The organism is Pseudomonas sp. BF-R-01 (assembly GCF_019946615.1).
Classification (GTDB): Bacteria; Pseudomonadota; Gammaproteobacteria; order Pseudomonadales; family Pseudomonadaceae; genus Aquipseudomonas; species Aquipseudomonas migulae.
The window spans coordinates 1-52,302 of sequence record NZ_JAGYFX010000030.1; the positions used below are offsets into that span (position 1 = coordinate 1).

Here is a 52,302-nt window from a genome sequence, read left to right on the forward strand (position 1 = left end):
CCGCTGACCAGCACGCAACCATCCAGTTGCCCGACATTCAGCGCCATCAAGGCTTGCCAGCATGCATTCGGTGCTGGCCACGGATTGATTGTTGCGGGGTGTTGCGACGGCTTGACCCAGTCGGGCAGGGCGGCGGCCAGCGAAAGGCTTAATGCGGGGGGAAGTTCGTCGAGCCAGGCACAGGGAATCTGCTGGCGCTGCAAACTGTGCAGGCTGTCCAGAGCGCCAGGTGTGACTTCGGCATGTTCGGCGCAATGGTCGCCGTGCTGGCGCGTGCGGGCGCCGAAGTCCACCAGGCAACCGCTGAGGCCAAACAGGACGGCGGTCAGGCTGGGGGCGGCGAGGGGCAAGGTTTCGGCGTGCGGCATGTCAACATCCCTGAAATAGCGTCAAGGCTATGCGCCGCCGGTGACAGTTGAGTGACATGGATGTGAATCGCTCACAGTCATGGCGAATCATCCGTAGGCCATCACGCACGATGCTGCCTAAAGCGGCTTTTCCGTCTTATACTCACCAGCTTAATGTTCGGGCCAAGACGCCCGCGCCAGTACAAACCAAGGAGTTTTTCTATGCGCTGGAGCAATCATCTAGCTCAGTTTTGTGTGTGCGCCAGTGTGTTGCTGGCTCCGTTCGCTGCCCAGGCAGCCACGGAAGAGGACCCTTGGGAAAGCATCAACCGTCCGATCTACAAGTTCAACGATGTGCTCGACACCTATGCGCTGAAGCCTCTGGCGCAGGGCTATCAGTTCGTGACCCCGCAATTTCTCGAAGACGGCATCCACAACATGTTCCGCAACGTCGGTGATGTCACCAACCTTGCCAACAACATCTTGCAGGCCAAACCGGCAGCTGCCGGCGTCGACACCGCACGCCTGATCTTCAACACCACCTTCGGCCTGCTGGGCTTCTTCGATGTGGGCACCAAGATGGGCCTCAATCGCAGCGACGAAGACTTCGGTCAGACGTTGGGCTACTGGGGTGTAGGAAGCGGCCCGTACGTGATGCTGCCGTTGCTGGGCCCAAGCACTCTGCGTGATGCACCCGCCAAATTTGTCGACGGCTACACCGGCCCGTACCCGTACATCCACGACGTACCGGTGCGTAACTCGATCTTCGCCCTGAACGTCGTCGACACCCGCGCCAGTCTGCTGTCGGCCGAGAAGCTGATCAGCGGCGACAAGTACACCTTCATCCGCAATGCGTACTTGCAGAACCGCGAGTTCAAAGTCAAAGACGGTCAGGTCGAAGACGATTTTTGATCTAGACCGGTAAAAACGAAGAAGGCGGCCTGTTGGCCGCCTTTTTTGGTTTTGGATCCGGGTTATTTCATTTTCAAGATTGTAAGGCCGAGTTTCTGACTGGCGCCGTCCTGTTCTTTAACCCGGACCACTTCAGTGTCGGCTTCGAGCCCTTTGAGTGCCGCATGATCGGAGTCGATCCGCACGCTGAGCCGGTCGCCGACCTTGAACCGACGCGGTGCCTCAACCTGCATGCCACTGCTGGAAAGGTCGATGCAGACGGCTGCAACTTCGTCCCCTTCATGAATCAGCGCGACATCAGCATCGACTCGCATGCGGATGAAATCACGCTTTTCGCTGTAGTCCCGTTCGGTTTGGCTCATGGGCTTCATCCTTCCATTGGGTTACGGTTTTATCAGTTCTTATAACTCTCGGTGATTTGACAAGTAAAGACGTCAAGCGACCATCGGCGTGAGCTTGAAACGCCCCGCGGATGGGAGTACCGTCTGCGCCTTAGAAGGGCACCTCTGGTGTGCCTGTCAGTAGGGTCGATGCCCGAAAGCGGTGCAACAGAGAGGCTAGAAAGCGAATCCAGTAGTGTGTGCGGGGTCAATTGCCCAGCCTGCTACGCCAACCTAATTCTGGCGCCGTTTGCCCACATGCCAAAAACCAGTGCCACGCTGCTGATAATCGATGATGACGAAGTAGTGCGCGCGAGCCTCGCCGCCTATTTGGAAGACAGTGGTTTCAGCGTCTTGCAGGCCAGCAATGGCCAGCAGGGTCTTCAGGTATTCGAGCAAGACAAGCCCGGCTTGGTCATCTGCGATCTGCGCATGCCGCAGATGGGCGGACTCGAACTCATTCGCCAGGTCACCGAGCGGTCACCGCAAACCCCTGTGATTGTGGTTTCGGGTGCCGGCGTGATGAACGACGCAGTCGAGGCCTTGCGCCTGGGCGCGGCGGATTACCTGATCAAGCCTCTCGAAGATCTGGCCGTGCTCGAGCACTCTGTGCGCCGGGCCCTGGATCGCGCGCGTCTGCTGCTGGAAAACCAGCGCTACCGTGAGAAGCTGGAAAAGGCCAACCGCGAGCTTGAAGCCAGCCTGAACCTGCTCCAGGAAGACCAGAATGCCGGTCGCCAGGTGCAGATGAACATGCTGCCGGTCAGCCCCTGGACCATTGACGAATTCAAGTTTGCACACCAGATCATCCCGTCTTTGTATCTGTCGGGTGATTTTGTCGACTACTTTCGGGTCGACGAGCGTCGGGTAGCGTTCTACCTGGCGGACGTTTCCGGTCATGGCGCTTCTTCAGCCTTCGTTACGGTGCTGCTGAAATTCATGACCACGCGCTTGCTGTTCGAATCCAAGCGCAACGGCACATTGCCGGAATTCAAGCCTTCAGAGGTCCTTGGTCATATCAACCGGGGCCTGATCAGTTGTAAGCTGGGTAAACACGTCACAATGGTCGGTGGAGTCATCGACGAGGAGACAGGTTTGTTGACCTATAGCATCGGTGGTCATTTGCCGTTGCCTGTGTTGTACACGCCAGACAGTGTTCGATATCTGGAAGGGCGTGGTCTGCCGGTAGGCCTCTTCAATGAAGCTACCTACGAAGATCACGTGCTGGAGCTGCCGCCGACCTTCAGCCTGACGCTGATGTCCGATGGCATTCTGGACCTTTTGCCAGAACCTACACTCAAAGAAAAAGAAGCGGCTTTGCCCCAGCGGGTCAAAGCAGCGGGCGGCACCCTGGATGGGCTGCGGCAGGTTTTTGGATTGGCCACGCTAGGGGAGATGCCGGATGATATCGCCCTGTTGGTGTTGAGCAGGAATCTTTAATGAGTACCGGTAGAATCCAGTTCGCCGAGCAGGACGGCACCTTCGTCCTGAAGTTCGTCGGTGAAGTTCGCCTGACCCTGTGTTCGGCGTTGGATGCGACTATTGAGCGGATCTTCACGGCGTTGAACTTCAACGCGATCGTGATCGACCTGACCGAAACCCGCAGCATCGACAGCACCACCCTTGGCCTGTTGGCCAAACTGTCGATCCTGTCGCGGCAGAAAGTCGGCCTGCTGCCGACCGTCGTCACCACCCACGAAGACATCACACGTCTGTTGCAGTCCATGGGCTTCGAGCAGGTGTTCAACATCGTTGACCGCCCGATCCCGTGCCCTGAGTGCCTGACCGACTTGCCTGACCAGGACCAGTCGGAAGAAGTGGTGCGGATCAAAGTGCTGGAAGCGCACAAGATCCTCATGGGGCTGAATGATTCGAATCGTGAAGCGTTTCATGATCTGGTGAATGCGTTGGAGCGTCACTGATCCTTTGAAAAGGTAGGAAGCCTGTACTGGCCTCATCGCCAGCAAGCCGGCTCCTACAAAATCATCATCTGTGTAGGAGCCAGCTTGCTGGCGATGGCGGCCTGAAATCCCCCAAATTCCCAGGCACAAAACCCGCACCAAACAAACGCACACAAAAAAGGGCGAACCCATCTAGGTTCGCCCTTTTTGCATTGCACTGAACTAGATCACAGCTTGGCCTGCAACAGCGCCTCAAGCTTCTCCTGGTCCCGGGCAAACTGACGAATCCCTTCCGCCAGTTTCTCGGTCGCCATCGCATCTTCGTTGGACAACCAACGGAACTGCGCTTCATTCAGGCTCAAGCGCGCTTCACCGGTATGACCTGGCGCCAATTTACGCTCCAGCTTGCCAGTGTCCGCCGCCAGTTTGTCGATCAAGTCCGGGCTGATGGTCAGACGGTCGCAACCGGCCAGTTGCTCGATCTGATTCAGGTTACGGAAGCTCGCGCCCATGACCACGGTCTTGTAGTCATTGGCCTTGTAGTAGTTGTAGATACGCGTCACCGACTGCACGCCCGGATCATCCGCGCCGGTGTAGTCGTTGCCGTTGGCCTTCTTGTACCAGTCGTAGATACGGCCCACGAACGGCGAAATCAGGAACACACCCGCATCGGCACACGCCGCCGCCTGGGCGAACGAGAACAGCAATGTCAGGTTGGTCTGGATGCCTTCTTTTTCCAGGATTTCGGCAGCGCGGATACCTTCCCAGGTGGAAGCGATCTTGATCAGCACGCGGTCGCGGCCGATGCCGGCCTTTTCATACAGCTCGATCAGACGGTGCGCACGCTTCAATACGGCGTCAGTGTCGAACGAGAGGCGCGCGTCCACTTCAGTGGAAATACGGCCAGGAATCACTTTCAGGATCTCTTGCCCTACCGCGACGCCAAAACGGTCGCTGGCCAGGCCCACATCGCCCTTGCAGTCGCTGACGCAAGCGTTCAACAACTCGGCATAGCCTGGAATGGCCGCGGCTTTGAGCAACAGGGAAGGGTTGGTGGTAGCGTCCACCGGTTTAACGCGAGCGATCGCTTCGAAGTCGCCGGTGTCGGCAACCACGGTGGTCATCTGTTTGAGTTGTTCCAGCTTGGAAGTCATGGGCGTGCTCTGTCCTATGGGTCTAATGACATTACCCGAGCGCTGACAGCCACTCAAGGGCACATGTACGTATCGAAGGCCCCGGCGGCAACATCTGGAAAACGGATGTTTGAAAGGCGGGGCGCGGTGTCCGTAAATACGATGCCAAATCCGGGCGCAGGTTCAACGCGGTTGACCGTTAACGCCCTTCAAGCAGCTCCGCCGCCTGATCCAGCAACGCCAGAGGCTCCTTGGCCTTATGAATATCCACCGACAACAACTGCCGAAACTTGCGCGCCCCCGGAAACCCGGTGCCCAGCCCCAGCACATGACGGGTGATGTGGTGCATCGAACCGCCTGCATCAATATGCGCCGCGATATAAGGCCGCAACTGCGCCAGCGCTTGCGCCCGAGTGATCACCGGTGCCGTGCTGCCGAACAGTTGCTGATCGACCTCAGCCATCACATAAGGATTGTGATACGCCTCACGACCGAGCATCACGCCGTCGAAGGTCTGCAAATGCTCGTGACAGGCCTCCAGCGTCTTGATCCCGCCGTTGAGAATAATCTCCAGCTCCGGAAAATCCTTCTTCAACTGCGCCGCCACGTCATAACGCAGGGGCGGAATATCGCGGTTCTCCTTCGGCGACAACCCCTCCAGAATCGCGATCCGCGCATGCACCGTAAAACTCGTGCACCCGGCATCGCGCACCGTGCCGACGAAATCACACAGCTCTTCGTAACTGTCCCGCCCGTTAATCCCGATCCGGTGCTTCACCGTCACCGGAATCGACACCGCATCGCGCATCGCCTTCACACAATCAGCCACCAACTGCGGATGCCCCATCAGCACCGCGCCGATCATGTTGTTCTGCACCCGATCACTCGGGCAGCCGACGTTCAGGTTCACCTCGTCGTAACCGTGCTCCTGCGCCATGCGCGCGCAGGCGGCCAGGTCCAGCGGAACGCTGCCACCGAGTTGCAGGGCGAGAGGGTGCTCGGCTTCGTTGTGACGCAGAAAACGCTCGTGATCGCCATTGAGCAGCGCGCCGGTGGTGACCATTTCGGTGTAGAGCAGGGCGTTCTTGGAGAGCAGGCGCAGGAAAAACCGGCAATGCCTGTCAGTCCAGTCCATCATGGGCGCAACGCTGAAGCGTCTAGATAGCGCAGGGCTTGAGTTTGCTGTGCTGGAGTGGGTGTTCTGGACCATTTTGCTCTACGTGTTTTCAGCGTGTTTTAGGGCGTTTTCGGGCGTTTTTTGAATGTCGGTGGTACGATGTACCACTTCAAAACTGACGCGTACCACTTTTGATATGGCGACTATCAGGGCAAGAAAACTGGCGGATGGGACCGTGAGCTACACGGCTCAGATCCGCATCAAGCGCGACGGAGTGCAAGTCTACCAAGAGAGTCAGACCTTCGCCCGGAAACAGGCTGCTCAAGCCTGGGTGCGGCGACGTGAGGCAGAGCTGGATCAGCCAGGTGCGATTGAGCGAGCGAACCGAAAAGGTGTCACCCTCCAGGACATGATTAAACAGTATCTGGATGAAATGGAGAAAGTCCGGCCGCTGGGTAAAACAAAGGAAGCAACTCTAAATGCCATCGCAGCGACAGAGTTCGGTCAGACCATTGATTCCGACATAAACAGCCAGCGGTTGGTGGACTTTGCGCTCTGGCGAATGAGTAAGGAGGGCGGCGGTGTCCAGCCGCAGACCGCCGGCAATGATTTGGCGCACCTTGGGGCTGTTCTGTCGATTGCTCGACCAGCATGGGGATATGAGGTAGATACCCACTCGATGGGAGACGCTCGTAAAGTGCTTAGAAAGCTAGGCTACAACATGAAGAGCCGTGAGCGTAATCGACGGCCGACATTGAGTGAGTTAGATAAATTGCTTGAGCATTTTGCCGGCATCCTTCAGCGCCGACCTAGCTCTATCAACATGCTCAAAGTGGCTGGATTCGCGTTGTTCTCGACGCGTCGGCAGGATGAGATCTGCCGTATTCTTTGGTCCGATGTCGATGAGGCTGGACAGCGCGTGTTGGTGCGGGATATGAAGAACCCGGGGCAGAAGATCGGTAACGATGTTTGGTGTTACATTCCGGATGAGGCATGGCGAATCATGAACACTATGCCGAAGTCCTGCGCCGAGATTTTTCCTTATAATTCCGCAACTATTTCCTCGAACTGGGCTAAAGCCTGTAAGTTCCTTGAAATTGAGGATCTTCACTTTCACGATTTGCGTCACGACGGAGTTAGTCGCTTGTTCGAAATGGACTGGGATATTCCGCGTGTTGCAAGTGTTTCTGGTCATCGCGATTGGAATTCGTTAAGACGATACACGCATTTGCGTGGTAGGGGTGATATCTACAACGGCTGGAAGTGGCTCTTTAAAATTATCGCGGCCCCTGTGGTGTTGGGTGCGCGATCTGAAAATAAAAGGGAAATCCAATGAAGTGGCTTGTGTTTAGTGATCTTAAGCTGCGTTGGCTTATATACACGGTATTATTTGGGATGGCCCCAATATTTCTGCGTTTATTAGTCAGCTTGCTGATTGTTGGTGAGAAGGAAGTGCCGTACTTTAGTGCGCCTGATTTTATCGCGTTTGGGATTGTGTTGCAGGTGTCTATTTTCAATGAAATTAGATATCACAATCTTTCTGATGCTGATTGGAAGCATAGGATGATGGGTGTATCAGCACTTTTTATGCTTTTTTATTCTGCGTTATATGTAATGCTTTTAATGTCGGAGGTCTTTTCCGGCGTTAATGTGAATGCTGTATTGTACTCTGCAATTGTATCTTCAACAATATCGTTTTTGCTTTGTCTTTGTCTCTATGATAGAATGTCAAAGTCCTCCGAAGCAGAAGTGTAGGAGTTTAATGTATGACTGCAGCGATTTACATTTTTACAGTTGCCATTGCAATTGTCGGTATTTCTTTTGCTGTTTGGACGTTTGCCGATACCAGAAAGAAATACTACGATGATTTTTTGAAAAGGAAGTCAGAGCGTGAAAAGCTTCATTTACCTTGATCGCTTTAAAATGTACTCCCTTTCTTCGCAACTGATGGAAGGCGTTACTGATTATATTCTTGAAGAAACTCGCGACTCCGTTGCAGATGAAACGACGCAAAAAGGTCCCGTTGCTAGCGGAAGAATTATCGCGGAGATAATTGAAAAAACGTCAGCCAGTTTTGAGAAAAAATTTCTACATGATTATGCCTATTCGGTGTTTGAGAATCGGCTTGTAGAGTTATCTAAGTTAGTGCAAATTGATTCGTCCTTTTCAAGGTCGGATGTATACGGTAGCTTGCAGCATAACCAAATCGCGAGAGTCAAGGGTAAAGCGAAGTTTGTCGATTTTCTCGAAATGGTAAAGACTTTGCGTTCAATGAACTCCATTCGTCAATCATTAGGTGTGGTTACAACTAATGGGGAGAGGGAGGAGTTGGTTGAGAAAATTGCTGGTCTGAGTTCTAGCAGGAAGTCGGAAATTATTTCTTGTCAAAATCAGCTAAAAGCGTTATCTGATGTTAAGACTTTCTCCCAAACTGCGAATGAAATGTTCTATCAAAAGCATTTGGGAGATGTCCTTGAGCTATCATTTGGCGATACGCTAGAGTTAGCGATGGATTTCGCGGATTTTCGAGTTTCAGCCGATCTCAATAGAGATAATTTGCGAGAATCTGAACGTTCGATTGTAAAAAAATATTCAAGATTTACGGAGGTCGAGTTTGTGTTGCTTGGTGTAGTAACTCAGATGGGGGAATTTGCCTCCGATCGCGAATCTGAGGAGATTACTGAGGAACACACGCTGCGAGAGGCTATTAATATAAACACTGCTGCCTTAGCTGCCCTTGAAAACTCGTTCAAAGGGCGGTCAAATGATGAGATTATTATTGATCCTATTGCGGTGTATGTTGAACTATGATGTTCGTTTCTTGAAGTTGAATGGAGAGGTGCCTCTGGGGCACCTCTTTTTTTATTTGTTAAGCTGTTTGAGTTCTTTTAACGCGCTGTCCCTCTGATGATCAAGATAAATTGACAAGTCAGTAATGTGGACACCCTTTGCGCTTTTCTGACTTGGCTCCAGGCGAGTGATCGGAATTTTAATCTGGCCTGCCAATACCTTGCGCTGGAACATTTCGGTGGTCAGGTGTGTGAAGTAGTCCTTGCATACCTGCTCTAGTGGGATGATTGCCCGGCCATTGTATTGGGCCATCAGGATGAAGGCTGTGTTCATGGATTGATCTCCTGGCCGTCGGTGTTCTTGGTTCTGAACTGGTCCGCCAAATGCCAGGGCGTCCAATAACCATCCTCCATGGGTACCGCAAGTGGTTGGCTGGGGCCGTTCCAGCGGAGTCCATAACGTGGCAACCCTTGTCCCTCGGGTGGACGGGGCGGCATACCTGGCGTCAGACCTCTCAGCGCGGTAATCTCGGCTTGCAGTCGAGTGAAGTGGGCGCGGTCGATCAACTCGGTTCCGACGGGTACTGCGTCAATGGCATCCTGATGGATCAACATCGTTTCCGGAAAAGCACTTTCCGTTTCCGCTACGACCGCCAAAACCTCTGGTGTATCGATGGCAGATACCTTGCCACTCACCCGCGCTTCGATCATCGTCCACACACGTTCGTATTCCGGCCAATCCGCCTCAACAACGACGGACTCGACACGAGCGTCTTCGAGAAAGCTGTTGTTCAAGGCTTCAAGCTGCTTTGCCTTAACGAAGGCATCAGAGTCGAGTTTTGAAATTTTGAACACGACGTAGCGCTCTTCGCGCTGAAATTCATTGTTCATACTCGGCCCTGCGCAAGAGAATGATCGAACGAAACCTTGAAGCCAGCGGCATTGCGATGACCTCCGCCACCGTACTGTTTGGCAATTTCGGATACGTCCATGCCGGCGTCTGTGCTGCGCAGGCTAAAGTTTCGGCCATCAGGTGTATCGAAGTAAGTGCCGGCGAAGAGTTCGCCTTCAGCCATAAGAGCCCCGGCATCGCTCGCAAACATGTATGGAAGGTTCGCGACAGGCACATCGTGCCCCCCGATTAGCATGCGGCGTTTGGTGGTGCGCACCAGGTCAGCCACAGTCTTTTGGTGCTGGCGATTGATGGCCACACCATCGAGGCGTATCCAGTTGATCTCGTCGGCGAAGAGACGGTCCCAGATCGTGAATTCATGCGGGTAGCTAAAAAGGTCCGCCATGATCTCGCGGGTGCCTTCGAGCTTAAAAAGCCACAGGTCCCGATCCTCAATGTGGTTGATCAGTGGCGGCCGTGGTTGTGCAGGGAAAAAGAAGTCCCAGGTCAGGCCGGCGCCTGATCGTTTCATGTCGAAAAGCGCATGAAGTTTCCCAGTGCTATTTTTTTGGTGTAGCTCGTAGTGCAGTTCTGCTGGTGGTACACCGACCAGGTCAGCCATGGCTGTCTTGTGGTGATCGATCACGAGTATCGACGCGGCTTTCTCTGTCAGTGCTACGAGCACGTCGTATTGGTAGGAGAAGTCGACAATGATGACGTTCTTGCCCGTGACGTCAGGAGCCGGATCACCGTAGTGCGCGGAATGGAATTCCACATCTGGCCCTAGCGCTTTACGAACAACCCAGGCAGCCCCGAAGCCATCAGCGCAGTTTGCGTGATAGATGCAAAGAGTGGCGGTAGCTTGGTTTTTCATGCGGCATTCTCCAGTACTACCGGCTTCAGAAGGGTTGCCAAGGCGAGCGCTTGATCGCGGAGTGCAACGGTGTCTCGTTCGAGTTTTTTGCCAGTGCGAAATGCGCTGAATGTCTCGGCGGCGATTCGCAGTTGTTCAGCGATGGCCAGTAGGGTCTGCCGTTCTGGCTCTCCCAATTTCGAAGTGGCCAGCGCGTATTCGTAGTTGGAGCTCAGTTGCTTGTTGGTGGCGTTGGCCTGATCGACTGATCGCTGCAGATCCTGGATAGTCTCTGAGTTTTCTGAATGCTGAATGGCCTTGCCTTCGTCAACGCCTTCAATTCGGCCATCGATCAGGCCGTTGCGATAACCCGTCCAATAGGTAAGGCCAACAAGTGCGATCAGAGCGATCAGCGCGCAAATTTGAATTGTGGTCATGTGCTGTGAACCTCGGTAGAGCCCACCGCCGGGATTTTTGGTGAGAGGACGGCGGCGGGTGTTGCGATGGTGGTTAGCCCAGGTTGAAGCTGCCGATGGTCAGCTTCGAGCCGCCGCCGACTTCCTGTTGAACGACATCTTTGAACTCTTGGGCGAGGTCTTCGCGTAGTTGTTCTTCGCCAATCCAGCGTAGGACCAGCAGGGGTTTGTCACCGCCGGTGAGGACTGCCACGCGGAGGCGGATGATCTGGACCTTCAGCCCTTCGTAAGGCTCGACGGTGAACAGGAATTCAGCCGGCAGGCCTTCCGAGGATTTGGCTTCGATCTGGTCCATCGCCGAGCGGGATGCGCTCAGGTCGCCGACGACGTGTTCGCTCTTGCGTGCTTGCTCGATGCTGATGGAGCGGATCGCGCTCGCGGCTTTGCGCAGGTCGATGTGACTATCATCGGCAGCAAGGGCTTGGAGGTTCGACGCCCAATCTTCAATCCAGTCGCTCAGGTCTTTCTGCGCGAATTTGATGGCGGCAGCACGCTCCAGCGCCCGGAAGGCTGCGGTCTTTCTCAGGTTGAGGGTGGCTGTGAAGTCACCGTGCCCTGGTGCCTTGGTGTCGCCCAGGTTGAAAATCACGGTGCACGACATTGCTTCTGCATCAACAAAGCCCGAAGCAACGACATCGGCGCTTTGCTCCATCACGTAGTTACCGAAATCCAGCAGTGAGTGGGTGGTGAGCGCGCCACGGAAGCGGCTGCGTACAGCTTGGAACTTCTCGATGCTGTGGATCTTCTGGTCCGATGGCAGTACCAGTGTCGGGGTAAAAGTGTTGAGCTGCTTGGCGTAGGCCAGAACGGCGGTTTCTTGAATCAACTGAATTGCTTTGGCTTCCATTGGATCGATTTCCTTTTGGTGAGAGGTATGGAGCGGGTTGGTTTAGGACTTGGCGTGAATCGGTGCGTCGTCGCGGTTGAACAGCTGGCCTGCGCGAGGTGCTTCGGCGAACAGCGTTAAGCGCCCGCCCTCGTTGACGTGCATCGGCGTGTCGAGCGTGGTGTCTTCGCTGCGGCTACCGCGTTTCGTTGGCACCTTGTAGGCGAGCTTGTGGTTGACGGTGACCTGGTGGCTGTCGGCGATCTGCTTCAGGGTGAAGGTCAGCGTGACTGAGCCGACCTTGCCGTTATCGACAACACCCGATGCCACTTCGGAAAGTGCGTGACCGATCTGGTTTGCGAATACGCCTGCGTTGAGTTCGCCGATGAATTCGGCTGTGTCCGTAGGTTTCATGTGCTGTGCCTCATTGAGTGCGGGTTGTTTGCCCCTGGTCGGCAGGGGCTACCGTTGAATCAGGCCGCTGCCTTCGTCGCTTGGGCGTCGAGGTAGTCAGCCAGGTTGTGCAGGTACACCACCGGCTTTGCTCGGGCCGAGCAGTGCAGGCGCGTTACGACCAGGGCGATGCGGCCGGCTTTGATCTCGGCCAGCAGGTAGCGGTCGGTGCGGATGTGTGCGAAGTACTGTTCACGTACTGCCGACAAGGTCGGGCAAGGCGTGGCGAACTGTTTGCGTAGTTGATCGAGGGTGTCGCTCACGCGGCGTCCTCCCCGAACCCCTCCGATGGGGGCAGCAACTTGAGGCGGATCAATTCGGCGAGGCTTTCTTTGCTTTTGCCTATGCCCGCGGCGCAGATGTTGCCGGCTGAGTCAGCGACTACGGCGCCGAAGGGATATTCGGGCGAGTTGGTCGGGGTTACGTAGGCGGTCTGGCCTTCGTGGATCACGTTGTTGACGGAGCGGAACACTTCGGCCAGTTCGGTGCTGAGTGCTGGCATGCTCTCCAGCAGTTGGACCGCTTCGGTCGAGGCGCCCAAGATCGTGGCTCGACTGATCACTCCCGGACAGGTCAGGTAGATCGGGATCAGCTTCAGGGCGCCGAGCGCTTGGGTGTAGGCGTTGAGTTGATTGGTTTTCATGCGGCGGCGTCCTTTTTGGTGATGGTGATTCCCAGCTTCTTGGCCAACCAATCCACGCCGTCTTCCTTCACCATCACCACGGAGTAGTGGCGGCATTTGTTGAGCGAGGGGATCAAGGTGCTGCGTGGGTCCGAGTACAGGTGCCCACGGTCTCGGTACTGGCTGGCAAGGTCACCACTGCTATTCAAAATGCCCAGTTCCCGCAGCCTTGTGCGGAAGGCGCGGGGCTTGAGGCCGAGCACTGCGGCCGTTTCGTCCAGGGTGCGGTTCATGGCGCTGTCCTCAGGCGGCAACTGCGCGGGCGCGCAGAATTGCCACAATGGAATCGAGGTTTCGGAAAAGCTCTTCCTCTGTTCCGTAGTTCGCCAACATCAAGTCCTGCTCCAGGCACCGGATGCCGTCTTCGCTGACATGAGCGTTAACCTCTGGTGCTGATGGGCGATACAGGTGAATCACGACCCCGCCGCGGTTGCGGACGAACTGTGCTTCGTTCTCAAACCGCAGGTCGCTGATTACGAAGCCCGTGGCGGTTTCATGGATTTCGCCCAGGAATTCGAGGTTCTGTTCGGCGAGTAGCAGCCACAACTCTGGATGCACCAGGTTGCGGCCCCACTCAGTCCCAAGCGATTGCATCAGTTCGCGAGGGGAACGGCCGAGCCATTCAATCGACTTTTCTTTTTGCGCGCCGTCGAAGTCGCAAGGGCACAGGTTGAACATGGTCATCAGTCCTTCGCGCAGCGGGTCTGCGAACGCGTAGGACTGGAACCCGTAGTCGTTTTCCAGGTGATTGGCTGCGGTGGTTTTGCCCGTGCGGGCGCGGCCGGCAAGGCCGATCAGAAGTTGACTCATGCTGCGTCACCTCCCCATGGGGAAGTTTGGTTGGTGTCGATAAGCTGAACGGTGCGCGGCTTGGTACGCGTGTTAGTGATCACCAGCAGTCCGGTGGATTGCTGGACTGCGATCACTGCTGCGCGGCTGGTAGCGGCTGCTGGGTGTAAGAAGACCGGGCAGCGTGTGTTGCTGTGCTGTGTGGTTTGCATGGCTCGTACTCTTTGGTGAGAGGTAGATACGAGTGCAAAATTAGTATCACTGATTTAATAAGTCAACAGTAACACTTATAAAATCAGCGAAATAAAAGTAGTGGTCGAAAAAAAAGCCCCGCATGGGGCCTTTTAATTGAGGTGATTCAGAGCATTACCGAGTACCAAAACACCTTCCCAATTACGCGAATGTGCTGTTGTACATAGTCACCCTCATAGCGCTCATCTGGATGCTCTTCGGTGTTGTAGCTTCGCAGGCGCAACCCGGAGCCAGGTAGGCGATAGAGAAGCTTCACACGGAGCTGGCCGTCGTGATCAATCGCGTACATCTTCCCGTCTTGAATAGTCGTGTTTGCAGTGTCCACGCCCACCGTACAGCCGTCAGGGAGGACAGGCTCCATGCTGTTGCCAGTGACTGGAACGCACCCTGCCGATGCTGGATCAATGTTTTTCTTTTTAAGTGATCGTTTGCCGAAGCGCATTTTTCGGCCATTCGTCTCAAGCATTACCTCGGATCCTTTCCCCGCGGACAGTTCCACTTCCTTGAAAAATGGCAGCTCGACTTCATCAGGTCCGAGCGGAGTTTCATCGTCCCAAACCTCAATTGGGTGCATTTCCCAATCGGTTCGAAGGTTTTCCACAGGTCGTATGCGAGGCAATTCTGCTAACCCAGCCAGGCGGGGGCTCACCTCGTCGAGCGTAAAACCCAATACCTTCGCAAATTTGATGAGCGCTCCAATGTTGAGTGGGATTCGGCCGTTCAAGTACTGGCTGACGACGCTTTGTCCAGACCACTCGCAGAGATCGGCGATTTTATCCTGGGTAAGACTCGGGTCTTTCCGTTTTCGATCCTGATAAATAGCCTTTAAGCGCATGGCTTCGGCTTTTCTGGTCTCGTCATCGGCAACAAGGGGGATTGAAGTAATCATGCTTCCCAATTTATAAGGAAGGCTTATTTTTTCAAAACAGTTGTGCGTCTTTTTTGCTTGCTGTTTAAAAGAAGTAACACTAATATCCATACCGCAACGCCCATTCGAGGAAACGTGGATGGCTAACGAAATAGGTATCCCTCTGGAAGATTTCGCGGAGGGGAAGACTCAACCAGAGCTGGCTTTACTCATCGGGGTATCGCAAAGCGCTGTGTCTCAAATGCTCAACTCGGCTCGGGATATTCGAGTCCGAGTTGACGAGAAAGGGGCGTGTTCGGCGGTAGAGATTCGACCAATCGGATCGCGCCGTAAGCCCAAAGCTGCTTAAAAGGTGCCGAGCTGGGGCCTCTCACCAAAGAATCCCCCAGCCCAGCTACGACGACACACAGCACATGCACATCGGTCGTGGTCATAGGATAGGGTTTGCCCCGACCTATGGCTACACCGTAAATAGGGGATTTACGGTTATGAGTCGCACAGATCTTTTGCCGGACGCTGGTCCGGTCCTACCACTACGCCAGGCGATCTATCGCGCTGGTCGGGACTACAAGGGCGGAATCACCGCCCTTGCCTTTGACATGGTGTTGGAGAACGACACCCTTCAAAAGAAACTCAAGCTCGACGAAGAGCGCCGCTGGCTGAACCCTGATGAGCTGGAAGAGCTGATCAGGCTGACTGGCGATGCTCGCTTGCTTGATGCGCTGATGCGTCCGGCGGGCGCGGTCTGGTATCGCCCAGTACCGGTGCCGGCCACGCGTGACGCCTTGAAGGCCGTTGGCAAGTTGCTCGGTGAGACCGGTGAGTTCGTCGCCGCTATGCACGATGGCGCTGCCGACAATGTCTGGGAGCTGCACGAAGTCCTCGACCTTGAAAAGCAGGGCATGGACGTTATCCGCGAAGTCCTCGGCATCATGGCTGGTGCCCGCCAAGCGATGGAGGATCGTGTCAATGGATGACATCGATCGCGCCAATGATCAGGCGCAATACCTGCTCGACGTTGCCCTCCAGCGCAGCCGTCGTGTGCCAACTAGTCGCGTCAGCGCGCAATTTTGCGAAGACTGCGATGACCCTATCCCGTTGCTTCGACAGCAGACGATTGAAGGTTGCGAGACCTGCGTCCACTGCCAGGGGTTGCGGGAGGTTCGGCGATGAGCGATGACAAAATCCCGCTTCAGTTGTGTGATCTGCCAAACCTTCTGCAATACATTTCGCCGGACTTACGGGAGACGTGGGTCGAGGTTGGCATGGGGCTGAAGGCCGAGTTCGGTCAGGACGGCTACGGGCCTTGGAACATCTGGAGTCAAAGCAGCAAAAGCTACGATGGGAAAGCGGCCCTGTCCGTTTGGAAGTCCTTCAAAAAGGGCGGTACCGGCATGGGGACGGTGATCAAGCTGGCCCACCATGCTGGGTGGCGTCCTGAAAAAACTGAGATGACCGCCGAGGAAAAGAAACGGTTCGCGGCGGAAGCCGAGGCCCGCCGCAAACAGCGACAGGCCGAGGTTGAGGCTGATGAATCGCTACTCGAGGAGATGCGATCGTTGGTAGCGGAAAGCTGTCAGCGAATTTGGAGCGAGCATTGCCGGTCAGATGGTCAGAGCCCTTATCTCGAACGAAAACAAGTCGGTGCCTTCGGTATTGGCTTTTTCAGTACCACAGTGATTCTGTCCATCGATGATCATAACAAGCGGTGCCAGGTTTGGTCCGGCAGCAACGCCATGCAGTTTTTCAATAACCTGCCTAAGCCCCGTCCGGCGTCACTGAGTTTCCTGATGTTCAAGCCGGGCAGCATTGCGATCCCGCTGCGTGATCTGTCCGGCAAGCTTTGGAGTCTGCAATCGATCAATGGGCAGGGTACCAAGCTGTTTCCGAAATATGGCCGAAAGTCAGGCTGCTTTCATGTGTTGGGCGTCGTCGACTCGCCGGTTGTGGTTGCGGCGGCCGAGGGCTACGCGACAGCTGCCAGCGTGCACATGGCGAGCGGCTGGCCTGTCGCGATGGCTGTCGACTCAGGCAACCTGGTGAATGTCGTCAGGTCCATCCGTTCGCTTCATCCGGAGGCAGCAATTGTTGTCGCCGGTGACGATGATCCTGACGCCCCTGGTAATCCCGGTCGGACAAAAGCAGAAGCTGCTGCCCTTGAGGTTGGCGGCTTTGCTGCGTTTCCTATTATTGGGGAGGCTGCCTGATGGCCAAGGATTGGAATGATTTGCACATCGAGCAAGGCCTTGATGTTGTCCGTGTACAGCTCGACGCCGCGGCATTGTTGGCCGCGCCGGCCCAACTGAACGATCTTCCCCATACCCCATCTTTGGAAGAGCCCGCCGAAAACGGCGCTCTTACTCCAGAGGGGGGCGGGGGGAATCCGTGGACGGCTGAACGGATCTTCACTCGATTTGCCCTGGTTGAGGGTAAAACGGCGATTTTCGACACTTTCAAGCGAGTGATCATCAAGAAATCTGCCTTCGAAATGCTGGTGACCAAGCCGCTTGCGAAAGACTGGCTGGAGTTGTCGGTGAAGAAGGTCATTGCCGACGACATGGCCGAACGCCTGGCCAACAAAGCGAAGGCCGAGGCCAAGTTCAAACAAGTCAGTGGCAATGGCATGGCGCCGGTTGAGCGTTACGTTTACATCGATGGCACGAAGGACTCTTGGGACATTCAGAAGCGGCGCCGGATTCCTGAAGGCGCGTTGAAGATGTCGTTGGGTGATGCGTACGGGATGTGGTTGAACAGCCCGGATCGGCGCACGGTGGACATGGAGCACATCGTCTTCGATCCGTGCATGACGAAAGACCCTGAGGTGTACATCAATACCTTTGAGGGGTTGCCCCTAGTGCCCGACAGTGACCTGGAGAAATGCCGTGCGCTGAAGTCGCTTATTCCGTTTTTGTGTAACGGCGACAAGGCTGCAGCTGACTGGCTGACGAAATGGTTGGCATATCCGCTACAAAACGTCGGCGCCAAGATGGATACCGCTGTGCTCCTCCATTCAACAATGGAAGGTAGCGGCAAAAGCCTTCTGTTCAGCGACATTATGGGTCAGATCTACGGTGACTGCGGTGCTACGGTCGGTCAGGCTCAACTTGAGTCGAACTGGACCGTCTGGCAGTCGAACAAGCTGTACGGTGTGTTCGAAGAGGTTGTGAGTCGGGACCAGCGCTATAACCAGGTTGGCAAGATCAAGCATATGGTCACCGGCAAAACGGTGCGCATGGAGTCAAAGTTCGTGAACGGCTGGGAGGAAGCCAACCACATGAACGCTGTGTTCCTTTCGAACGAGATCATGCCGTGGCCTATTGGCGAGAACGACCGACGTATGTTGGTGGTGTGGCCGAAGGGCACGCTGCCTGCCAATGCGCAAAAGAAGGTCGCGCACGAACTGGCCAATGGTGGAGTAGAGGCGCTGTACGACTACTTGCTCAGCTATCCGCTGGGTGACTTTGACGAGCGTACGAGACCGCCCAACACCGATGCCCGTCAGCGGCTGGTAGAGCTGAGCATGGCCAGCTGGCAAACGTTTCTCCGAGAATGGCGTCATGGCTTGCTCGGAGCGCCTTTCGACATCTGTGTGAGCAGCGATCTTTACGCGCTCTTCCTGGAGTGGTGCCACCGGAACAAAGAGCATTCATTGAGCCATACGAAGTTCAGCGGGTTCATTTCGACTGAGGTAGATAAGGTGCAACGCGTGCCTTGGATGGAAGGGGCTCGGCGCGCATTTGGGACTTTCTTCTTTCCTTGGTCTGGCATTGATCCGGCTCCTTCCCCGGCCCCATCCATGAGCGCTGGCGCGCTCGGAACGGCAGTGGCCAAGTGGAGAGATCAGGCTCGGTCTGGCGGATGGAGTGTGGATAGTTGGGATCACGTGAAGTTTGCTGACAAGGGGAGTGCGGCGGCATGACGACTCATTGTGTGTCGGGTGTGTTTCCTCTGTTTCAGGCTGATATCGACAACCTGACACAGCCACAGCCCTTGCTATTAAAGGCTTTGCAGAGGTCCGTGTCAGGTGTGTCAGGTTTAACGCGTGCGCAGGCATACGCACGTCAACAGCAGCTGATCTTAAAACACGACTCTTTTTGTTTTTATATGCGTGAAGAATTACCCAACACACCTAACTCACCTGACACAGTTGTTTTAAAGCATTGTTTTATAAGGTTTTTAGGTGTGTCAGGTTTGTGTCGGGTTGTTGTTTATTTGTGTCGGGTTCGGTTTGTTCGGGGGAGCGAGTGATGATTAGGGAAATGGAAGTGCTTTTAATCCACTGGGGGGATCAGTGCCGGAAAAACGGGGAGAGCGGCGGCATGGGCAGCCCGATGGCCACGATCATGGAGTGGGGCGGTTGCGCACCTCGCGGCACGCCCGGGTCGCGGATCATCCTCGGCGCTGGAGCTGGCCCTGATGCTGTTGCTCAGGAGATTGGCGCAGCTTTGTCAGAGATCGCTCGGCAGGATGAGCGGGGCGAGCGGTTACAGCGATTGGCGGCTTTGCGTTATGGCGATGACCCCGCGCCGACCTGGCTGATGCAGATGCATCTGTTGGGATTTGAGTCCAAGGCGAAGCAGACCTACTACGACCAGGTGCACGGTCTTCACGAACGGCTGCTGACGGTGATCACTGAGCGTGCTGATGCTCGCAAGTGGCTTGCCACTGGTCGGGGCGGAATGCCTCAAAGTCTCCTCAAAGTTGCGTCAAAGTTGCGTCAAGTTGGATAACCGAAAATGCTCCCTTTTCGGTTTCGTACTGAGGGGGTAAAAAGTCCCCACGATATGGAATTTGCGCCTCGGCGCTGACCTCGCACGTGCTGTGCAGCTTCACCCGGCCCTCCCTGAGCCGGTCACCTAACCCCGCTTCGGCGGGGTTTTTATTTTCGGCCCGATGGGTGTCTGCAATGGAGAATCAGCATGAGCGAGCCGGCAACTATTGTCGTCGCCGGTGGTGTGGGACTGGCTGCTACTGGCCTGCTGGCGGGCGTGGATATGCTCGCAGTGATTGGCGCGCTAGCTGGCTCGCTGGTGTTCTTCACCACGACTGAGGAATTGCCTGTATGGAAGCGAGTGCTTTTCCTGCTCGTGTCTTTCGTGATGGGTTACATGTTCGCCCCTGGCATGGCCGAGGTTGAGATGTTCGGCACCAGGCCATTCAAGTACACCGGGCCTGCGGCGTTCGGTGCTTCGGTAGTGGTTGTCACCGTTGCGCTGGCCGTTATCAAGCGGCGCGGCCTCATTGCTGAACAGCAAGGGCGGCAGGATGGATAGTCAACTATTGCAACAGGTGCTGACGCAGGCGACGTTCTGGTTGTGCATCGCGTTGTTCGTTCGGCTGTTTACGTTCAAGCGGCACGGCGCTCGGTTCCGGCGGAACATGAGTTGCCTTGCTTGGCTGGTGATGGTCGCGGCTGGGTCTGCGGTGGTGTACATCGGCAAGGGCCAGTTGGTGATGCCTCATAACTCTTGGCCGTTGGTGGTTCTGTTGGCGGTGTTCGTTGGGTCCGTCTGCAAAAGCTCGGGCAACCTTGCGCGTGTTTGGAAGATGGGTTGATGGGTGCCGAGCCGAGGGTTTACGACAGCCGCTGGGAGAAGGCGCGCGGCGCTTACTTGTTGAAGCATCCGCTGTGCGTGATGTGTCAGCAGCAAGGGTTGATCGCCGCTTCCCGGGTGGTGGACCACAAGATCCGGCACGGGTTGAAGGACGCAATTAAATCTGGAAACAAGGCTGCCATTGCTCGGGCTCAGAAGTTGTTCTGGGATCAGGGCAACTGGCAGGCACTCTGCAAGGTTCATCACGACTCGACGAAGCAGCGCGTTGAGAAGCGCGGGCACGAGATCGGATGCAGTGAGCAGGGGATACCGTTGGATCCGGGCCACCACTGGGCTCAGGGCTGAGGCCATAGCGGCATGTCACTGCCCCTAGGGGGGTGGGTAAAAAGTCTGCACCTTTTTGCTCGCTGACCCCTCGCCATGGTCTTTACACAAAAGCGGGAAAAATGGGGGGGTACCCCTTCGGAAAGTTAAGTGTGCGTACGTGAAATCTGAGGTTTGAAATGGCCGGGAACGAGAACTCCGGGCGACCAGCCCTGCCGGCCGTCGTCCATTTAATCAATGGCAACCGTAGCAAGAAGAACCGCAGCGACCTATTGCGCGAGCAAAGCCAGCCGGTAATGCCGGTCGAGGCGCCGCCGATGCCCGACTGGCTCGACGAAGATGCCCGGCGCGAATGGGAGAGGGTGGTTCCTGACCTGGTAACGCTCGGGCTCATCTCCAAGATGGATATGCAGGTTATGGCTCAGTACTGCGAAGCCGTGTCGGACTACCGACGGTGGACCCTGAAGATTCAGGAACTCAACGAGAGCCTGTCCAGCTCAACCAAGGGTGACGTGCAGACCTACCGCACCGGTGCTCAGGATCTTTCGATCTGGCGAAAGCTGCGTAACGATGCTGAGCGCCGCGCCAATGACGCCGGTGGCAAGTTCGGATTCTCGCCTATGGCCCGCCGATCACTGAAGCCCGCGGCGCCTCAGGGAGAGTTGTTCCCCAATGAACAAAAACGAATCGTCGACACTTACTTCTGATCGCACAGCCGCCTTCGCGAACGATGTGCTGGCCGGCCGGATCATCGCCGGCCCCGACGTGCGCAACGCCTGCCAGCGGCACCTCAACGATTTGAGGCTCGGCCCATCGCGTGGGTTGCGTTGGGATTTGCCCGCTGCGCAGCGGGCCATCGGATATTACGAAAACGTGCTGTGCCTCAACGGTGGTGAGTACGAAGGGCTGCCGTTCATCTTGAACCCTTGGCAAGCCTTTGTGATCGGCTCGCTGTACGGCTGGAAAGCGGCCGATGGATACCGCCGGTTCCGAACTGCCTACGTGGAAACCGGCAAGGGGTCGGGTAAATCGCCATTGGCTGCGGGTATCGGCCTGTTGGGTATGACCTCCGACGGAGAGGCTCGGGCTGAGGTCTATGCCGCCGCGACGAAAAAAGACCAGGCCATGATCCTTTTCCGCGACGCCGTGGCAATGGTCGATCAGTCGCAGCTGTTGGCTGAGCGGATTGAACAGTCGGGTCGTGGGGAAAAAGTCTGGAACCTTGCACACCCCGCATCGGGTAGTTTCTTTCGCCCGATCAGTGCGGACGATGGCCAGTCAGGGCCGCGACCGCACATAGCCTTGCTTGACGAGATCCACGAACACAAAACTCGTACGGTCGTTGACATGATGCGAGCCGGCACAAAAAGCCGGCGCCAAGCCATGATCGTGATGATCACCAACAGCGGACACGACCGTACGACCATCTGTTACGAGTACCACGAATACGGCATCGCGCTGTGTAAGGGTGATAAGCAGGACGACAGTTTCTTTGCCTTCATCTGCTCACTCGATCCGGGTGATGACCCGATCAAGGACGAGGGTTGCTGGTACAAGTCGAATCCAAGCCTCGCGTTCGGCAAGCCTGGTGATGCAAACGGTGGTGTGCCAGGTCTCAAATACTTGCGCGAGCAGGTCACCGAAGCCCGCGGCATGCCCTCGAAAGAATCGAGCGTGCGACGACTCAACTTCTGTGAGTGGGTGGATGCCGCGAACCCTTGGTTGGCCGCAAACATCTGGATGGCCTGTGAAGACGATTACGATCTCGAGCAGATTCCCGAGGGCGAACCTTGTTATGGCGGCCTCGACCTGTCCGGTTCGCGAGATCTCACGGCCCTGGTGCTGTATTTCCCACGGTTGAAGTTGGCAGTCGCTGAACTGTGGACGCCCAAAGACAGCCTGCTCGACAGGGCTCGCGTCGACCGTGTGCCCTACGACGCTTGGGTTCGGGGCGGTTTCCTGCATGCGCCGCCAGGTATGGCTGTCGACTATGCGGCAGTCGCTGCTCGCGTGGGCGAGCTGGCGGTGCGATACAGCATCCAAGGCATCGCGTTCGACCCGTACCGCATTAAGTACTTCACGCCTGAACTTGAAGCTCAAGGCATTGACGTACCGTTGCTGCCGCATGGTCAGGGCTACACCGTCTCGAAAGAAACCGGGCTGTGGATGCCGCGCTCTATTGAGCTGACCGAAACACTGCTCACCGAAAAGAGCATCAAGATAAAGACCAACCCTGTGCTGCGTTGGAACGCAGCCAGCGCGGTGCTGGATGCGGACCAGAAAGACAATCGAATATTTGCCAAGCGTAGAAGCACCGGTCGAATCGATGGCGTTGTTGCGCTGGCGATGAGCATTGGTGCGGCAGATTCTCAGCCTGTTGTTTCTGGCGACCGCGACGGCTTCTACAACAATCCGATCATGGTGGGAATCTAATGGCGCGGGAAACGAAAACCGGGCGAGTTCGTGCCGCCCTCCAGCAATGGCTGGGTGTGCCGATCGGCCTGAACAACACCGCGTTCTGGCAGGAATGGATCGGTACATCCAGCAGCGGAAAGTCGGTAACCGTCGACAGTTCGCTGCGTCTGTCTACCGTCTGGGCCTGTGTCCGGCTGCTGTCTGAATCGGTATCGACCTTACCGTTGAAGCTGTACCGGCGGATGCCGGACGGGTCACGACAAGTGGCCACCGATCATCCGTTGTACCGGGTGCTCTGTCGCTCACCCAATATCGAGATGACCCCGCAGCGCTTCATGCTGATGGTCGTGGCCAGCATCTGTTTGCGTGGCAATGCCTTCATTGAAAAGAAGATGATCGGCACCCGCATTACGGCGTTGATTCCGCTGCTGCCACAGTGCATGAAGGTCGAGCGCCTGGCCAATGGGCGACTGGAATACAGCTACACCGAAAATGGTACCAAGCGTGTGATCGCCGAAAAGATGTTGGTGCACATCCGCGGCTTCGGCCTTGATGGTGTGTGCGGGATGCTGCCGATCACCACGGGGCGCGACATCATCGGCGCGGCCATGTCGGCGGAAGAAGCCGCGGCGAAGGTATTTGCAAACGGCTTGCAAGCCTCCGGCTTCCTGACGGTCGAGGGTGGCAGCGCCCAAGGTGCTGGCACGCTTACTGACAAGCAACGTGAGTTGTTGCGGGCCAGCTTGGCCGCCTTCAGCAGCTCGACCAATGCTGGCAAAACCATGGTGTTGGAAGCGGGCCTGAAGTATCAGGGCATCACGATGAATCCTGAAGCGGCTCAGATGCTGGAGACGCGATCCTTCAACGTCGAGGAAATTTGCCGTTGGTTCCAAGTGCCCCCGTTCATGGTCGGTCACATGGACAAGCAGAGCAGCTGGGCGGCGAGCACCGAATCGCAAAACCTGCATTTCCTCACCAACTGCCTGCGGCCGCTGCTGGTCAACATCGAGCAGGAAATCACCCGCTGCCTGATCGGTGATCAGGACTCCGATGAGTTCTTCGCCGAGTTCTCAGTTGAGGGCCTTCTGCGTGCAGATAGCGCGGGCCGTTCTGCGTACTACAACGGCGCGCTGACAAATGGCTGGATGAACCGCAACGAAGTTCGGCGCAAAGAAAACCTGCCGCCGATCCCGGGTGGCGAGGTCTACACCGTGCAAGGCGCCATGGTTTCGCTGGAATGGTTGGGCCAAAACGGCGGGCTATCGGCGAAGGCTGCGAAGTTCATGCAGGACCTGATGGTGGCCAACGACGCGGGCGACAAGGCCTCGATTCAACTGGCTTACAGCGAAGCGGCCAAGGCCCTTCAGGCCGGTGACCCGGACGGTACCGTCATGGCCCACGCGCTGATCTCTATCGACCGGCTGAAAAAAGCCGCCTGACACTCTCGGAGTTTTCATGACAATCAAAACGCTTCCGGCGGCACCGGCGGCCCGACCGCGCGTGGATGTTTCCTGCGACATGTTGCCCTTGGCGCTTGAGCGCTGGAACCCCGAGATCCGGGCGGCGGCAGACGAAGAGAACACCATCTCGATTTATGACCCGATCGGCTATGACTTCTGGACCGGGGAGGGGGTGACCGCCAAGCGCATCAGCGCCGCCCTACGGTCGATGAATGGCGCGGACGTGACCGTCAATATCAACTCACCTGGCGGCGACGTGTTCGAAGGGTTGGCAATCTACAACTTGCTGCGCGAGCACAAAGGCAAAGTGACCGTGAAGGTGCTGGGTCTTGCTGCATCCGCCGCATCGTTTATCGCGATGGCTGGCGATGATGTCCAGATCGCCCGTGCTGGGTTTCTGATGATCCATAACGCGTGGACGATTGTCGGTGGCAACCGCAACGACATTCGGGAAGTGGCGGACTTTCTGGAACAGATCGATATCGCCCTGGCCGACATCTACGCTGCGCGCACTGGTGACCCCACCGAAGCCATGCAGAAACTGATGGATGCTGAAACATGGATGGCGGGTTCTGTTGCGATTGAAGAGGGATTCGCCGACCAGTTACTGCCCTCCGATGCCACCAAACGTGACCCTAAGGCCGGTAGCCCGCAGCAAGTCGCGGCGCGCCGACTGGACGTCATTCTTGCAAAACAGGGAATGCCGCGCACTGAGCGCCGTTCCCTGATTCAAGACATCAAGACCGGCACGCCAGGCGCTGCCGGTCCGGGTAAGCCGAGCGCTACCGAACCACAGGCCATACCGGCCGAAGCCATTGCTGAATTAGAACGAGCCCTCGCTCAGTTCAAGGCGGCAGCCTCAATTGTTCCTGGAGCTTGATAATGACCGATACAACCGAACTGCTTAAAAGCGTATCCGCCGAACTGGCGAAGGCCAGCAGCGAGTTCAGCAAAAAGGCTGAAGACGCGCTGGCCGAGGCAAAAAAAGCCGGCAACCTCTCGGCGGAAACCAAAAACGCCGTCGACGAACTGGCCACCAAATTCAACTCGTTGTCCGAGGCTGAGAAGCAGCTCAAGGCGCAACTGGGTGAAATGGAGCAGGAGTTCGCCCGGCTGCCGGCACAGGCCTCTGGTCAGTCGCGCGAAACGCTGGGTGGCACCATCATCAAAAGCGAAGCGCTGAAGGCGTTCGCGGCAAGTGTGGAAGGCAACAAACGGCTGAGCATTCCTGTCAGCGCGGCCCTGTTGTCGGGCGATGTCCCGGCGGGTGTTGTTGAGCCACAGCGTATTCCGGGCATCGATGTCTCGCCGAAACAACGTTTGTTCATCCGTGACCTGATCGCACCCGGAAAGACGGGCTCGCCGGCCATCTTCTGGGTGCAACAAACTGGCTTTACCAACGCGGCCAAGGCTGTGGCGGAAGGAACGGCCAAGCCGTATTCGGGCATCACGTTCACCCCAAAAATCACTGGTGTGTCCACCATCGCTCACCTGTTCAAAGCGTCGAAACAGATTCTGGACGACTTCGCACAACTCGGTTCGACCATCGATATCGAAATGCGTTACGGACTGAAGTACGTCGAAGAGCAGGAAATTCTGTTCGCCGACGGTACCGGGGTTCACTTGCACGGCATCGTGCCGCAAGCCTCGGTCTACGATCCTGCGTTCGAGGTCGATCACCAGTCGGGCATCGATGACCTGCGCCTGGCCATGCTGCAATGCCAGCTGGCCCGTCTGCCTTCGAGCGGTCACGTCCTGCACTTCATGGACTGGGCAAAAATCGAGCTGACGAAAGACACGCTTGGTCGATACATCCTGGCCAACCCGTTGGGCTTGGCCGGTCCTGTGCTCTGGGGGCTGCCGGTGGTAGCGACCGAAGCAGTAGGGTTCGAAGGGAAGTTCCTCACCGGTGCCTTCCAGACCGGTGCTCAGCTCTTCGATCGCGAGGATGCGAACGTGGTGATCAGCACTGAAAACGCCGATGACTTCGAGAAGAACATGATCACGATCCGCTGTGAAGAGCGGTTGGCTCTGGTGGTCAAGCGCCCGGAAGCCTTCGTTTATGGCCCGTTCACTGCCCCTGAACCTGCGGGCGGTTGATCCTGACAAGGCCGCCTCCGGGCGGCCAACTGGAGAGCACCATGAAACTGATTACGCTGAAGCCGTTGTACCTCGGCGGCAAGACGGTGGTTGAGGGACGGTCGTTCGAAACACACGAGCAGCACGGCCGCGAGCTGATCGCCAAGGGCTATGCCGCGCTTGATGAGTCGGACGCTGAGCCTGTTGTCACCTTGGCCGAGGAGCCGGTCGTAAGCTCCATGTCGTTGACCGGTGAGCAATTGATGTTGACCCCGCCGGGTGCAGCTGTGGGCGATGAAGATCTTGCCCCAGGCAAAGCAGCCACAGCGAAGAAAAAGAAGGCGACCTGATCATGGGGGCGATATCGGTTGATCTGGCGATGCAGCATTTGCGAGCTGAGACTGAAGACCGGGGGTATGTCGAGGTGCTGCTCGCTGCTGTCGAGGACAGTGCGGGACAGTATTTGCAGCGCAGCTTCTACGTGGACACCGCCGCCTTGGAGGCGGCAGTCATTGAGGGTGCGGCCGGTGATGATCCAATAGTGATTTCACCATCGATCACAGCGGCGTGCCTGCTCATGCTCGGTCATTTGTATGCCAATCGCGAGGATAGTGTGACCGGGATCAACGTCGCATCGGTCGTTGAATTGCCAATGGGCTCGAAATCGTTGCTGCACCCTTACCGGGTGAAACTGGGGGTTTAGATGGCCTACCGAGAGCCTGGCGCCGGAGAGCTTGATAAGCATGTCCTACTGCGCCGTCGTGATGACGTGCCTGCCGACGATATGGGGTTGGAGTCCGTTTTCTCGGACGTGAATCCCAGGTGGGCAAAGATCGAGCCGGTGGGGTCCGCCGTTTACTCAGGCAGCGTTCAGACGGAAGCCAAGATAACGCACCGCGTGATACTGCGTTATCGCAAGGGGATTACCACCGCGTTTGAAGTGATTCACGGTGACACCAGCTACAGAGTGAAGCGTGGTTTCAACATGAATGGTAAGACTCGATTCACTGTTCTTGAAGTTGAGGAGCTGGGCCTGGAGCAAGTCGGGGGAGGGGTTTATGTCTAACTCAGCGTCGGTTGAGAGTTACCTGCATTTCGAGGGCTTCGATAAATTCGAGCGTGACGCATTCGATAAACGGCAGATTCGAGCAGGGATGCGCAAGGTCGGGCGGTTGGTCACGCAAAAGGCACAGATGAACCTTGCGCTCGGCAAAGGTCAGGACGGTTATCCGGTCAATCGTACAGGGGCCACGGTAGCGTCGATCAGCTTCAAGGTTTCTCGATCTGGATTTCTCGTTCGTATTGCCCCCGCCAAAACCTCGGCAATGGAAGAGTTCTACCCGGCCTTCCTGCACTACGGGGTGAAGAAAGGCCGTCGCCCCGGAAAGCTCGCGCCAGGTAAAGGGAAGGGAAAAACAAATCGGCGCGCAGCTGGCGCACGTGCCCGGCTTGTCGCCGAGCGAGCAGCGGGAGAGTGGCGTATCACGCCTCGTGACAACTACATGGCCGACGCCCTGCAGGATTCGTCCTCGCAGGTTGAGTCAATTCTGAAAGCTGCATTCGCAGCTGCGTTGACGTGACTCGCGAAACGGCTTTGGGATAGGCTTGCCGCTCTCATTACAGGGAGTTCGCTATGAAGCTGTTGAACCTGCTTGTTCCCATCGCCATGTTGGCGCTGGTGATGAATGCCAATGCGGCCGAGGCTGCCGATAAGGCGCCGGGCGATGCCATCGACCGCATCACGCTCATTTATCTGAACCATAAGATCTACCCGAAAGGGTCTGTCGAATGTGAGTCAAAAGTGATCGGTGCTCGCTCCATGGTCGGGTGTTGGAACATGACGCTGGATGGCAAGAGCATGCCGCATATCTGGCTCTATGACGCTGGCACATTTAAACCAATCAATGGAAGTGCTCGCCAATTAGCCGAGACCAAGTTTTCCTCGGAGCCTGACATCGGGGTTATGAAGCTTCCGCTGCCATCCGACATCAATGTCGGCGCCGCTTTGGAAAGTTTTAACAAAGGCTGACTCGCCACTTTAAAAAAGAACCTCGCTGATGCGGGGTTTTTTTATACCCGAGATTTGATCAATGAAACTGAACCCTATCGTCTCTCATCTGCGAGGGGCTTGCCCCACCTTTGCTGGTCGAGTCACCGGCGGTATCGATTGGGACGCGGTGGTCGAGAGTGCGCAGTTGGCTTTGCCCGCCGCTTACGTGATTGCCTCGGCGGACGCGGCGACCCCGAGCAAAGCGCAGAACGCAGTCATCCAAGACATTACAGAGCAGTTCGCCGTGGTGATCGTCCTCGACACCAGCGATGAACGCGGTCAGCAAGACAATGATTTGTTGCACGACCTGCGCGCTGAACTCTGGCGTGCGCTGGTTGGCTGGCGCCCGGATCCTGATTACGACTGGATCGAATACGACAAAGGCGCGTTGCTTCATATCAGCCGGGCACGGGTGGTGTACCAGTTCACCTTCCTCACGGGCTTCCAGCTTGGCCGGAATAGCTCCGGCCCCGGTCAACCCGTAGCGCCTGCCGAGACCTGGCACGAACGCGCCCTCGACGGTTTGACCGGTTTCACCGGCGTCAACTTCAACATGGACTGCATCGACCCCGCAGATCCAAACCAGCAACGACCTGGCCCGGATGGGCGCATCGAAGCGAAATTCTCAGGAGACGTAACACCATGACCAAACGCATCACTGTGGTGCCGGCCTCTGGCCGCTCTGTGCCCGACCCTGAAGCTGGCGATCTGTTGCCAGTTGAAGGCCGGGAAGTCCCCGATAACGCATGGTGGCGCCGCTGCCAGGCAAGTGGGGATGTCACCCTCAAGGCTGAAAAAGCTCAATCCACCAAGGGCGTCACCACGCCGAAACCTGAGGAATCGCAATAATGGCTATTGGATTCAGCAGCATCCCCGCTGATATGCGTGTACCGCTCTTCTATGCAGAGATGGATAACTCGGCCGCCAACAGTGCATCGTCAGCCATGCGTCGATTGATTGTTGCCCAGGTCAACGACGATGCTGATAACCCGAGCATTGGTAAGTTGGTGCTGGTTTCGAGTCTGGCTCAGGCAAGGGATGTCGGTGGTCAGGGTTCGATGTTGGCCTCGATGTACGAAACCTGGCGCAAGACCGATCCGGTTGGGGAGGTTTGGTGTCTGCCTCTTCAGATCGATACCGGTGTTGCGGCTAAGGCTACGGTGACCATCACCGGAACAGCGACCGAAGCGGGTCTTCTGAACTTGTACGTTGGTGGCGTCCGTGTGCAGTCGATTGTCGTTTCTGCGGCTTCACCAGCAGTGGCAGCCGCCGCCTTGGCAGTGAAGATCAACGCTACACCTGACTTGCCCGTAACCGCTGTGGCGGCTGAGGGGGTCGTTACGCTTACTTGCAAATGGGGGGGCGAAAGCGGCAACGACATTGGGATCGTCTTGAATCGCCTCGGTAAGTCCAATGGCGAAATGACACCCGCAGGCTTGACGGTTGTGGCTACACCGATGACAGCGGGTGTCGGTACTCCTGACCAAATCGATGCGGTTGCTGCACTAGGCGACGAGCCATTCGAGTTCATCTGTGTACCCTGGTCAGACACGACAACGCTGAACGCTTGGCAGGAAACAATGGACGACAATGCGGGTCGCTGGAGTTGGGCCAAGCAGTTGTTCGGTCACGTTTACGGCGCGAAGCGCGGGACACTGGGTACATTGGTGGCGGCTGGTCAGGTTCGTAATGACCAGCACATGACCATTCAGGCCATGGAATTGGGCGTGCCACAGCCATTCTGGTTGCAGGCCGCTGGGCTGGCTGCCCGCACGGCAGTCTTCATTTCCGCGGACGCCAGCCGACCAACGCAAAGCGGTGCGATGGCCGGGCTAGAACCTGCGGCAGCGAGTGAACGATTCACACTGCCTGAGAGAAAATCGCTGCTTGCCTATGGGATAGCTACGGCTTACTACGAAGGTGGCTATGTTCGCATTCAGCGTTCGATCACCACCTACCAGAAAAACGCCTACGGACAGGCTGATAACTCCTATCTGGACAGCGAGACGATGCACCAGTCGGCGTTCATCATCCGGCGCATGCAGAGCGTGATCACCAGCAAGTACGGTCGGCATAAGCTTGCCGACGATGGCACGCAGTTTGGTCCCGGCCAGCCCATTGTCACGCCGAGTACCATCCGCGGCGAGTTGATTGCGGAGTATGGCAAGCTGGAAACGGAAGGCCATGTAGAAAACGCGGAGCTGTTTGCTCAGCACCTGGTGGTTGAGCGTGACCCCAACGACTCGGGCCGCGTAAACGTGCTATTCCCGCCGGACTACATCAACGGCCTGCGCATCTTCGCGATGCTCAACCAGTTCCGCAATCAGTACCCCGCCGCGGCGTAACACTGATCGAGATCACCCAGCCCGCCCTGAGCGGGCTTTTGCATTCTGGAGATTCAGACCATGGGTAAAAAAGTAGCCGGTACGGCTTACGTCAAGGTTGATGGTATGCAACTCACCATCACCGGCGGTATGGAGGCGCCGTTGATGGATGAAAAGCGGGAGACGGTTTATCCGGGATTCTACAAGGCCGAAAAGGTGACTCCGTATCTGAAGATGACCGCCATTCATGATCCGGATTTGCCGATCAAGAAGCTGACCGAAGGCACGGATATGACGGTTACGGGTGAGTTCGCAAACGGCAAAGTCTACGTGCTGTCGGGAGGGTACGTGGTTGACGAGCCGGTATCGAAAGGCGATGACGGAACCATTGAATTTCAATTCGACGGCAGCAAAGGGGTATGGCAATGAGCGAAATAGTGAAACTTGATGTGGCTATCGAGGCACATGGCGAGCAGTTGACAGAGCTCACACTGCGCCGACCAACCGTGGTGGAAGTGCGAAAAATCAAGGTGCTGCCTTACAAGGTTGATCAAAACGAAGACGCCGTTCTCGACATGGAGGCTGTCGGGAAATACATCGCAATTTGTGCGGCAATCCCGCCAACATCGGTCAACCAGTTGGACCTTGCGGATCTGAACAAGTTGGGGTGGAAGCTCTTCGGTTTTTTCATGAGTGCGGCGTCGAAGCCATCTCCGACCTTGTCTCAGTCGCCTACAACCTAGCTTGGTGGTGGAAGGTCGACCCCGAGCAAATGATGGCCAGGCCGCTGGATGTGCTTATGGAAAGCCTTGAGCACGCGGAACGCATAAACGAACTTCAGCAGGTGCAGTGATGGCGGACAAGTTCCAGCTCAAGGCGTTGATCACGGGCGTCGACAAGTTGTCACCGACGCTCACAGGTATCCGCAAGAACGTTGCGGGTTTCCGTAAACAGATGAACAGCAGCGGCTTAGGCAACATCGGGTTCAAGGATATGTTGCAGGGTGGCGCTTTCGCGGCGCCCTTCATCGCCGGTGCCCGTGCTGCGATGGAGTTTGAAACCTCCATGGCTGACGTGAAAAAAGTGGTCACGTTCGAGACGCCCGAACAGTTCAAGCAGATGGGACAGGACGTCCTTGATATGTCGGAAAAAATGCCGATGGCTGCCAGTGGCATTGCTTCCATCGTCGCCGCCGGTGGGCAAGCCGGTTTTGCCCGCGGCGAGCTGAAGCAGTTTGCCGAGGACGCGGTGAAGATGGGTATCGCTTTCGACCAGACTGCTGACCAGTCCGGCGACATGATGGCCAAGTGGCGGACCTCATTCAAAATGACTCAGCCAGAAGTGGTTACGCTGGCTGACAAGATCAATTACCTGAGCAACATCGGTCCCTCCTCGGCGGCGCAGGTCTCCGACATTGTGACTCGCATCGGTTCGTTGGGTGGGATCGCGGGTCTGTCTGCGGGGCAGGTCGCAGCAATGGGCGCAACCCTCGCGGGTGTAGGCGTTCCGAGTGAGGTCGCTGCAACGGGCATGAAGAACTTCATGCTGTCGCTGACCAAAGGTAGCGCGGCCACCAAGCAGCAGTCGGAGGCGTTCAAGTCGCTGCGCCTGGATGTGAAACAAGTTTCGAAGAGCATGCAAAAAGATGCGCAGGGTACCATCGAAGACGTGCTCGAACGCATTGCCAAGGTTGACCCGGCGAAGCAGGCCGGACTCCTGACCCAGCTCTTCGGTACGGAATCGGTGTCCGCCATCGCGCCGCTGCTGACGAACCTGGATCTTTTGAAGTCCAGCTTCACGGCAGTCGGGAAGGAAGGGAAGTTCGCCGGCTCGATGGAAAGTGAGTACACGGCGCGGTCTGCCACCACGGCCAACGCCATGCAGTTGCTCACCAACAAGGTCACTCGTCTGGGCGTTGAAGTTGGCGGAGCACTTCTGCCGCCGTTCAATGCCTTCATGGAGCAGATCGGGCCAGCCGTTACGAAAATGTCTGAACTGGCCAGTGCTCACCCTGGCGTGATCAGGGGTGTGCTTGGAGCAGCGTTTGCCTTCGGCGTGTTGCGTGTAGCTGTGATGGGCGCCGTGGTGGCTACAAAGATTCTCAGCGCGGTCACGGCGATGTCCCCGGTCGGGCTCGTCGTTCGGGGCATTGCACTGGCCGCCGGCTTATTGATTGCGAACTGGTCAACGGTGGCGCCTTATTTCCAGGCGATCTGGGAAAAGATCAAAGGCCCGGCCATGGTCCTGTGGGGTTGGTTCAAGCAGGCGTTTGCATTCACCCCGATCGGCATGGTGATTGAAAACTGGGGGCCTCTGACCGAGTTGTTCTCTGCGCTGTGGGGTGTGCTGGTCGCTGTCTCCGGACCGGTCATCGAGTTCCTGAGCCATATGTTCGACTGGACGCCACTTGGAATGATCGTCAAAAACTGGGAGCCGATCGCCGCATGGTTCCAGAGCCTTTGGGAAAAGCTGAAGCCGATCATCGAGCCGATGATGAAGTACTTCGGTGGCGGTGAGGGCGGTGAAGGGATTATCAAAACCGCGACCAACAAAGCGAATGAGTTTGCCGAAGGGCAGCGAGTGCGCAATGCGGGACCAGGTGGCGGTGATGGTTCGTTTGTTGAGGCAGGGGCTGTCGAAGGTGCACAGCGTTATCAGCGGATGATGAAAAATGCCGCGGGCATCCCGAGCACTGACAAGCTCATGAGTCGTCCCAATCTTGTGGCGCAGTCCGGCGGTTTGATTCAGCAGGCGTCGGCGAATCAGGCGCAGAAGCTCAATGGTGAACTCAACATCAACCTGAACGGGGCGCCGCCCGGTACCACCGTTGACCAAGCCAAAACCGACCAACCTGGCCTGAGTATCAAGCCCAGCGTTGGCACCCGATCCATCGGCATTATGAGGCCCGGCCAATGACCGACACATGGAGAGAACGACTTTTGCCGGCGTCGTTCCGGGGCATCAGTTTCTTGATTCCCCAGACGTCGGTGCCGGTGGGGATGAAGGGGCAGCTGCACGAGTTCCCGCAGCGGGATACGCCGTTCTTCGAGCCACTGGGTAAGCAGTCCCAGGTGCACAAGATGACGGCATGGGTCATAGGTGATGACTGCTTCGATCGCCGAGACAAGTTGATTGAGGCGCTGGGCACGCCGGACGCTGGGGAGTTGGTGCATCCCTGGCTCGGTCGAATGCAGGTCAAGCCCGGCGAGTGCGAAATGTCACATGATCTCGTCGGCGGCGGCATGATCACCTTTGATCTGACGTTCTATCCGGATGTGCCGTTGAAGACGCCTGCCGCCAGAGTCAACACTCAGGCTCAGGTGGTGAAGTCGTCCGAGAGCTTGCTGACTTCATCGCTCAATCGGTATCAATCGGCGATGGGCACCGTCAACCAAGCCCGGCTTGGTTTGCTCCAGATGCGCAACAGCCTGTCGAATGTGTTCTCTGTGGTTCAGCAGCAGTTCGCGCCGTTCGTGAGTGTCTTCACTGACGTCAATGGGTTCGCGCAATCGCTGATGAATTCGCCGGGTTCGTTGTCGTCGCTGTTCTCCAGCTACTTCAGCAGCTTTTCCGGATCCAGCTTTTTCAGCTCCCGCTCGGGTTCGGGTTACCGCTCGGCGGTGGCGGCGGCCACGCAGCAGGTGGGAGCCGTAAGCAGCATTAATACCGTCAGTACGATCGGCGGCACAGATGCGGTGAAAGCCTCGCAGGCGACTGCGAACCTGGTGCAGGACTCGGTGCTGGTACAAATCGGGTTGATCGTCAGCGAAATGCCGGTGGCCACTCAGCCTGAATCTATTGAGTCGATGCCCTCTGTCGAGCAGCAAGCGCTTCAGCCGATTGTTCGACCGGATGTGCCGGTGGCGGATGACGTGATCGAGCTGCGCGACCACCTCAACGAAGCCATCCACGATGCATCGCTCAAAGCAGATCCCGACCATTACCTGGCACTGAACAGCTTTCGCCAAGCGGTGGTGAAACACCTGACCGCCGTCGCGCAATCAGGCGTCAGGCTGGTCGATGTCACCCCACCCGAAACACTGTCGGCATTGGTGTTGGCTTACCGAAGGTTCGGTGACGCCACGCGAGCGCCGGAGGTTGTTCAGCGCAATCGCATTCGGCACCCGGGCTTTGTGCCGGCGCTGCCTATAAAAATCGCACAGAGGTAACCATGCCTGATGATCAAAATGCGGTCACCCTCACGGTTGACGGCCAGGATTACTTCGGCTGGAAATCGGTGGAGATCACCGCAGGGCTTGAGGATCAGGCCCGTTCATTCAATGTGTCGATGACTTGGAAGTGGCCGGGGCAGGTTCAAAACATACCGATCAGGCAGGGCGACAAGTGTCAGGTCCGGATCGGTGATGACCTGGTGCTGACGGCTTGGGTATTCGCTACGCCAGTCAGCTACGACGATAAGCAAATCACCAAGTCGATCAGTGGCAGGTCGTTGACTGCCGACCTGGTGGACTGCGCCGCAGTCAACAAGCCCGGCCAGTGGAACAACCAGTCGGTGCTTTCCATCGTCAGGGCGCTGGCCTTGCCGTATAGCATCACGGTGAACAGCGAAATTCCTGAGGGCGGCAAGCTGTCTGATCACACCATCGAGCCCGGCGAGACAGCGTTCTCATCCATTGATCGGCTGCTGACATTGTTTCGGGTGTTCTCCACCGACGACGCGCGCGGTGCTGCGGTGCTTGCCAGCCCTGGCAGCGGAGGCCGCACCTTTGATGCGATCGAGGTCGGCAAGAACGTTAAAATTGGGGATGCGCCGCTCGACTTTTCCGGCGTGTTTTCTGAATACCAGGTGCTGGGCCAGAAAAGCGGCACGGATGAGGAGTACGGCGCCGATGCCGCTGAAGTGTCCGCGACCCTGACTGACGATCGCACGGCACGCAGGCGTGTCCTGATCATTCAGGAATCTGGCCAATTGACCAACGAACTGGCGCAGGCCCGGGCGAGCTGGGAACGCAGCAGCCGCATGGGCAAAGCGCTGACGGTGACTTACACGGTGCAGGGATGGCGCCAATCGAACGGCCAGCTCTGGCGGCACAACATGATCACACGGGTGATCGATCCCATCATCGGCATGGATCGAGACATGCTGATCTCGCGCATCACCTACACGCTGAGCGATCAGGGGATGGTGACCAAAATGGAGATGGGGCCACCGGAAAGTTTTGAGCCTGAGCCGAAGGATCCGCACAGCAAGCGGAAGCTGAAGAAGGGCGACAACTTTGAGTACCTCATTCCCGCTGACTACGAGCCAAAAAAATGAGCCTGAAAAGTATGCTGGCCCGCGGCACTGTGGTGTTGGCTGCCGCCGGGAAAAAGATGCAGACGCTGCAAGTTCGTCTCACCGCAGGTGAACTGAAGGACGGTGCCGAGCACTTCGAGCCCTACGGCTTCACCAGCAACCCGCTGGGTGGTGCTGAAGTACTGACGGCGTTCCTCGGCGGTGATCGGTCCCATGCGGTCGTGCTGGTAGCGGCGGATCGCCGATACCGGATCCAGGGGCTGAAGTCGGGCGAGGTGGCCATCTACACCGATGAAGGCGACAAGGTGCACTTGAAGCGCGGTCGGGTCATCGACATCGAAACCGAGACCTTGAATATCAAGGCATCTACCGCCGTGAACTTCGAAACCCCAGTTATCAATCAGACGGGGAAAATCGTGTCTCAGGGCGATCAGGTTGCCGGCAGCGTCAGCCAGATCAATCACCTGCACAACAACGTGGAAATGGGCGATGCCCAGAGCGGCCCACCTGTTCCGGAGGCCGAATGATTATTCCGTCCGACCTCGAAACTTCGTTGCTTCGTGCCGTGACCATCAGCCTCTATACCTGGCGGCGGGCCGAAACAGATGACCCTATCGATGACGACGAACGTTACGGCTGGTGGGGTGACAGCTATCCAGCCATTGCGGATGACCGTATCGGCTCTCGCCTGTATTTGCTGCGCCGGGTAAAGCTCACGCCTCAGACCCAACGCGATGCTGAGTTCTATGCCCGTGAGGCACTGCAATGGCTGCTCGACGATGGCGAGGTGATCGCCATCGACATCGCCAGCGAGAAGGTCGATGTCAATCGCTTGAACCTGATCCCGACACTGACGGTCGCCAGTGGTGCCCGGTTGGAAATCAAACAACCTTCTTCATGGCAGGTGATCTATGCCGTTTGACACTCCCCCATTGCCCGTCCTGATCGCTCGTACGCAAAGCGATTTGGCCGGTGATTCGCTTCGCCGATCCGATGCGCAGGTACTGGCGCGAACGATCAGCGGTACGGCCTACGGCATGTATGGGTACCTCAATTGGATTGCCGAGCAAATCCTGCCAGACCGGGCGGATGAGGAAACCCTTGAGCGAATCGCGGCGCTTCGACTGAATCAGCCTCGCAAGGTGGCCCAGCCCGCCAAAGGTGTGGTCGGCTTTTCCGCGGCGGCGGGTGCTCTTCTCGACGTCGATGTTGTGTTGCAGGCAGCTGATGGCCGGACCTACAAGGTGACCACGGGCGTTACCACTGTAGTGGGGGCGAATACCACAACGATCGAGGCGGTCAACGCGGGTGTACTTGGCAATGCGGAAGCCGGTCTTGTCCTGACGTGGGTTCAACCCGTTGAAGGTGTCGTGAATGCTTTCACTGTTTTGGCTCCCGGCTTGGCAGGTGGCATCGCTCAAGAGAGCGTGGAGCAGCTGCGAGCTCGCGTCGTACGCTCTTACCGGGTGATCCCGCACGGTGGCGCCGCTGATGATTATGAAACATGGGCGCTTGAGGTTCCGGGGATCACTCGTGCCTGGTGTCGTCGAAATTATCTCGGCCCTGGCACAGTCGGCTTGTTCGTGATGCGCGATGGTGATGTCGTGTCTGTGCCGAACCCTGCTCAGTTGGCCGAGGTAAAGGCCTATATCGAACAGCCGCATGTTCGGCCGGTCACCGCTGAGCTGTACGTCCTGGCACCGGTCAAAGTTCCGGTGCTGTACAGAATTCATGCGGTGCCAGACACACTGGCTGTGCGTGCCTCCATTCAGGTGCGGTTGATTGACTTGCATGAACGCGAAGCTGGATTGGGCGAAACCTTGTTGGGGACTCATATCGGTGAAGCCGTTAGCGGCTCTCCGGGTGAAACCGATCACGAGTTACTTGCTCCGGTGGGGAACGTTGTTCCCGCCGTTAACCAGCTGTTGACGTTTGGGGGCATCACATGGGAGTGATCAGAACCGCAGAAGAGTACCGGCTGCAACTTCAAAGCTTGCTGCCCTCGGGACCGGCGTGGGATCCGGAGCTTGTTCCGGAGGTTGCCCTGGTGTTGTCCGGGGTGGCCTTGGAATTTTCACGTCTTGATGCCCGTGCAGCCGCGCTACTCAACGAGATGGACCCAGCGGGCGTCAGCGAACTGGTGCCCGACTGGGAGGCGATTATGGGGCTGCCGGATTCCTGTCTTGGACCCAACCCCGCCTTTGAGGATCGCCGCCTTGCGGTTCGCCGGCGGTTGGTGGAAGTGGGGGGGCAGGACCGGGCCTACTTCATTGATATCGCCGTCAGCCAGGGTTACCCGAACGCAACCATCACTGAACACCGAGCGCCCCGTATGGGGCGTTCTCGTTTTGGTTCGGCGCACTTCGGCACCTGGAAGGCGCAGTTCATGTGGACGCTCAACACCGGTGGCCGGCAGCGACAGGGCAGGCGATTCGGTGCCAGCTACTGGGGCGAACGGTTCGGTACCAACCCTGGCAATGCTCTTGAATGCCTGATCCGGCGGCCGGCGCCGGCGCACACCGGCGTGCACATCAATTATGACTGAGGGGTAAGAACGTGGATTTTCCGAAAAGTGTACCCAGCGCAGGGCTGGTTGATGGCAAGTTTATTGATGAGGATTCGCTGACCGGAACCCCCGGTTCGTTGATCCCGGCGGCATGGGGGAACTCGATCACCCTCGAAGTTTTAAACGTGATCGAGGGCGCAGGCCTCACGCCTGACGAAGACAATAACGCTCAGTTGTTGCAGGCCATCAGCTCTATGTTAGACGTGGCGACACCTGAGGCGACTGAAACCGTTCTTGGCCTGGTAAAGCGAGCGACGCAGCAGCAAGTGGACGCTGGTACGGACGGCGCAGTCGTGGTTTCCCCAAAGGGGCTTGCTACTGCGGTCCAGAATCAAACCCTAACAGCTTTCACTACCGCAGGTGTCGCGCCGGCGTTCACGCTGACGCCATCACCAGCCGTCACGGCTTATGCAACGCCCCTGCGCTTTAGTGTGAAGTTCAACGCAGCTGCCCCTACAAACGGGACACTGAACGTATCCGGCCAAGGTGCAAAGAACCTAAAACAGTACGATTCGACTGGCAACAAGATCGTGGCAGTTATTGCCGCAAACCAAATCGCAGACGTTTTGTATGACGGAACAGACTTTATCGTTCTCGATCCGCTGCCATCCGGCAGTGCTGTGCCTTCAGGGTTCGTGCTGCCTTATGCGGCCAACGTGGCACCGACAGGATGGTTGAAGGCGAACGGCGCAGCTGTTTCGCGCACAACTTACGCTTCGCTGTTTGCGGCAATCAGCATCACATTTGGTGCTGGTGATGGATCGACAACATTCAACCTGCCCGATTTGCGAGCCGAAGTTATCAGGGGGTGGGATGACGGTCGTGGTATCGACGTTGCTCGGGCATTTGCTTCCTTGCAGCTCGATGCGTTCCAAGGGCATTGGCACTCCATGTTTTACAACGCCTCTACGACCGTCGGTTCAGGCGGCAACGCCTACACCGAGCATACGAACTCCGGGAACAACCAAGGCCCGATTGTCGATGCGGTACGTGCACCTATCAGTGACGGTACAAACGGGACGCCGCGCACTGCAAACGAAACCCGGGCGCGCAACGTTGCGCTGCTGTACTGCATCAAAATTTAAGGTGAGAAAATGAAAATCTATAACGCACACCCTGTTACTGGTGAGTTCATGGGCGAAAGCCTGGCGGACGCTGATCCTTTGGAAGAAGGGAACTGGTTGATCCCGGCGCATGCTTACTTAGATGCACCGCCTTTGCCTGGCGAAAACGAGGCCGTCATCCGTAAGGGCGATGTGTGGGCCGTCGTTGATGACTTTCGCGGCACTTCTTATTACACCGATGGCCCGCAGCGTTATGTCATAGAGGATCTCGGTGTGTGTGTGCCGGTTGGTGCAACTGCTGAGCCGCCGCCGCCGACATCTGCTGAGTTGGCTTCCGCTGCATTCGGCAAGCGAGACAGTTTTCTGTTCACTGCTGGCTTGCGCATTGCGCCTCTTCAAGATGCCGTTGACCTTGGCGATGCCACAGCGGCAGACGCCGACAAGTTGAGGCTATGGAAGCAATACCGCGTGGCTGTGAATCGCATCACCGACCAGCCAAGTTTTCCGCAGAACATTGACTGGCCCCCCCAGCCTTCGTGACCTTCGGTGTTTGACAGCGGGCCTGCTTGAAGCAGGTTTTTTTTCGCCTGGAGAAAAGTAATGTTGGTTACTGATAAAGATCGCGACATCCTCGCTCGTACGCTGTGGGGTGAGGCGCGTGGCGAAAGCCTGGCCGGGCGGGTCGCCGTGGCCTGGACCATCCGCAACCGAGTGAACGATGGCAAGGACAAATCATGGTGGGGTGAAGGCTACGCCGGTGTGTGCCAGAAGCCGTACCAGTTCAGTTGCTGGAACAGGAACGATCCGAACTATGCCTCTCTGAGTGGTGCAAAGCAGATCCCATTCCGCGAGCTAGCGCAGGCCCGGATCGCGGCTGACCAGGTGATTGATGGGAATGTGCCGGATCCTACCGGCGGTGCCACGCACTACTACGCCCCTGCGGTGATGAAGGCGCCCACTTGGACGAAGGGTGCCAAACAGACGGTGAAGATTGGTGGTCACGTCTTCTTCAAGGATGTGCCGTGATGACGCCGATGCAGAAGCTGATAGCTCTGCTGGTGCTGATCGCGATGTTGATGGGCGGTAGCGCCGCCGGCGCGTGGAAGGTGCAGGACTGGCGCTATGGAAAGCAGCTCGCCGAGCAGGCTGGGCTGCACAAGGATGACCTGACCGCCATCAGCAATGCAGCTGCTGATCAGATGCGGGCCGATCAGGATAAGCGGCTTGCGCTCGAGCAGCGGCTGGCGGCCAGCGAACAATCCCACTACAAGGAGCTGAGCGATGCCCAGCGTGATCAAGGTCGCCTGCGCGATCGTCTTGCCACTTCTGATTTGCGGCTGTCAGTCCTTCTCGACGCCACGGATTCAGCCGGTGGCGGTTCAGTGTCAGCCGGTACCACCGCCGGCAGCGTGGTTCATGGAGGAACACGCGCCCGACTTGACCCGGCGCATGCTCAAAGAATTGTCGCCATCACCGACGCCGGTGATCAGGGATTGATTGCGCTGAGGGCGTGCCAGGCTTATGTGCGGGAAATTTCGCGCTGATTGCTGGTGGTCAGATGATGGTTTTCGGCTGGGGAGTGATGCCATCGAGTATTCCGCGAAGCCGCTCAGCTTCGCGATGGTGGGATCTCGCAGAAATATCCAGGTCATACAGTTGTTTTCGAAGTGTCGCCGACTCTCCGGATCGTGTGCGCAGATTGGCCATGGCTTCGTCTCTCTGAGCAATTGCGTCGGCATGCATCTGGATCAGGCCGAAGATATCCTCGCGAGCTTTACGCAGCTGCAGGTTCAGTTCCTGAATCTCGTTTTCTGCCATCCGCAGAAATTGCCGGCAGGTTTCCAGCTCTGTCGGGCAACCGAGCCAGTCGCTGGTGTCTTCTATTTCATACGGTTCCACGGTGCCGCCTCATTGATACTGTTTGCATATACAGTAATCGAGATGCTTTCGAAGGGCGAGGGTGCGGCGACGAGTTGCGGGAGGGAGAAATGCAGGTGGGGCAAAAATGGGGCAAACCGTACGCCAACCAATGCCTTTTAATGCCAAGTGAACGTTGATCGTGAATTGTCAAATGTGCCCTACACCCCTTGCTAACCGGGGGTGTAGGGCTTTTTTGCGTTAGTACTCCAACACAATTGGCGTGTGGTTTGTTCAGTTGGCGTCCTGTTCGAAAAGCTCTGCCCATCGAATATAAAAAAGCAAGTAAGGGTCACGAACGTCGAGGACATCGTTATCCCCGTCCCACTCAATAATGTTCTCGCCTGCAGCATCGTTAGCAATTCTTGCCATGTGGCTGCATGCTCCTGTGATGCTGGAGCCGCTAGGCGTCTGATTCATGCAAATGGATTTTACCCGCAATACAAGATCGTCGTACCGCAAAGTTAGTTGTGGAGGATCTAGCGCTAAGCACCGGATTAAAATTGAATAAACGTCGCCGTTTGTTCCGTCTTTCAGCGGATGGCTAATGCGATCGGAACCTCGAATTCGAGGCCCCTCCATCATTTTTTCGACTACTGAACTATAGTCCGTTGAAAGAACAGTGCTTTTGCAAATAGTTTCAAGAAGCTTTTTGTTGTGAGGCAACTTATTTGTTTGGGTTGTTGCTTCTCGTACACCAATGGCATAGCAAGCATTCAGGCAAAGATACTGCATGAGCTGGGGGGAGCCCGCTGCTTGTTCAGCCAGTGTCTGGATCATCGCCGCGTCAAATGTGACGCCCAAAGCGGTAAACCCTTTCACCGCAATTTTCTTCAAATGCCCTAATTGCCAGTAGCCAAAGTCGATGGATACGATGCGTCCTCGGAGGTCTGGATTACTGCGAATTACATCGTCTGCGTGGTAGGGTACCGACGCGACAATAAATTTAACGTCGCTACGTATTGCTTCTTTAATTTGCTTCGCGATTTCTGATTGAGTTTCACGTGGAATGTAGTGAAAGTCATCGATAAAAATAGTGGTGTCGCTGCCTGCGAACTCATCAATTAGCAGTTGCAAATAGTCGGTAGTGTTATCAAGTGTAGCGGCTTCACTATCTGTCGACTGGTGGGTGGCGCTTATTTCTGCGCTGGCTTTTGCAACTAAAATGCTAGCGTCAGCGCTCCCCTTGCCGCTGAATCCATTTGTAGTGGCGGCGGTTATTGTCTTCGTAAGGGCTAAATCTGTGCCCAGCAAATCAAAAACCCTTTTCCACAACCCTTCCACGGATGTGATGCCCGCGCCCGTTACCTGAACAATATTGTCCTTGCCGATTGACTGTTCAATGAATACGGTTTTTCCGGATTTAGAGGGGCCCGATACGGAGATGAGCATGGACCCAGTGTCCAAGGCATTTTCGAGCGTTGTTTTCTTGGTCAACAGATGGTCGTCGACGAAAGTGTGGCTTGGGAATCGGCCAGGGGTGAAGATGTCTCGGGATCTCATGGGCGGTCCATGCATAAGGGGTTGCGAATAGTCACCGGCTTCAGAGGCGAGTGTCAATCCGGTTGTGCGTTCTGACTGCCTGAAATCCACTGATTGAATCGTACCGCCAGGTGATGTGTGATCCGCGTATCTAATGCTCATTGCCGAGCTATGCTTCGGATCACGTTTCGGAAGGAGAGGGGCAGTCTTGTGGCTTATGTGACTTTCTATGATCGACAGGGCCGGGCGGTGGCCTGGTTTGATGACGAGCAGGAACACCCTGCTATTTACCTGTATAGCGGAAGGCCGGTGGCCTGGATTTCAGATGAGTCCATCTATGCTTACTCGGGGGCGCATCTCGGGTGGTTCATCGATGGGTGGATTCGCGACTCGCATGGTCATGCTGTGCTTTTCACTCCGAGTTGTGGCGGTGGGCCATCCCGCCCTGCGCGGCATGCTCGTCCAGCGAGGGGGGCCCGACAAGCTAGGCCTGCACGCGGTGCTCGTCAGGCTCGTCCAGCTAAACCAGCGAGAACAACATCGTGGTCACCACTAAGTGGTGACGTGTTTTTTTTGGGGTGAGCCATCGGCTAAGGGTGCATTCAAAGAAAATCTCGGGCCGCGTCAAAATTTGCAAGCGACAGCTGGAAATGCGCGAACGGTGGTACGAAAGAGGTACGCTGAAAAAGCAGATGGCATGAAAGGCTTAGTCTGTAAGGCTTTCAGAATGAGATTGTCCAATCCATCATCGGCGCCACACTGAAGCGGCGGGAAGGCTCAGAGCGCGAAAGGCTAGTCGTTACGGGTGCTTCAGGTTTTTCGACGGTCATTGGTACTGATCTTTTATACGGCGGTTTTTACCCATTTTCCTTGTTGTTGAACGTCGATTGCCATGAAGTAGCAAGCGAATTCCGCAGGTAGCAACTGGAAATGGGCACGATCACATCACGCAAGCGCAAGGACAACTCGACGGCCTACACGGCGCAGATACGGATCAATAGGGACGGGCGCACAGTTTATCAGGAAAGCCAGACTTTCGACCGCAAGCAGGCTGGAGGCGTGACGCTCCGGGATTGAGGAAGACAGATCTGATACGCACCTGATAGCATCTGGCTATCAATTTCGATGTGCGTTTAGGAAGGGAGTCCATGCCAAAAAGAATTTTTGCCATAGCGCTAGCCTCTATGGGAGCTATCACTGGAATGCAGAGTGCTCTTGCCAGTGACAACCTGTTTAAAAGTTACGCCTATGACAGTCCTCTCGCGAATTACACCGAGGCCGCGGGCTTCTATGACTGCTCAGCAGATGTGGGAGCTACTGCAAGGTGTCTCGACGATGTGGGTTTTATCGATCATAAATTCACAGCGAGTCTAGTTTTCAGTGGTGACAAACTGGTTATTGTTTCGCTGTTTACGCCCTACGATCGCGATGTGTTCGCACGGTCAATTGGCGCTCTTTCCAAGACGTTTGGTCTGCTTGCACTGACTGATGGGAAATCGGTGTTGGACCTTGTTGATCTCGCAGGCAAAGTAAAAAACAAAGATGAATACGCCGCCAAGCTCTCGAATTACGAGAGTGTTGCTTTGGCCGCCAACGATTTGACCTACACCTTTTTTGAAGGAATTACCTCGGCCAGTGGTGCTTCTAGCGCTCATAGCGTGGTGGCATCAGCGCCTGACAACATTCGAGGGGCTGATTTGATTGTTTCTGGTGAGGGCGATGAGTCCATGATCATCATCAAATTTTCTTTCCCGAAACTCGATGAGCACAAAATGGCTCAGCAGGCCAAGAAGCCTGTCGAGGCTTTCTGACGTCGATCCTTGTTATGTAAAAAACCTCGCCAAAGCGAGGTTTTTTCATTTCTGGAGTTCACTACCACCGACAAGCCCTGTCTGTGACCGCGAGCGGGCGACTCAGGTTGGCCTGACTTTACGTACGATTCAGAACGACGGCATCAGGCCGCTTGAACTTGATGCGTCTGCTCCACGCGATGGCGGGACGTTCGAACAATAGATAGGCCATGGCCGAGAATGCGATGCACGTTGCAATGATCAGGACGGCGGCCAGTGCATCCGAGAAAAGGCCGGTTGGCATGAAAGCCCGGTAAACGCGCATGAAGAAACCGGTCACAGGAGAATGGAACAAGTACAGGCTGTAGGAAATCAGGGCAATTTTCTGCACGGGGTAGCTGGATATAAAACCCAGCGTGGTGGAGCGATTAACCAGGAAGCAGAACAGTAAGCCCGTCAACCCGGCAGCAATGGTGAATGAGTTTTTAGTTGCAAGACCGATAACAAGCGCCAATGCACAGTAACCAATGGCGATGTAATGGCTTTGTTTAGTGCCGCTCAGGGTTTGAGCGCACAGCACCCCGGCCATGAAGCTGAACCAGAACGCAATAAATCCGCCTTTCCAGCCTATCGCATGAATTATCCCGGCGGGCCACAGCAGCGCCAGCAATGCGCTGCCCCAAATCCAGAGGTTGCGACGCTTGGGTGTTACACCCTCTCCAGCACGATCGGCTAACCACAGCAGCACCGCAAAAAAGATGTAGAACTGCACCTCGATACACAGGGTCCAGAACACCGTGATGATGTTTCTGATGCCAAGGAAATCTTGGAGAAACAGCACGTGGGCGAGTATGGCCGTCACGCCGGGGATTTCGATTCCGGGTTGCCCAAGCATGTGTTTTACGGCGATCACGGCCACGCCCAGTGCAATGGCGGCGTAGTAGGGAGGGGCGAGGCGTACCAGGCGACGTGCCACAAAGTTTGTGGCGTTCACGTTATTCATTGGCACCCGGGATGTCGTGGTCGCCATGACAATGCCGCTTAGTACGAAAAATATAGGCACTCCCAAATGGCCTGCGTCAAAGACCATGTATTTCAACCAGCCTGGAATGGCTGCCAGCAGGGTTGGGATGTGATTTCCTTCGGATAAATGAAACAGAACCACCCAGAAGCATGCAAAACAGCGCAATGCGTCAACCAGGGCAAGACGATGTTTGTCATCAACGGTGATTCCACTCATTCAATGCTTCCTTTCTCTCGCGGCGGATGTTGTTTTTTGTGCGGGCACTGAACGCAGAGCTTAGCAGCTGCAGCAGCCTGTCGAACTTGCGAACACCACCGTCCACAGCCTTTTTGGAGGGCTCGGGAAATCGGAATACCTGAACAAATGCTGTCGCTGCGTGAAGTTTCACGATGCTGCCGGGTTCGCAGCCTAGGATGGACACTGAAGATTGCATCACCCCACCTCCGGCCACAGGGAACCTGAAAAATGATCTCGAACCTCTTCAAAGTCTTGCTGATCGGTGGTGCGCTGCTGTTGAGCGGCTGTTCGGGCGTCAGCACCCATAACGACTATTCAGAAGACCTCGAGCCGTCCGCCGGCTTCGGTCCTGGCCCGACCAATAGCCACAGTCAGCTGAACTTCCATGGCAGTGCATTGGGCAGCAGCTTCGGTGAATACGGTTCGGGACTGTTGCACGACGACTGACCGGCAACGGCGCGGTAATCCTGCCGTTGCCTGTTCGCCCAGCTGTTACCTGAAATAAGCCTATTTAGTCTCGGGCGTGGCGATCCACTGGCCTAAAACTTTCTGGTAGTTGCCCGTCACTTTGGCCAGGTGCAGCCATTGATCGACGTACAACTTCCACGTCATGTCGTCTCGCGGCAATAAATAAGCTTTCTCACCGTACTGCATGTACTGGCCTGGATTCACCGCGCACAAACCGGGTTTGAGTTTTTGCTGATACAACGCCTCCGACGCATCGGTGATCATCACATCCGCCTTCTTGTCCAGCAGCTCCTGGAAGATGGTCACGTTGTCGTGAAGGCTCAATTGCGCCTTGGGCAGGAAGGCGTGAACGAACGCTTCGTTGGTGCCGCCGGCCGGTTCGACCAAGCGAACCGAAGGCTGGTTGATTTGCTCGACGGTCTGATACTTCGCCTGATCTTCGCAGCGCACCAACGGGATTTTGCCGTCGACGTCCAGCGTGGTGCTGAAGAAGGCTTTTTTCTGCCGTTCCAGGGTGACGGAGATCCCGCCCATGCCGATGTCGCATTTGCCCGCCAGCATGTCGGGCATCAGGGTTTTCCAGGTGGTCGGTACCCACTCGACCTTGACGCCAAGGCTGTCGGCCAGCGAGCGGGCCATGGCGATGTCGATGCCCGAGTATTCGCCGTTCTCGGCTTTGAACGTGTAGGGCTTGTAATCGCCCGTGGTGCACACGCGTAGTTGGCCTTGCTGAATGACGCTGTCCAGGTGCGATTGTTCGGCCTGGGCGCCGAACGATACTGCGAGCAGGCTACCGAGTATTACTGTGCATTTATTGGTTTTCATGTGTACCCGACTTCCGTGATGGATTGGGGCTGAGAGTACTTAATTTTTCCTGCTGATGGTTATAAGTACTTCGGATTCTGCTGCCCGATTGGCTATTGCGCAGCGGCCTCCATTTCCGGACTCAGCGTTCCCAACCAGGCCACCAGCCCCACAATCAACACCGCGAGCGCCAACTCAACAACCATGCTGCGTCGCAACGCGTTGGCGGCAACTTCGTATTTCCCCTCCCGTAACGACCGCTCCAGAAACGGCCCAAGGTGAAACCGGTTCAACGCGGCGAGCACCAGCATCCCGGCAAACAACCCCACTTTGATAAACAGCAAAATCCCATAGGTACTTAGCAACAAGTCATCAAGCTTCGGCCCGACGATGAACAGGTAATTCACGATGCCCGTGACCGTGATGATGACCACGATCACCGCGCCCACCGATTCAAATCGAGCGACGGCCCGAGCCAGTAACCTGATGCGCTCTGCGGTTTTCAGCGCGTTGATTTTCGCCATCAGCACAAACGCTACCAGCGCACCCAGCCACGCGCCTGCCGCCAGCAGATGCAGAATATCCATCGCAAAATGCCAATAACGACGGCTGCCTTCGTCCATCGCCCCATGACCGCTCCAGGCCAGGCTGGCCAAGGCGATAGCGCCGGCAAAAGACGCAATCAGCAGGCTGAATCCCGGCGCACGGTCATTGAGCGTAACCGCCAAACCGGCGATAACCAGCACGGTGATGCGCGCTGCCCAGGCCAACCCGAAATCCGTCTCGAACACCATCATCTGGACATGCGGGCGCAGCTCGGTGAAGTCCGACTCTCCGCTCATCGCACTCACCATCGTCAGCATGCCCGCCACGGACAACAGCACGCCGAACGCGGCCGTCACCTGAAGGATCGGCCGAAACGGCAGCACCGCCCCGGACACCCGCTCCCGGCCCGCAAGGCTGTAGAGCCCGAACAAACCCAGCCCAAACGGCACCATCAAATCCACATACAACCCAAACCGCAGTGCAATGCTGACCCAGTCGCTCATCAATCACTTCACTTTGAACGTAACGTTGCCGGTGATCGGGTGAGTGTCCGAAGACACCGCGCGCCATTCGACTTTGTAGCTGCCGGCGGGCAACGGCGAGAGCGGGGTGATGAGCATGGTTTTCGGGTCGCTGCCGCCGGTGACTTTGGCTTTCATCGACATCGGGGAATGCGCCATGCCTGGCATTTCGGTCATGACCAGTTTCGCGCCGGAAAACTGGGTCATGAGGCTTTCGGAAAAGTGCAGTTCGATCGTGCTCGGTGCCGCGCCATCCGCACCTTCGGCCGGTGTGGAGGAGAGCAGTTTCGGGTGCGCCTGAGCCAGTGTGCTCATGAGCAAGCCGATGACAACAGCGGTGGTTTTCATTGTGCGCATGCAAGGCCTCTTTACCGCTCGAAGCGGTTTTTTTTGATGGTGATGTGAGTGCGATCAGAACCACAGCCGAACGCCGAGAACGACGCGTGCTTCACTGCGATCCTCGCCATCATCTTTGGCGAAATCGGCGGTTTTGCCGTAGGTGCGGTTCCAGGTCACGCCGATGTAGGGGGCGATTTCCCGGCGAATTTCATAGCGCAACCGCAGTCCGGCTTCGGTGTTGGAGAGCCCGGAACCAATGCCCCGCTGCGGATCGTTTTTGCCGTAAATGTTCAGCTCGGCGGTCGGCTGCAAAATGAGCCGGTTGGTCAGCAGGATGTCGTAGTCACCTTCCAGCCGCACCGCGCTCTGGCCGCCTTCGCCGATGAACGCCGTGGCTTCGGCTTCGAAGTTGTACAGCGCCATGCCTTGCACGCCGAACGCGGCCCAGGTTTGCGGGGCGCCGGGTTTGAAGTCCTGGCGCACGCCGCTCACCACATCCCACCACGGCGAGATCGCGTGACCCCATAGCGCCTGGACTTCCGCGTCTTCGGTTTTGCCGTTGCTGCGCTCGCCTTCGGATCGCAGCCACAGGCGATCGATATCACCGCCGATCCATCCCGATAAATCCCAGGCCAGCGCGCTGCCGTCGTCGGCGTCCTGCCATTCGAGTTTGTCGGCGAGGAAGTAGTGATTGAGTGCAGAATCATGCACGTTATGGCCGCCGGGGCTGACAAACACGGCGGCGCGGTCGGCATCGGTCAGCGGCGGGGTCGGCGTGCGGCTTTCAGTGGGTGCGGCGGGCTGCATCTGGCCGTCGTCCATGCTTTGCATCTGGCTATGGTCCATGCCCTGCATCTGGCCATGATCCATGCCCGGCATCTGGCTGTGATCCATGTTCTGCATGTCGCTGGTGGCGGCGCTCGCCGAAGAAAGCGTCAGGCCCGTTGTGCAAACGGCGAGAAAAATCGATGTAAGTCTGGTCATGGGTAGCGCCTCATTCTTCCACGCGAACTTCACGGAACATGCCCATTTCCATGTGGTACAGGAGGTGGCAGTGATAGGCCCAGCGGCCGAGTGCGTCGGCGGTCACCCGGTAACTGCGTCGGGAGCCGGGGGGCATGTCGATGGTGTGTTTGCGCACCATGAACTCGCCGTTCTCGTCTTCGAGGTCGCTCCACATGCCGTGCAGGTGGATGGGGTGGGTCATCATCGTGTCGTTGACCAGCACGATGCGCACGCGCTCGCCGTACTTGAGGCGCAGCGGTTCGGCATCGGAGAATTTCACGCCGTTGAACGACCACGCGAACTTTTCCATGTGGCCGGTGAGGTGCAGTTCGAGGGTGCGGCCCGGGTCGCGGCCGTCCGGGTCTTCGAAGGTGCTGCGCAGGTCGGAATAGGTCAGGACGCGGCGGCCGTTGTTGCGCAAGCCAAGGCCGGGATCGTCGAGTTTCGGCGAGGTGCTCATGGCTTGCATGTCCACCAGCGGGTTGTCGTTTTCCGTCGCGGGATGCGCTTGCATGCCACCCATCGCACTGTGGTCCATGCCGGCCATGCTGCCGTGATCCATCCCGCCCATGCCCATGTCGTCCATGCTCACCAACGGTCGCGGATCGAGTGCAGGCACAGGCGCGGACAAACCCGCCTTCATCGCCAGCGTGCCGCGCGCATAACCGGTGCGATCCATCGACTGGGCGAACACGGTATAAGCGTCCTGCGTCGGCTCGACAATCACATCAAAGGTCTCGGCCACCGCAATGCGGAATTCATCGACGCTCACCGGTTTGACATGCAGCCCGTCCGCCGCGACCACCGTCATTTTCAGGCCGGGAATGCGCACGTCGAAGTAGGTCATGGCCGAACCGTTGATAAACCGCAGTCGCAGTTTTTCACCTGGCCGGAACACGCCCGTCCAGTTCGAGTCCGGCGCCTGGCCGTTCATTAAATAGGTGTAAGTGGCGCCGCTGACGTCGGCGAGGTCTGTGGGATTCATCTTCATTTCGGCCCACATCTTTCGATCGGCGACCGTGGCGGCCCAACCGTTTTTGCTGACGTCGTCGATGAAATCGCCCACGGTGCGCTTGTTGTAGTTGTAGTAATCGGATTGCTTTTTCAGGGTGTTCATCAGGCTGGCCGCGTCTTCGTCGGTCCAGTCGGTCAGCATCACCACGTAATCGCGGTCGTACTCAAAGGGTTCCGGCTCCTTGGCGTCGATCACCAGCGGGCCGTAAACGCCGGACTGCTCCTGAAGGCCCGAATGGCTGTGATACCAGTAAGTGCCGTTCTGCCGGACCTGAAATTGATAGACGTACACGCCGCCCGGTTCGATGCCGTGAAAACTCAGGCCCGGCACGCCGTCCATGTTGGCCGGCAGCAAAATGCCGTGCCAGTGAATGGAGGTGGTTTCCTTGAGCCGGTTCTTCACCCGCAGCGTGACCGTGTCGCCTTCACGCCAGCGCAGCAGCGGGCCGGGAATGCCGCCGTTGATGGTCATCGCGGTGCGCGGATTGCCGGTGATGTTGACCGGGGTTTCGCCGATGAACAGCTCGAAATCGCTGCCGGTGAGCATCTGCGGTTCGCCAGGACGGGGGAGCGCCCACACAGGCGTGCGCCATAACCCGAGGCCGCCGAGCAATCCGCCCGCGGCCAGCCCCTTTACGAAGGTGCGTCTTGAAGTGTTGGAGTGCATGCCGTTTTTATTCCCGGTCCGTCAGTTGGGAGACAACTTGACGACGAGGCTAACGGGCGATGCCTTTCAGCAGACTGAAGCGGGGATTACAGTTTTGACAGTTTCAACGTGGTGTTCAACGGTTGGTGGAAGGCTTGGCGGTCGACGCCACCGTCCTGCTACCGCAATTGATATACGAAGACTTTTTCAGCCAGCGCTGATCCGGGTAGTACGAAAACAACAGTTGGCCGTCTTTCATCGAGTCAATCAGCTTGTGCGCAATCGCCGGCCGTACCGCCGGGCAACCGAGGCTGCGGCCAATCCGCCCGTTTGCCCGTGCAAGCACCGGGCTGACATAAGGCGCGCCATGAATGACGATCGCCCGGTCGAAGGCGTTGTCGTTGAAGCCCGGTTCGAGTCCTTCCATGCGCAACGAATAACCGTTCTGCCCGACGTAACTTGACTGCGTGCGATACAAGCCCAGGCTGGTGGCGAAGCTTTCGTTTTGATTGGAAAACTTGACCGCCATGTTCTCGCCGCTGTTGCGACCGTGGGCAACCAATTCGTGAAACAGTAATTTGCGCTGTTTAAGGTCAAACACCCAAAGGCGTTGTTCGGTGGAGGGCAGGGAGTAATCGATGACGGCAAGTCTTTGGACAGGTGCGGCACCTTGGGCCAAGCTGCATTGAGAGGCACGGACGGCCAGTGCAATCACCTTGGCGTTAGCGTTTGGAGCGGCTTTGAC

Annotated in this window: 68 protein-coding genes and 3 pseudogenes (1 of these 71 only partly in view); 46 read left to right on the forward strand and 25 right to left on the reverse strand. The window is 56.8% G+C overall.

Annotation, left to right across the window (positions count from 1 at the left end; all coding sequences use genetic code 11):
* Positions 1-368: pseudogene (locus tag KGB27_RS13465) on the reverse strand (HAD family phosphatase); the annotation flags it as partial.
* A gap of 201 nt (positions 369-569) precedes the next feature.
* Here KGB27_RS13465 and KGB27_RS13470 point away from each other — a divergent pair.
* Positions 570-1,259 carry a VacJ family lipoprotein gene (locus KGB27_RS13470; RefSeq protein ID WP_008037696.1) on the forward strand — a complete coding sequence of 230 codons (690 nt, stop codon included), beginning with the start codon at positions 570-572 and terminating at the stop codon, positions 1,257-1,259.
* Between the two features lie 62 nt (positions 1,260-1,321).
* Here the strand turns inward: KGB27_RS13470 and KGB27_RS13475 are convergent, their stop codons facing one another.
* A complete protein-coding gene (locus tag KGB27_RS13475) occupies positions 1,322-1,621 on the reverse strand; it encodes a PilZ domain-containing protein (protein ID WP_008037695.1) in 300 nt (99 codons plus the stop codon).
* A gap of 276 nt (positions 1,622-1,897) precedes the next feature.
* Between KGB27_RS13475 and rssB the strand changes: the two genes are divergently transcribed.
* Together rssB and rssC are read left to right on the forward strand one after the other, a co-directional pair.
* Positions 1,898-3,079 (forward strand): two-component system response regulator RssB, encoded by a 1,182-nt coding sequence (gene rssB, locus KGB27_RS13480; protein ID WP_032832382.1) that lies wholly within the window; start codon positions 1,898-1,900, stop codon positions 3,077-3,079.
* Positions 3,079-3,561, forward strand: a complete 483-nt coding sequence (gene rssC / locus KGB27_RS13485) for an anti-sigma factor antagonist RssC (protein ID WP_007935262.1) — start codon at positions 3,079-3,081, stop codon at positions 3,559-3,561. The genes rssB and rssC overlap by 1 nt, the downstream gene beginning before the upstream one ends.
* A 206-nt stretch (positions 3,562-3,767) precedes the next feature.
* Here the strand turns inward: rssC and tal are convergent, their stop codons facing one another.
* Both tal and dusA read right to left on the reverse strand, forming a co-directional pair.
* Entirely contained in the window at positions 3,768-4,694 is a 927-nt protein-coding gene (gene tal, locus KGB27_RS13490) for a transaldolase (protein WP_008028427.1), read from the reverse strand.
* A gap of 178 nt (positions 4,695-4,872) precedes the next feature.
* The gene (gene dusA, locus KGB27_RS13495) at positions 4,873-5,883 is read right to left on the reverse strand and encodes a tRNA dihydrouridine(20/20a) synthase DusA (RefSeq protein ID WP_223554819.1); all 1,011 of its coding nucleotides are present in this window, start codon (positions 5,881-5,883) and stop codon (positions 4,873-4,875) included.
* 103 nt (positions 5,884-5,986) lie between these two features.
* Here dusA and KGB27_RS13500 point away from each other — a divergent pair, with 103 nt between their 5' ends.
* The 4 genes from KGB27_RS13500 to KGB27_RS13515 are packed head-to-tail and all read left to right on the forward strand — an operon-like array spanning position 5,987 to position 8,601.
* On the forward strand, positions 5,987-7,126 hold the full coding sequence (locus KGB27_RS13500; protein ID WP_223554954.1) for a tyrosine-type recombinase/integrase: 1,140 nt from the start codon (positions 5,987-5,989) through the stop codon (positions 7,124-7,126).
* Positions 7,123-7,545 carry a hypothetical protein gene (locus KGB27_RS13505; protein ID WP_223554822.1) on the forward strand — a complete coding sequence of 141 codons (423 nt, stop codon included), beginning with the start codon at positions 7,123-7,125 and terminating at the stop codon, positions 7,543-7,545. The genes KGB27_RS13500 and KGB27_RS13505 overlap by 4 nt, the downstream gene beginning before the upstream one ends.
* A gap of 11 nt (positions 7,546-7,556) precedes the next feature.
* Entirely contained in the window at positions 7,557-7,703 is a 147-nt protein-coding gene (locus tag KGB27_RS13510; RefSeq protein WP_223554824.1) for a hypothetical protein, read from the forward strand.
* Positions 7,681-8,601 (forward strand): hypothetical protein, encoded by a 921-nt coding sequence (locus KGB27_RS13515; protein ID WP_223554827.1) that lies wholly within the window; start codon positions 7,681-7,683, stop codon positions 8,599-8,601. The genes KGB27_RS13510 and KGB27_RS13515 overlap by 23 nt, the downstream gene beginning before the upstream one ends.
* Before the next feature lie 51 nt (positions 8,602-8,652).
* Here the strand turns inward: KGB27_RS13515 and KGB27_RS13520 are convergent, their stop codons facing one another.
* The 11 genes from KGB27_RS13520 to KGB27_RS13570 all read right to left on the reverse strand — a co-directional run bounded on the left by KGB27_RS13520 (position 8,653) and on the right by KGB27_RS13570 (position 14,691).
* A complete protein-coding gene (locus tag KGB27_RS13520; RefSeq protein WP_223554829.1) occupies positions 8,653-8,913 on the reverse strand; it encodes a pyocin activator PrtN family protein in 261 nt (86 codons plus the stop codon).
* The gene (locus tag KGB27_RS13525) at positions 8,910-9,470 is read right to left on the reverse strand and encodes a hypothetical protein (protein WP_223554831.1); all 561 of its coding nucleotides are present in this window, start codon (positions 9,468-9,470) and stop codon (positions 8,910-8,912) included. The genes KGB27_RS13520 and KGB27_RS13525 overlap by 4 nt, the downstream gene beginning before the upstream one ends.
* Positions 9,467-10,345: a DHHA1 domain-containing protein gene (locus tag KGB27_RS13530; protein ID WP_223554833.1), complete on the reverse strand. Its 879-nt coding sequence runs from the start codon at positions 10,343-10,345 to the stop codon at positions 9,467-9,469. The genes KGB27_RS13525 and KGB27_RS13530 overlap by 4 nt, the downstream gene beginning before the upstream one ends.
* On the reverse strand, positions 10,342-10,761 hold the full coding sequence (locus tag KGB27_RS13535) for a hypothetical protein (RefSeq protein WP_223554836.1): 420 nt from the start codon (positions 10,759-10,761) through the stop codon (positions 10,342-10,344). Before KGB27_RS13535 ends, KGB27_RS13530 begins: the two co-directional genes overlap by 4 nt.
* A 73-nt stretch (positions 10,762-10,834) precedes the next feature.
* The gene (locus tag KGB27_RS13540) at positions 10,835-11,647 is read right to left on the reverse strand and encodes a DUF2303 family protein (RefSeq protein ID WP_223554838.1); all 813 of its coding nucleotides are present in this window, start codon (positions 11,645-11,647) and stop codon (positions 10,835-10,837) included.
* A 42-nt stretch (positions 11,648-11,689) separates the two neighbouring features.
* Positions 11,690-12,040, reverse strand: coding sequence for a hypothetical protein (locus tag KGB27_RS13545; RefSeq protein ID WP_223554840.1), 351 nt, complete (start codon positions 12,038-12,040; stop codon positions 11,690-11,692).
* 59 nt (positions 12,041-12,099) lie between these two features.
* The gene (locus tag KGB27_RS13550) at positions 12,100-12,342 is read right to left on the reverse strand and encodes a pyocin activator PrtN family protein (RefSeq protein WP_223554842.1); all 243 of its coding nucleotides are present in this window, start codon (positions 12,340-12,342) and stop codon (positions 12,100-12,102) included.
* Positions 12,339-12,722, reverse strand: a complete 384-nt coding sequence (locus KGB27_RS13555; protein ID WP_223554843.1) for a hypothetical protein — start codon at positions 12,720-12,722, stop codon at positions 12,339-12,341. The genes KGB27_RS13550 and KGB27_RS13555 overlap by 4 nt, the downstream gene beginning before the upstream one ends.
* Positions 12,719-12,994 (reverse strand): phage antirepressor KilAC domain-containing protein, encoded by a 276-nt coding sequence (locus KGB27_RS13560; protein ID WP_223554845.1) that lies wholly within the window; start codon positions 12,992-12,994, stop codon positions 12,719-12,721. Before KGB27_RS13560 ends, KGB27_RS13555 begins: the two co-directional genes overlap by 4 nt.
* Before the next feature lie 10 nt (positions 12,995-13,004).
* Entirely contained in the window at positions 13,005-13,571 is a 567-nt protein-coding gene (locus KGB27_RS13565) for a deoxynucleotide monophosphate kinase (RefSeq protein ID WP_223554848.1), read from the reverse strand.
* A gap of 337 nt (positions 13,572-13,908) precedes the next feature.
* Positions 13,909-14,691: a helix-turn-helix transcriptional regulator gene (locus tag KGB27_RS13570; protein ID WP_223554956.1), complete on the reverse strand. Its 783-nt coding sequence runs from the start codon at positions 14,689-14,691 to the stop codon at positions 13,909-13,911.
* Positions 14,692-14,809: 118 nt separating this feature from the next.
* On the opposite strand from KGB27_RS13570, the gene KGB27_RS31570 reads away from it, so the two are divergent.
* The 35 genes and pseudogenes from KGB27_RS31570 to KGB27_RS13745 all read left to right on the forward strand — a co-directional run bounded on the left by KGB27_RS31570 (position 14,810) and on the right by KGB27_RS13745 (position 41,308).
* Complete coding sequence (locus KGB27_RS31570) at positions 14,810-15,019, forward strand: Cro/CI family transcriptional regulator (protein WP_223554850.1); 210 nt, start codon at positions 14,810-14,812, stop codon at positions 15,017-15,019.
* A 139-nt stretch (positions 15,020-15,158) separates the two neighbouring features.
* Complete coding sequence (locus KGB27_RS13580) at positions 15,159-15,647, forward strand: phage regulatory CII family protein (RefSeq protein WP_223554852.1); 489 nt, start codon at positions 15,159-15,161, stop codon at positions 15,645-15,647.
* Complete coding sequence (locus KGB27_RS13585) at positions 15,640-15,843, forward strand: TraR/DksA C4-type zinc finger protein (RefSeq protein WP_223554854.1); 204 nt, start codon at positions 15,640-15,642, stop codon at positions 15,841-15,843. Before KGB27_RS13580 ends, KGB27_RS13585 begins: the two co-directional genes overlap by 8 nt.
* Positions 15,840-16,877: a PriCT-2 domain-containing protein gene (locus tag KGB27_RS13590; protein ID WP_223554856.1), complete on the forward strand. Its 1,038-nt coding sequence runs from the start codon at positions 15,840-15,842 to the stop codon at positions 16,875-16,877. Before KGB27_RS13585 ends, KGB27_RS13590 begins: the two co-directional genes overlap by 4 nt.
* A gap of 65 nt (positions 16,878-16,942) precedes the next feature.
* A pseudogene (locus KGB27_RS13595) lies at positions 16,943-18,589 on the forward strand (primase-helicase family protein); the annotation flags it as partial.
* A 328-nt stretch (positions 18,590-18,917) separates the two neighbouring features.
* A complete protein-coding gene (locus KGB27_RS13600) occupies positions 18,918-19,400 on the forward strand; it encodes a hypothetical protein (RefSeq protein WP_223554859.1) in 483 nt (160 codons plus the stop codon).
* Between the two features lie 189 nt (positions 19,401-19,589).
* Positions 19,590-19,943 (forward strand): putative holin, encoded by a 354-nt coding sequence (locus KGB27_RS13605; protein ID WP_223554861.1) that lies wholly within the window; start codon positions 19,590-19,592, stop codon positions 19,941-19,943.
* Positions 19,936-20,226: a phage holin family protein gene (locus KGB27_RS13610; RefSeq protein ID WP_223554862.1), complete on the forward strand. Its 291-nt coding sequence runs from the start codon at positions 19,936-19,938 to the stop codon at positions 20,224-20,226. Before KGB27_RS13605 ends, KGB27_RS13610 begins: the two co-directional genes overlap by 8 nt.
* Positions 20,226-20,570 (forward strand): HNH endonuclease, encoded by a 345-nt coding sequence (locus tag KGB27_RS13615; RefSeq protein ID WP_223554864.1) that lies wholly within the window; start codon positions 20,226-20,228, stop codon positions 20,568-20,570. Before KGB27_RS13610 ends, KGB27_RS13615 begins: the two co-directional genes overlap by 1 nt.
* A 158-nt stretch (positions 20,571-20,728) precedes the next feature.
* Entirely contained in the window at positions 20,729-21,256 is a 528-nt protein-coding gene (locus KGB27_RS13620) for a phage terminase small subunit P27 family (protein WP_223554866.1), read from the forward strand.
* Entirely contained in the window at positions 21,222-22,982 is a 1,761-nt protein-coding gene (locus KGB27_RS13625) for a terminase large subunit (protein ID WP_223554868.1), read from the forward strand. Before KGB27_RS13620 ends, KGB27_RS13625 begins: the two co-directional genes overlap by 35 nt.
* Entirely contained in the window at positions 22,982-24,403 is a 1,422-nt protein-coding gene (locus tag KGB27_RS13630; protein WP_223554870.1) for a phage portal protein, read from the forward strand. The genes KGB27_RS13625 and KGB27_RS13630 overlap by 1 nt, the downstream gene beginning before the upstream one ends.
* Before the next feature lie 16 nt (positions 24,404-24,419).
* A complete protein-coding gene (locus tag KGB27_RS13635) occupies positions 24,420-25,304 on the forward strand; it encodes a head maturation protease, ClpP-related (RefSeq protein WP_223554873.1) in 885 nt (294 codons plus the stop codon).
* 2 nt (positions 25,305-25,306) lie between these two features.
* A complete protein-coding gene (locus tag KGB27_RS13640; protein ID WP_223554875.1) occupies positions 25,307-26,524 on the forward strand; it encodes a phage major capsid protein in 1,218 nt (405 codons plus the stop codon).
* A 41-nt stretch (positions 26,525-26,565) separates the two neighbouring features.
* Positions 26,566-26,853, forward strand: coding sequence for a hypothetical protein (locus tag KGB27_RS13645; protein ID WP_223554878.1), 288 nt, complete (start codon positions 26,566-26,568; stop codon positions 26,851-26,853).
* Between the two features lie 2 nt (positions 26,854-26,855).
* On the forward strand, positions 26,856-27,206 hold the full coding sequence (locus tag KGB27_RS13650) for a head-tail connector protein (protein ID WP_223554880.1): 351 nt from the start codon (positions 26,856-26,858) through the stop codon (positions 27,204-27,206).
* A complete protein-coding gene (locus KGB27_RS13655) occupies positions 27,207-27,569 on the forward strand; it encodes a phage head closure protein (protein ID WP_223554882.1) in 363 nt (120 codons plus the stop codon).
* The gene (locus tag KGB27_RS13660; protein ID WP_223554885.1) at positions 27,562-28,083 is read left to right on the forward strand and encodes a hypothetical protein; all 522 of its coding nucleotides are present in this window, start codon (positions 27,562-27,564) and stop codon (positions 28,081-28,083) included. Before KGB27_RS13655 ends, KGB27_RS13660 begins: the two co-directional genes overlap by 8 nt.
* 53 nt (positions 28,084-28,136) lie before the next feature.
* Positions 28,137-28,532, forward strand: a complete 396-nt coding sequence (locus KGB27_RS13665; protein ID WP_223554887.1) for a hypothetical protein — start codon at positions 28,137-28,139, stop codon at positions 28,530-28,532.
* Positions 28,533-28,593: 61 nt separating this feature from the next.
* A complete protein-coding gene (locus tag KGB27_RS13670) occupies positions 28,594-29,199 on the forward strand; it encodes a hypothetical protein (RefSeq protein ID WP_223554890.1) in 606 nt (201 codons plus the stop codon).
* Complete coding sequence (locus KGB27_RS13675; protein ID WP_223554892.1) at positions 29,196-29,402, forward strand: DUF2635 domain-containing protein; 207 nt, start codon at positions 29,196-29,198, stop codon at positions 29,400-29,402. Before KGB27_RS13670 ends, KGB27_RS13675 begins: the two co-directional genes overlap by 4 nt.
* The gene (locus tag KGB27_RS13680) at positions 29,402-30,898 is read left to right on the forward strand and encodes a phage tail sheath subtilisin-like domain-containing protein (protein ID WP_223554894.1); all 1,497 of its coding nucleotides are present in this window, start codon (positions 29,402-29,404) and stop codon (positions 30,896-30,898) included. Before KGB27_RS13675 ends, KGB27_RS13680 begins: the two co-directional genes overlap by 1 nt.
* 60 nt (positions 30,899-30,958) lie before the next feature.
* Positions 30,959-31,306 (forward strand): phage tail tube protein, encoded by a 348-nt coding sequence (locus tag KGB27_RS13685; protein ID WP_223554896.1) that lies wholly within the window; start codon positions 30,959-30,961, stop codon positions 31,304-31,306.
* Positions 31,303-31,620, forward strand: coding sequence for a phage tail assembly protein (locus KGB27_RS13690; protein WP_223554898.1), 318 nt, complete (start codon positions 31,303-31,305; stop codon positions 31,618-31,620). Before KGB27_RS13685 ends, KGB27_RS13690 begins: the two co-directional genes overlap by 4 nt.
* Positions 31,621-31,729: 109 nt before the next feature.
* Positions 31,730-33,793 carry a phage tail tape measure protein gene (locus KGB27_RS13695; RefSeq protein WP_223554900.1) on the forward strand — a complete coding sequence of 688 codons (2,064 nt, stop codon included), beginning with the start codon at positions 31,730-31,732 and terminating at the stop codon, positions 33,791-33,793.
* On the forward strand, positions 33,790-35,046 hold the full coding sequence (locus KGB27_RS13700; RefSeq protein WP_223554903.1) for a DNA circularization protein: 1,257 nt from the start codon (positions 33,790-33,792) through the stop codon (positions 35,044-35,046). Before KGB27_RS13695 ends, KGB27_RS13700 begins: the two co-directional genes overlap by 4 nt.
* 2 nt (positions 35,047-35,048) lie before the next feature.
* Complete coding sequence (locus tag KGB27_RS13705; protein WP_223554905.1) at positions 35,049-36,155, forward strand: phage baseplate assembly protein; 1,107 nt, start codon at positions 35,049-35,051, stop codon at positions 36,153-36,155.
* Positions 36,152-36,661, forward strand: coding sequence for a phage baseplate assembly protein V (locus KGB27_RS13710; RefSeq protein WP_223554907.1), 510 nt, complete (start codon positions 36,152-36,154; stop codon positions 36,659-36,661). Before KGB27_RS13705 ends, KGB27_RS13710 begins: the two co-directional genes overlap by 4 nt.
* The gene (locus tag KGB27_RS13715; RefSeq protein ID WP_223554909.1) at positions 36,658-37,056 is read left to right on the forward strand and encodes a phage GP46 family protein; all 399 of its coding nucleotides are present in this window, start codon (positions 36,658-36,660) and stop codon (positions 37,054-37,056) included. Before KGB27_RS13710 ends, KGB27_RS13715 begins: the two co-directional genes overlap by 4 nt.
* A complete protein-coding gene (locus tag KGB27_RS13720) occupies positions 37,046-38,089 on the forward strand; it encodes a baseplate J/gp47 family protein (RefSeq protein ID WP_223554911.1) in 1,044 nt (347 codons plus the stop codon). The genes KGB27_RS13715 and KGB27_RS13720 overlap by 11 nt, the downstream gene beginning before the upstream one ends.
* A complete protein-coding gene (locus KGB27_RS13725; protein WP_223554913.1) occupies positions 38,080-38,679 on the forward strand; it encodes a YmfQ family protein in 600 nt (199 codons plus the stop codon). The genes KGB27_RS13720 and KGB27_RS13725 overlap by 10 nt, the downstream gene beginning before the upstream one ends.
* Before the next feature lie 11 nt (positions 38,680-38,690).
* On the forward strand, positions 38,691-39,785 hold the full coding sequence (locus KGB27_RS13730) for a phage tail protein (RefSeq protein ID WP_223554915.1): 1,095 nt from the start codon (positions 38,691-38,693) through the stop codon (positions 39,783-39,785).
* A 9-nt stretch (positions 39,786-39,794) separates the two neighbouring features.
* Positions 39,795-40,304, forward strand: coding sequence for a tail fiber assembly protein (locus KGB27_RS13735; protein ID WP_223554917.1), 510 nt, complete (start codon positions 39,795-39,797; stop codon positions 40,302-40,304).
* Positions 40,305-40,364: 60 nt separating this feature from the next.
* Complete coding sequence (locus tag KGB27_RS13740) at positions 40,365-40,790, forward strand: cell wall hydrolase (RefSeq protein WP_223554919.1); 426 nt, start codon at positions 40,365-40,367, stop codon at positions 40,788-40,790.
* Positions 40,790-41,308 carry a lysis system i-spanin subunit Rz gene (locus KGB27_RS13745; RefSeq protein WP_223554921.1) on the forward strand — a complete coding sequence of 173 codons (519 nt, stop codon included), beginning with the start codon at positions 40,790-40,792 and terminating at the stop codon, positions 41,306-41,308. Before KGB27_RS13740 ends, KGB27_RS13745 begins: the two co-directional genes overlap by 1 nt.
* Positions 41,309-41,318: 10 nt before the next feature.
* On the opposite strand, the gene KGB27_RS13750 is transcribed toward KGB27_RS13745, so the two are convergent.
* Both KGB27_RS13750 and KGB27_RS13755 read right to left on the reverse strand, forming a co-directional pair.
* Complete coding sequence (locus KGB27_RS13750; protein WP_223554923.1) at positions 41,319-41,663, reverse strand: hypothetical protein; 345 nt, start codon at positions 41,661-41,663, stop codon at positions 41,319-41,321.
* Between the two features lie 252 nt (positions 41,664-41,915).
* Positions 41,916-43,118 (reverse strand): hypothetical protein, encoded by a 1,203-nt coding sequence (locus KGB27_RS13755; protein WP_223554925.1) that lies wholly within the window; start codon positions 43,116-43,118, stop codon positions 41,916-41,918.
* Between the two features lie 216 nt (positions 43,119-43,334).
* On the opposite strand from KGB27_RS13755, the gene KGB27_RS31575 reads away from it, so the two are divergent.
* The 3 genes and pseudogenes from KGB27_RS31575 (at position 43,335) to KGB27_RS13765 (ending at position 44,974) form a co-directional block, all read left to right on the forward strand.
* Complete coding sequence (locus tag KGB27_RS31575; RefSeq protein WP_411736702.1) at positions 43,335-43,745, forward strand: 4-fold beta flower protein; 411 nt, start codon at positions 43,335-43,337, stop codon at positions 43,743-43,745.
* A gap of 348 nt (positions 43,746-44,093) precedes the next feature.
* Positions 44,094-44,213, forward strand: a pseudogene (locus tag KGB27_RS13760) (site-specific integrase); the annotation flags it as partial.
* 98 nt (positions 44,214-44,311) lie between these two features.
* The gene (locus tag KGB27_RS13765; protein ID WP_223554928.1) at positions 44,312-44,974 is read left to right on the forward strand and encodes a hypothetical protein; all 663 of its coding nucleotides are present in this window, start codon (positions 44,312-44,314) and stop codon (positions 44,972-44,974) included.
* A 118-nt stretch (positions 44,975-45,092) separates the two neighbouring features.
* Here the strand turns inward: KGB27_RS13765 and KGB27_RS13770 are convergent, their stop codons facing one another.
* Positions 45,093-46,193: an acyltransferase family protein gene (locus KGB27_RS13770; RefSeq protein ID WP_008037681.1), complete on the reverse strand. Its 1,101-nt coding sequence runs from the start codon at positions 46,191-46,193 to the stop codon at positions 45,093-45,095.
* On the reverse strand, positions 46,174-46,410 hold the full coding sequence (locus KGB27_RS13775; protein WP_008037679.1) for a hypothetical protein: 237 nt from the start codon (positions 46,408-46,410) through the stop codon (positions 46,174-46,176). Before KGB27_RS13775 ends, KGB27_RS13770 begins: the two co-directional genes overlap by 20 nt.
* Before the next feature lie 32 nt (positions 46,411-46,442).
* On the opposite strand from KGB27_RS13775, the gene KGB27_RS13780 reads away from it, so the two are divergent.
* Entirely contained in the window at positions 46,443-46,661 is a 219-nt protein-coding gene (locus KGB27_RS13780; RefSeq protein ID WP_223554930.1) for a hypothetical protein, read from the forward strand.
* Positions 46,662-46,721: 60 nt separating this feature from the next.
* On the opposite strand, the gene KGB27_RS13785 is transcribed toward KGB27_RS13780, so the two are convergent.
* The 6 genes from KGB27_RS13785 to KGB27_RS13810 all read right to left on the reverse strand — a co-directional run.
* Positions 46,722-47,507 (reverse strand): transporter substrate-binding domain-containing protein, encoded by a 786-nt coding sequence (locus tag KGB27_RS13785; RefSeq protein WP_223554932.1) that lies wholly within the window; start codon positions 47,505-47,507, stop codon positions 46,722-46,724.
* Between the two features lie 92 nt (positions 47,508-47,599).
* On the reverse strand, positions 47,600-48,535 hold the full coding sequence (gene copD / locus KGB27_RS13790; RefSeq protein WP_223554934.1) for a copper homeostasis membrane protein CopD: 936 nt from the start codon (positions 48,533-48,535) through the stop codon (positions 47,600-47,602).
* 3 nt (positions 48,536-48,538) lie between these two features.
* A complete protein-coding gene (copC, locus tag KGB27_RS13795) occupies positions 48,539-48,910 on the reverse strand; it encodes a copper homeostasis periplasmic binding protein CopC (RefSeq protein ID WP_223554936.1) in 372 nt (123 codons plus the stop codon).
* A 54-nt stretch (positions 48,911-48,964) separates the two neighbouring features.
* On the reverse strand, positions 48,965-49,876 hold the full coding sequence (locus tag KGB27_RS13800) for a copper resistance protein B (protein ID WP_223554938.1): 912 nt from the start codon (positions 49,874-49,876) through the stop codon (positions 48,965-48,967).
* A 10-nt stretch (positions 49,877-49,886) separates the two neighbouring features.
* Complete coding sequence (locus tag KGB27_RS13805; RefSeq protein WP_223554940.1) at positions 49,887-51,578, reverse strand: copper resistance system multicopper oxidase; 1,692 nt, start codon at positions 51,576-51,578, stop codon at positions 49,887-49,889.
* Positions 51,579-51,693: 115 nt separating this feature from the next.
* Positions 51,694-52,302, reverse strand: the 3' portion of a protein-coding gene (locus KGB27_RS13810; RefSeq protein WP_008037670.1) for a murein L,D-transpeptidase catalytic domain family protein. 96 nt of this gene lie beyond the right edge of the window; 609 of the gene's 705 nt are visible here — the last part of the coding sequence; its start codon lies off the right edge, out of view; the stop codon is at positions 51,694-51,696.

What these genes read in the sequence shown, in the direction of transcription:
- KGB27_RS13470 (WP_008037696.1), top strand. Translation starts at nt 570, where the DNA reads ATGCGCTGGAGCAATCATCTAGCTCAGTTTTGTGTGTGCGCCAGTGTG.
- KGB27_RS13475 (WP_008037695.1), bottom strand. Translation starts at nt 1,621, where the DNA reads ATGAGCCAAACCGAACGGGACTACAGCGAAAAGCGTGATTTCATCCGC.
- rssB (WP_032832382.1), top strand. Translation starts at nt 1,898, where the DNA reads ATGCCAAAAACCAGTGCCACGCTGCTGATAATCGATGATGACGAAGTA.
- rssC (WP_007935262.1), top strand. Translation starts at nt 3,079, where the DNA reads ATGAGTACCGGTAGAATCCAGTTCGCCGAGCAGGACGGCACCTTCGTC.
- tal (WP_008028427.1), bottom strand. Translation starts at nt 4,694, where the DNA reads ATGACTTCCAAGCTGGAACAACTCAAACAGATGACCACCGTGGTTGCC.
- dusA (WP_223554819.1), bottom strand. Translation starts at nt 5,883, where the DNA reads ATGGTCCAGAACACCCACTCCAGCACAGCAAACTCAAGCCCTGCGCTA.
- KGB27_RS13500 (WP_223554954.1), top strand. Translation starts at nt 5,987, where the DNA reads ATGGCGACTATCAGGGCAAGAAAACTGGCGGATGGGACCGTGAGCTAC.
- KGB27_RS13505 (WP_223554822.1), top strand. Translation starts at nt 7,123, where the DNA reads ATGAAGTGGCTTGTGTTTAGTGATCTTAAGCTGCGTTGGCTTATATAC.
- KGB27_RS13510 (WP_223554824.1), top strand. Translation starts at nt 7,557, where the DNA reads ATGACTGCAGCGATTTACATTTTTACAGTTGCCATTGCAATTGTCGGT.
- KGB27_RS13520 (WP_223554829.1), bottom strand. Translation starts at nt 8,913, where the DNA reads ATGAACACAGCCTTCATCCTGATGGCCCAATACAATGGCCGGGCAATC.
- KGB27_RS13525 (WP_223554831.1), bottom strand. Translation starts at nt 9,470, where the DNA reads ATGAACAATGAATTTCAGCGCGAAGAGCGCTACGTCGTGTTCAAAATT.
- KGB27_RS13530 (WP_223554833.1), bottom strand. Translation starts at nt 10,345, where the DNA reads ATGAAAAACCAAGCTACCGCCACTCTTTGCATCTATCACGCAAACTGC.
- KGB27_RS13535 (WP_223554836.1), bottom strand. Translation starts at nt 10,761, where the DNA reads ATGACCACAATTCAAATTTGCGCGCTGATCGCTCTGATCGCACTTGTT.
- KGB27_RS13540 (WP_223554838.1), bottom strand. Translation starts at nt 11,647, where the DNA reads ATGGAAGCCAAAGCAATTCAGTTGATTCAAGAAACCGCCGTTCTGGCC.
- KGB27_RS13545 (WP_223554840.1), bottom strand. Translation starts at nt 12,040, where the DNA reads ATGAAACCTACGGACACAGCCGAATTCATCGGCGAACTCAACGCAGGC.
- KGB27_RS13555 (WP_223554843.1), bottom strand. Translation starts at nt 12,722, where the DNA reads ATGAAAACCAATCAACTCAACGCCTACACCCAAGCGCTCGGCGCCCTG.
- KGB27_RS13560 (WP_223554845.1), bottom strand. Translation starts at nt 12,994, where the DNA reads ATGAACCGCACCCTGGACGAAACGGCCGCAGTGCTCGGCCTCAAGCCC.
- KGB27_RS13565 (WP_223554848.1), bottom strand. Translation starts at nt 13,571, where the DNA reads ATGAGTCAACTTCTGATCGGCCTTGCCGGCCGCGCCCGCACGGGCAAA.
- KGB27_RS13570 (WP_223554956.1), bottom strand. Translation starts at nt 14,691, where the DNA reads ATGATTACTTCAATCCCCCTTGTTGCCGATGACGAGACCAGAAAAGCC.
- KGB27_RS31570 (WP_223554850.1), top strand. Translation starts at nt 14,810, where the DNA reads ATGGCTAACGAAATAGGTATCCCTCTGGAAGATTTCGCGGAGGGGAAG.
- KGB27_RS13580 (WP_223554852.1), top strand. Translation starts at nt 15,159, where the DNA reads ATGAGTCGCACAGATCTTTTGCCGGACGCTGGTCCGGTCCTACCACTA.
- KGB27_RS13585 (WP_223554854.1), top strand. Translation starts at nt 15,640, where the DNA reads ATGGATGACATCGATCGCGCCAATGATCAGGCGCAATACCTGCTCGAC.
- KGB27_RS13590 (WP_223554856.1), top strand. Translation starts at nt 15,840, where the DNA reads ATGAGCGATGACAAAATCCCGCTTCAGTTGTGTGATCTGCCAAACCTT.
- KGB27_RS13600 (WP_223554859.1), top strand. Translation starts at nt 18,918, where the DNA reads ATGATTAGGGAAATGGAAGTGCTTTTAATCCACTGGGGGGATCAGTGC.
- KGB27_RS13605 (WP_223554861.1), top strand. Translation starts at nt 19,590, where the DNA reads ATGAGCGAGCCGGCAACTATTGTCGTCGCCGGTGGTGTGGGACTGGCT.
- KGB27_RS13610 (WP_223554862.1), top strand. Translation starts at nt 19,936, where the DNA reads ATGGATAGTCAACTATTGCAACAGGTGCTGACGCAGGCGACGTTCTGG.
- KGB27_RS13615 (WP_223554864.1), top strand. Translation starts at nt 20,226, where the DNA reads ATGGGTGCCGAGCCGAGGGTTTACGACAGCCGCTGGGAGAAGGCGCGC.
- KGB27_RS13620 (WP_223554866.1), top strand. Translation starts at nt 20,729, where the DNA reads ATGGCCGGGAACGAGAACTCCGGGCGACCAGCCCTGCCGGCCGTCGTC.
- KGB27_RS13625 (WP_223554868.1), top strand. Translation starts at nt 21,222, where the DNA reads ATGAACAAAAACGAATCGTCGACACTTACTTCTGATCGCACAGCCGCC.
- KGB27_RS13630 (WP_223554870.1), top strand. Translation starts at nt 22,982, where the DNA reads ATGGCGCGGGAAACGAAAACCGGGCGAGTTCGTGCCGCCCTCCAGCAA.
- KGB27_RS13635 (WP_223554873.1), top strand. Translation starts at nt 24,420, where the DNA reads ATGACAATCAAAACGCTTCCGGCGGCACCGGCGGCCCGACCGCGCGTG.
- KGB27_RS13640 (WP_223554875.1), top strand. Translation starts at nt 25,307, where the DNA reads ATGACCGATACAACCGAACTGCTTAAAAGCGTATCCGCCGAACTGGCG.
- KGB27_RS13645 (WP_223554878.1), top strand. Translation starts at nt 26,566, where the DNA reads ATGAAACTGATTACGCTGAAGCCGTTGTACCTCGGCGGCAAGACGGTG.
- KGB27_RS13650 (WP_223554880.1), top strand. Translation starts at nt 26,856, where the DNA reads ATGGGGGCGATATCGGTTGATCTGGCGATGCAGCATTTGCGAGCTGAG.
- KGB27_RS13655 (WP_223554882.1), top strand. Translation starts at nt 27,207, where the DNA reads ATGGCCTACCGAGAGCCTGGCGCCGGAGAGCTTGATAAGCATGTCCTA.
- KGB27_RS13660 (WP_223554885.1), top strand. Translation starts at nt 27,562, where the DNA reads ATGTCTAACTCAGCGTCGGTTGAGAGTTACCTGCATTTCGAGGGCTTC.
- KGB27_RS13665 (WP_223554887.1), top strand. Translation starts at nt 28,137, where the DNA reads ATGAAGCTGTTGAACCTGCTTGTTCCCATCGCCATGTTGGCGCTGGTG.
- KGB27_RS13670 (WP_223554890.1), top strand. Translation starts at nt 28,594, where the DNA reads ATGAAACTGAACCCTATCGTCTCTCATCTGCGAGGGGCTTGCCCCACC.
- KGB27_RS13675 (WP_223554892.1), top strand. Translation starts at nt 29,196, where the DNA reads ATGACCAAACGCATCACTGTGGTGCCGGCCTCTGGCCGCTCTGTGCCC.
- KGB27_RS13680 (WP_223554894.1), top strand. Translation starts at nt 29,402, where the DNA reads ATGGCTATTGGATTCAGCAGCATCCCCGCTGATATGCGTGTACCGCTC.
- KGB27_RS13685 (WP_223554896.1), top strand. Translation starts at nt 30,959, where the DNA reads ATGGGTAAAAAAGTAGCCGGTACGGCTTACGTCAAGGTTGATGGTATG.
- KGB27_RS13690 (WP_223554898.1), top strand. Translation starts at nt 31,303, where the DNA reads ATGAGCGAAATAGTGAAACTTGATGTGGCTATCGAGGCACATGGCGAG.
- KGB27_RS13695 (WP_223554900.1), top strand. Translation starts at nt 31,730, where the DNA reads ATGGCGGACAAGTTCCAGCTCAAGGCGTTGATCACGGGCGTCGACAAG.
- KGB27_RS13700 (WP_223554903.1), top strand. Translation starts at nt 33,790, where the DNA reads ATGACCGACACATGGAGAGAACGACTTTTGCCGGCGTCGTTCCGGGGC.
- KGB27_RS13705 (WP_223554905.1), top strand. Translation starts at nt 35,049, where the DNA reads ATGCCTGATGATCAAAATGCGGTCACCCTCACGGTTGACGGCCAGGAT.
- KGB27_RS13710 (WP_223554907.1), top strand. Translation starts at nt 36,152, where the DNA reads ATGAGCCTGAAAAGTATGCTGGCCCGCGGCACTGTGGTGTTGGCTGCC.
- KGB27_RS13715 (WP_223554909.1), top strand. Translation starts at nt 36,658, where the DNA reads ATGATTATTCCGTCCGACCTCGAAACTTCGTTGCTTCGTGCCGTGACC.
- KGB27_RS13720 (WP_223554911.1), top strand. Translation starts at nt 37,046, where the DNA reads ATGCCGTTTGACACTCCCCCATTGCCCGTCCTGATCGCTCGTACGCAA.
- KGB27_RS13725 (WP_223554913.1), top strand. Translation starts at nt 38,080, where the DNA reads ATGGGAGTGATCAGAACCGCAGAAGAGTACCGGCTGCAACTTCAAAGC.
- KGB27_RS13735 (WP_223554917.1), top strand. Translation starts at nt 39,795, where the DNA reads ATGAAAATCTATAACGCACACCCTGTTACTGGTGAGTTCATGGGCGAA.
- KGB27_RS13740 (WP_223554919.1), top strand. Translation starts at nt 40,365, where the DNA reads ATGTTGGTTACTGATAAAGATCGCGACATCCTCGCTCGTACGCTGTGG.
- KGB27_RS13745 (WP_223554921.1), top strand. Translation starts at nt 40,790, where the DNA reads ATGACGCCGATGCAGAAGCTGATAGCTCTGCTGGTGCTGATCGCGATG.
- KGB27_RS31575 (WP_411736702.1), top strand. Translation starts at nt 43,335, where the DNA reads ATGCTTCGGATCACGTTTCGGAAGGAGAGGGGCAGTCTTGTGGCTTAT.
- KGB27_RS13765 (WP_223554928.1), top strand. Translation starts at nt 44,312, where the DNA reads ATGCCAAAAAGAATTTTTGCCATAGCGCTAGCCTCTATGGGAGCTATC.
- KGB27_RS13770 (WP_008037681.1), bottom strand. Translation starts at nt 46,193, where the DNA reads ATGAGTGGAATCACCGTTGATGACAAACATCGTCTTGCCCTGGTTGAC.
- KGB27_RS13775 (WP_008037679.1), bottom strand. Translation starts at nt 46,410, where the DNA reads ATGCAATCTTCAGTGTCCATCCTAGGCTGCGAACCCGGCAGCATCGTG.
- KGB27_RS13780 (WP_223554930.1), top strand. Translation starts at nt 46,443, where the DNA reads ATGATCTCGAACCTCTTCAAAGTCTTGCTGATCGGTGGTGCGCTGCTG.
- KGB27_RS13785 (WP_223554932.1), bottom strand. Translation starts at nt 47,507, where the DNA reads ATGAAAACCAATAAATGCACAGTAATACTCGGTAGCCTGCTCGCAGTA.
- copD (WP_223554934.1), bottom strand. Translation starts at nt 48,535, where the DNA reads ATGAGCGACTGGGTCAGCATTGCACTGCGGTTTGGGTTGTATGTGGAT.
- copC (WP_223554936.1), bottom strand. Translation starts at nt 48,910, where the DNA reads ATGCGCACAATGAAAACCACCGCTGTTGTCATCGGCTTGCTCATGAGC.
- KGB27_RS13800 (WP_223554938.1), bottom strand. Translation starts at nt 49,876, where the DNA reads ATGACCAGACTTACATCGATTTTTCTCGCCGTTTGCACAACGGGCCTG.
- KGB27_RS13805 (WP_223554940.1), bottom strand. Translation starts at nt 51,578, where the DNA reads ATGCACTCCAACACTTCAAGACGCACCTTCGTAAAGGGGCTGGCCGCG.